This is a genomic window from Pseudarthrobacter sp. NCCP-2145, assembly GCF_023708005.1.
GTDB lineage: Bacteria > Actinomycetota > Actinomycetes > Actinomycetales > Micrococcaceae > Arthrobacter > Arthrobacter oxydans.
On sequence record NZ_BRCG01000002.1, the window covers coordinates 113051 to 168254 of the forward strand.

The following is a 55204-nucleotide window of genomic DNA, read 5'->3' on the forward strand; positions in this document are numbered from 1 at the left end:
CTGGAACCGTCTTCCGGCGCGTCACGCTCCCGCTGGCCTTGCCGGGACTGGCGTCCGGGGCGGTCCTTTCCTTCGCCCGGAGCCTCGGGGAGTTCGGCGCCACGCTTACGTTCGCCGGCAGCCTGCAGGGGGTAACCCGGACGCTGCCGCTCGAAATCTACCTGCAGCGCGAAACCGACCCGGACGCCGCCGTCGCGCTTTCCCTGGTGCTGGTGGCCGTGGCCGTCGCGGTGGTGGCCCTCGCCTACCGGCGCCCTGGCGGCAGGGGCCCGGATGGGAAAGCCGGGAAGCAGGCTTCGGGGGAACGGCCGACGACGGCTCCCGGGGCAGGCGGTGCCCTCACGTGACGTTCTCGTTCCAGGCAGCCGTGGCGGAGCGCGGTTTCGACGTTGCCCTGTCGCTGGGCCCCACGGAAACTGTGGCCGTGATGGGTCCCAACGGCGCCGGCAAGTCCACCCTGCTCTCGGTCATCGCCGGGCTTGTGCGGCCGGACGGGGGGCGGGCCGAGCTGAACGGCCGGACCCTGTTCCATCTGGGGGAAGGGCAGAGGCGGTGGACCGCCCCCCACCACCGCGGGACGGCGCTGCTGGCCCAGGAGCCGCTGCTCTTTCCGCACCTCACCGCGGCTGACAACGTGGCATTCGGGCCCCGGAGCGCGGGGACTCCGAGGCGCCAGGCAATGCAGCAGGCGGCGCGGTGGCTGGACGATGTTGAAGCCGGGGACCTTGCGGCCCGCCGTCCTGCCGAACTGTCCGGCGGGCAGGCGCAGCGAGTGGCGGTGGCCCGGGCTCTCGCCGCGGATCCAGGACTCCTCCTCCTCGACGAACCGATGGCGGCCCTGGACATCCATTCCGCCCCGCTGCTCCGGCGCCTGCTCAAGCGCGTCCTCGCGGACCAGCCGGCCATCATCATCACGCATGACGTCCTGGACGCCTTGATGCTCGCCGACAGGGTGGTCATCCTGGAGAACGGCCGGATTGCGGAGGAAGGCCCCACCCGGGAGGTCCTGCACAAGCCGCGCAGCGCGTTCGCCGCCGGGCTGGCGGGACTGAATTTTGTAGTGGGAACCTCCGCCGGGGACGGCATCCTGGCCGCCCGCGGGCATATTGCCGGCCACAGCGAGGACCCCGTCCCCGCCGGCCGTCCCGCGGTGGCCGTGTTCCCGCCGTCGGCCGTTTCTGTATTCCTCACCGACGCGCACGGCAGCCCCCGGAACTCCTTCGCGGTGGCCATTACGGACCTGGAACCTCATGGGGACCAGATCCGCGTGCGGGGCGGCGGGCTTGCGGCTGACATCACCCCGGCCGCCCTGGCGGACCTCGGGCTGGTCCCGGGGATGACGGTGCACCTTGTGGTCAAGGCCGCAGCAGTGTCCGTCTACCCGCTGTAGGGCTGTCAGCTGCGGGGATGTCCTGCAGCGGGACTGTCCGCTGCGGGGCGAAGCACCCGCCCGCTGAAATAGGGTCTGTCGCCCCTGTCGCCGGCCGCGTAGAGCTGTTTCGCTGTAGGCAAACAGTTGTCAGGAACGGCACCAAACCAAAGTTGAGCGTAGTAGACTCAAGTTAATAAAAACTGCCCCCGGAAGGAGCTCTCTTTGGACGTCAAATTCACCACCAAGAGCCAGGAGGCTCTCTCGGCTGCGGCCATGAACGCCTCCACGGCCGGAAATCCCCAGGTTGAGCCGGCCCACCTGCTCAAGGCGCTCATGGACCAGCGCGAAGGCGTCGCCGTGGCGCTGCTCCGCGCCACGGGTGCGGACCCGGACTCCGTCAGTGTCCAGGCGAGCAGCGCCATCAAGGCGCTCCCTGCCACCTCCGGCGGATCCAGCCAGCAGGCGCAGCTCTCCCGCCCCGCGCTGCAGGCCATCCAGAACGCCAAGGAGGAAGCGGACCGGCTCGGCGATACCTTCGTCTCCACCGAGGTCCTCCTCCTGGGACTCTCGGCCGGCAACGACGCCGCGGCGCGCCTGCTGCGCGACGCCGGTGCCTCCCACGAAGCGCTGCTCGCCGCCCTGCCGGGTGTCCGCGGCGACGGGAAGGTCACCAGCCCGGATCCGGAGAACACCTTCCAGTCCTTGGAAAAGTTCGGCACGGACCTGACCGCCATGGCCCGCTCCGGCAAGCTTGATCCCGTGATCGGCCGGGACGCCGAAATCCGCAGGATCGTCCAGGTCCTGAGCCGCCGCACCAAGAACAACCCCGTGATCATCGGTGAGCCCGGCGTCGGCAAGACCGCCGTGGTGGAGGGCCTGGCCCAGCGCATCGTCGCCGGGGACGTGCCGGAAAGCCTGCGCGGCAAGACCCTCATCGCCCTGGACCTGGCGTCCATGGTGGCGGGCGCCAAGTACCGCGGCGAGTTCGAGGAGCGGCTCAAGGCCGTCCTGGAGGAAATCAAGAACTCCGAGGGCCAGATCGTCACGTTCATTGACGAGATCCACACCGTGGTGGGCGCCGGCGCCACCGGCGACTCATCCATGGATGCCGGCAACATGCTCAAGCCCATGCTGGCCCGCGGCGAACTGCGGCTGATCGGTGCCACCACCCTGGACGAGTACCGGGAGAACATCGAAAAGGACCCGGCGCTGGAGCGCAGGTTCCAGCAGGTGTACGTGGGCGAGCCGAGCGTGGAGGACACCATCGGCATCCTCCGCGGCCTGAAGGAGCGCTACGAGGCGCACCACAAGGTGACCATCGCGGATGCCGCGCTGGTGGCTGCCGCCACGCTCTCCAACCGCTACATTTCGGGCCGGCAGCTGCCGGACAAGGCGATCGACCTGGTGGACGAGGCCGCGTCAAGGCTCCGCATGGAGATCGACTCGGCGCCCGAGGAAATTGACCAGCTGCAGCGGCTGGTGGACCGGCTCACCATGGAGGAGCTGGCCCTCCAGGACGAAAAGGACGCCGCCTCCGTTGAGCGGCTGGCCGCACTCCGGGCGGACAAGGCGGACAAGGAAGAGGAGCTGAACGCCCTTAAAGCGCGCTGGGAAGCCGAAAAAGCCGGCCTCAACCGGGTGGGCGACCTCAAGGCAAAGCTGGATGAACTGCGCAGCGCCTACGAGAAGGCCGCCCGCGAAGGTGACCTGGAAACGGCCTCCCGCATCCTCTACGGCGAGATTCCCGCCCTTGAACGCGAGCTGAACGCTGCCGCGGAAGCCGAGGCCGCCGTCGTGGACAAATCCACGCAGATGGTTGCCGAGCAGGTGACCGCCGACGACATCGCCGAGGTCATCTCCGCCTGGACCGGCATCCCGGCCGGGCGCATGCTGCAGGGCGAGAGCCAGAAGCTGCTCCATATGGAGGAGGAACTGGGCAAGCGGCTGATCGGCCAGACGAAGGCCGTCACTGCGGTGTCCGACGCCGTCCGGCGCGCGCGGGCCGGCATCAGCGACCCCAACCGCCCTACCGGTTCGTTCCTCTTCCTGGGGCCCACGGGCGTCGGAAAGACGGAGCTGGCCAAGGCGCTGGCGGACTTCCTGTTCGACGACGAACGCGCCATGGTGCGCATCGACATGTCCGAGTACGGGGAGAAGCACTCCGTGGCCCGGCTGGTGGGTGCGCCTCCGGGGTACGTGGGCTACGAGGAAGGCGGCCAGCTCACCGAAGCCGTCCGCCGCCGCCCGTACTCAGTTGTGTTGCTGGACGAGGTGGAGAAAGCCCACCCCGAGGTCTTCGACATCCTCCTGCAGGTGCTCGACGACGGCCGGCTCACCGACGGGCAGGGCCGCACCGTGGACTTCCGCAACGTGATCCTGGTGCTGACCTCCAACCTGGGCAGCCAGTTCCTGGTGGACCAGACCCTGGATCCGGACGCCAAGCGGAACGCCGTGATGGCCACCGTCAACGCATCCTTCAAGCCTGAGTTCCTGAACCGGCTGGATGAGGTGGTGCTGTTCGATGCCCTCACCGTTGAAGAGCTGGCGCACATCGTGGAACTGCACGTGGACGAGCTGGGCCGCCGGCTCCACGACCGCCGCCTGACGCTCGAGGTAACCGAAGGTGCGCGGGCCTGGCTGGCCCTGTCCGGGTTCGATCCCGCCTACGGTGCCCGGCCCCTGCGCCGGCTGGTGCAGCGCGAGATCGGCGACCGCCTGGCGAAAGCCATCCTGGCCGGCGATATCAGCGACGGCGACACGGTGTTGGTGGACACGGCCGCGGACGTGGGAGAACTCACCGCGGCCGGGACCGACCTCCCGGCGGCGGAGGGCCGCAGCAGCGGACTCTCGGTCCGCCGGAAGGACTAGGGGCGTCCGGAAAACAGCAGGCAGGGTGCTGCCCTGGCGGGGTGGCCGCTAGGGCAGCACGCTTGCGTTGATCACGTTTCCGCCGGGGGCTGTCACGTAACAATCCACCCTGCGATCACCGGATTCCCAGCTGGTGGTGCTCGGGAAGCTGCGCTCGTAGTTGAGGTCGTAGTCGTTGGCGGCCGGGCCAAGCCGGGCGGCCTGGCATGCTTCCAGCGCCTTGGCCTTCAGTGCCTCGGCACCGGGATAGGAGTCACCCTCCGGGTACCGAAACAACGCCACGAGCTGGGCCGAGTGCCCGGTATCGCACGCCACCACGGTGGACGCCAGTGCCTCGGGGTCGAAATCCTTGAAGCAGTCGCCCAGCGCGAAGTCGGCGGGCGCCACCCCCTCGCGGGGCAGTGGCAGCGCCGTGGCGGGAGGCGCCACCCTGGTTTCCAGCACCCCCTCAGCACCACTTCCGGAAGCGCCCGGCTCCTGGTTTGAGTTCAGCCACAGGGCAAGCCACACCAGGGAACCGACGACCGCCAGCAGCACAACAACGAAGACTGCAATCCACAGCGTCCGCCCGTTGACCCTCCCGGAAGGCGCCGCCGTTGGGTCCTCCGGTTGCATACGGGGGTGCAGGACAGGTTCGGCTGCTGGTGCAGGTACGCGCGGCAGGCCCGCCGTGGGTGGCGAGGCCGGCTTGGGCGGGACGTCCTGGTGATTCACGTGGTGCATCCTCCTGGTGCTCTGCGCAGCGGCGGGCCGGCCCGCTGCCCGGATATCAACAGATGTTTTAGCGACTCTACCGAAGAAAAAAGCGGGAAACCCGCGGTTTGGAGCCCTGATGGTAACCCAGGCCACCCCAGGGCGCCGCGCGTGGCAAGCGGGGGCAGTCGAAAGCATGTAATCTAGGTGTACGACAAATTGACCAAACATTCCGGGGCCTCACCTACGCCAAGGTGACCACCTCCGGTCCAAGTACAAAAGGGGGTCACGCCATGGGGCGCGGCCGTCAAAAGGCAAAAGCTACCAAGCAGGCTCGGGATATCAAGTACTACTCCCCGAACACTGACTATTCGGCACTTCAGCGTGAGCTGACGGGTCCGGGCAGTCGTGCCACGAGCCATTATGCGAATGAGCCAGTCGAACCTGACTATTCGGCTTATGTGGATAAGTACGCGGATGATTTGGAAGAAGACGACGACGAGGTAGACACCCGTCGGATCGGCTAGTTGTCGCAAGGTGCTGCTGCCGTAAAGGCGCAGCCCTGGTGACGCCGCAGCACCAGTGGACCCAGTACATGGATCCTGGTCTTTGGACCAGTGCAGCGCTTCTTTTCGGCCCCCGGTCCAGCTGGACCGCAGGGGCTGACTTCAGTTATTAGGCCCGCTGCCCGCACCGGAAACGGCGCAGGCAGCGGGCTTTCTGCTGCCCCGGGGGCCTACCGCGCCCCTGGCGCCCCCACGTGCTCTGGCGCCTGCACCGGATCTGTCCCGGGCAGTGTGACGCCTCCTGCAGTGTTCCCGGTGGACACCCTGGCCCCGTGTCCGGCTCCAGCCAGCCCCACCGCCACCACTGACGCCAGGACCAGCGCGGACGCGGGTGCCAGCACCGCCCAGGGCGCACGTTCAACGTAGCCAATGCCCTCGGCCAGGATGAGTCCCCACTCCGGCGTGGGCTGCTGCGGGCCCAGTCCCAGGAAACCTAGGGCCGCCAGCGCAAGGGCAATCCCCGGCAGCCGGAGCATCGCGTGGCGCAGCAGCGGCCATGCCACCGCCGGGAGGACGTACCGGAACATGATCCGCGCCCTGCCCACTCCCAGCACCGGAAGGATCTGCACGTAGGGCTGGGCGCGCGCCTCCTGGGCCAGGGCCGCTGTATGTGCGGCCAGGGGTGCCCAACTGACGGCGGCGACCGCCACGGCAGCGCCGTGCGCCGAGGGGCCCGTGAGCGCCGCCACCACCAGGCCGGCGAGGATGGGCGGCGCCGCGTTGGCCACCTCCACGGGCCCGGCCGCCGCCAGTGGAAAGAGCCCGACGGCGATTCCCACGGCCAGGCAGGCCAGCACCACCACCAGCGCCATACCTAGCGTCCCCACGGCGCCGTGCCCCACGCGGGCCAGCAGGTCGCGTCCACTGGCATCGGCACCGAACGGAAGCGGCCAGCCGGGGGCCGCAAGCCTGGCATGGTCCGAGGTGAAGGGATCGCGCAGCAGCCCGGCCACAACAATCAGGAGCAGGGTGACGCCGGCCGCCGCAGGCAGGGCCAGCTGGCGGCGGTTCCCCGGCCGCGGAGGTTCCGCGAGCGGAAGCGTGCCGAAGCGGACCGCGGGCCCGATCAGCAGGTACCGCGCCGCCGTCGTCAGCGTTCCCACCAGCAGGGCGAGGCCCATGAGCGCCAGCATGCCCGCCTGGAGCGTGGGGATGTCCTGCGCGCTGGCGGCTCCGAGCAGCGCCCGGCCGAGCCCCGGGATGGCGTAGACCTTTTCCACAGCTACTGCACCGCCGGTCAGTCCAATCAGGACCAGCCCGATTTGCGGCAGCACTGCCGGCATTGCTCGGCGGAGCACCGCGGCGGTCAGCCGGACAGGCCCGGCCCCGGACATCCGCCAGGTGGCCACCCACTGTTCGGCGAACCCAGCACGGATGGCGTCTGAGGCCAGGAGCCCGATCAGCCCGCCTGCAGGAATGCCCAGCGACAGTGCCGGAAGCACCGCATACTCCGGCCCCTTCCATCCGAAGGGCGGGAACCACCGGAGCCAGATGGCACCGGCCACCAGCAGCATGGCGGCCAGCAGGAACTCCGGCAGGGAGGTGAGGGCTGCGGACAGGGCTCCCGACGCCGGCCTCCTCCTTTGCCGCAGCCCGTCCATGACCGCTGGTGTGCAGAGGAGCAGGGCGATGATGGCGGCCGCGGCAAGGGCAAAGGCCATCAGGGTCACGGAGACACTGAGGGCGGACGCGATGCCGGGCGCCACCGGCGTGTTGCTGATCCAGGACGTGCCCAGGTCTCCGGCGAACACGCCGCGGATCCGGGACAGGAAATGGGGGAGTGGCCCCTGCTCCAGTCCGAGTTCCGCCCGGACCGCGGCCAGCGCCTCGGGAGTTGGCTCCCGGTCCGAGTACCGTGCCCGGAGGATCGTGTACTCGGCGCCGCGGCCCGAGAGCCACGGCATCATGCCGATCAGCACCACCAGGGCCACCAGGGCGAGGACCCGTGAGACGGTGACTTTCACAAAAGCCGTTCCGCCGGGCATCAGCCTGCAGTGCCTGTGCTGGCGGCAAGACGGGTCCTGCTGGTCACCAGCGCGCGTTCGCGCGGGTCACGCTCCACTCCGCCCACGCGGGTGGATTCGCCCTGGATGACGCGTTCGTGGAGGAGAGGGACGGCGGCGTCGCGGGAGAGGATGAGGCTTTCGGCCGCGGAAATGGCGGCCCTTCGCTCGGGTCCGGCAGGAATACCCGCGGCCTTGGCCAGGGCGGCGTCCACCGCGGGGTCGCAGAACTGGGAGATGTTGAAGGAGCCGGCGCAGGAGAAGTCGCTGTAGAGGTAGGCCACCGGGTCACCTGAGTCCAGCACCGTGGCGCGGGAGAGGATGAAGGCATCGAACTTACCGGCCAGGGCGTCCGCCTCGATGTGCTGGTACTCCCTCACGTCCTGTTCCACCACGAAGCCTGCAGCCTCCAGCTGCTGCTCCAGCTGGACGGCCACCTCAGGCAGTTCGGCGCGGTCGGTGAAGGTTCCGAGCCGGATGGGCGTTCCCGCGACGGCGGCTGCCGCCGCCCGGGTGGCCAGGGCGGCCGCGTACTCCCCGCTGTTCCGCTGCTCCGCGGCCCAGGGAAGGGCGGGGCCCAGCAGCCCGGAGGCTTGGTCCGCCCGGCCTTCGTAGACCCTGTCCACGATGGTGCCGGCGTCGACGGCGGCCCGGGCGGCGGCGCGGACAGCGGGATCGGCGAACGGACCCGAGACGGTGTTGAGGTACAGCGTGTTGGTCCGTGGCATGGGCACCTCGTGGACCAGCGCCGGATCGATCTGGGCCACCTGGCCCACGGGGATGGCCTCGACGATGTCTGCGTCGCCGGTCCGGAGTGCGGCAGCCCGGGCTGTTCCGTCCGGGACGAACTGGACATCCACGCCCTCCGCCTCCGCCTGCGGGCCCCAGTATCCGTCGAACCGGTCCAGCCTGGCCGAGGATGTGCCGTCGACTGAAACCAGGCGGTAGGGACCCGTTCCGGCATTGACCGGGCTGACAACGCCGCCTTCCCCGTACGCCGAGGCCGCGAGAATGGCCAGCTGGGGGCTGGACAGCCGCTGGGGCAGGAGGGGGTCGGGCGTCGCCGTGGTGATGGTGACGGAGTTGGCGTCCCCGGCCTGGGCAGTCAGCTCAACGCCATCCAGGATCCTGGGCTTCGGGCTGGCCTGCGCCGCGGCGGTCAGCGAAGCCGCCACTTCTGCCGCGGTCATCGCTGTTCCGTCATGGAACCCGACACCCTCCCGCAAGGTAAAGCTCCAGGAGGCCGGACCGGTCTGCTGCCACTCGGTGGCCAGCGCAGGCTGTGCCTCGCCGAGTTCGTCCAGCTCCACCAGCGTTTCGGCTGTTTTCCAGCGGGACAGCTTGAACGCGTCGTCGCTCAGCGGGGATAAACCGGACCGCGGCGGCTGGAGCATGGCCAGCTTGATCCGGCCTGAATCGGTGCCGGGTCCGGCTGCCTGGTCGGTTCCGGCCGCGAAACAGCCGGTCAGGCCAGTGGCCAGGAGCAGCACTGACAGGCCGGTGAGTGCCGGGCGGAGGCGGGGTCTGGACATGGGGGAGTACCTTTTCCTTCGGTTGGGTTGTTTGAATGCTGTGGTGCCGGGTGTGGGCGCCCGCGCCAGCTGCCGGCAGGTTACGTTTTGGTGGGCAGGAGCCGGGGAAGTCCGACGGCGGGAATCACCGTGAGTGCCGCCAGCAGCGCCCAGGGCCAGGCGGCGCCAGGTCCCGGCTGGGCGGCTCCTGCGTACAGCGGTCCCAGGACAATGTTGCCGAGCAGCACGGCGCAGCCGCCCATGCTCGCGAGGAGGCCGTAGTAGATTCCGGTCCGGCGGCCGTTGGCAAAGTCCAGGACCAGCGGCAAAGCCACCGGGCCAATGCACATGTGGCCGAGGCACAGTCCCACCACAAGCAGCAGCGGCGGCAGGATCTGCATGGTGCCGGTGGCCGGAACCTGGGCCAGGACGGCCATGGTGCCGAAGGCGAGGCCCTTGAGGATGAATCCTGCAGTGAGGGCCCGTCCTGCGCCTATCCTGGCTGTCAGCCGGGAAATCGGCCACTGCAGCGCAACGGTCAGCAGGGACGCGACGGCGAACAGGCCTGCCAGCACCTCCGGGCCTGCATCGGTCCTGGCCAGCTCGACGGGAAGGCCGAAATACAGCTGGTTGTAGGCGAGGAGGTTCACGCTGTACAGGGCGGCAAATGCCACGAATCGCCTGTCCCGCAGCATGGCGGCTGTCCGCAGCGCGGTGCCGCGCTTCTGCGTGGCCGGTGCCAGTCGTGGGTCTTCCGCAGGCAGGCTGTGCCACAGCACCCCGGCCATCACGGTGAAGACCACTGTCCCGGCCAGCGCTGCCCAGGTGAAGGAAACGCCCAGCAGCAGGGCGCCCAGAAGGGGACCTGCCACGGCTCCGATTTCCCCGCAGATGGCAAGCAGCGCAAAAAGCGCCGGTGCCTTCCCGCTGGTGCTCCGCCGTCGTTCTTCCGCCGTCCCCACCAGTGATTCCAACGCCGGAGAGAAGAGGGCGCCGCCCATGCCCGTGAGCACCGCGCCCAGGAGGAACAGCGGAAAGCTGCCGGCCATGGCCAGCGTGAGGTAGCCCGAAACCCGGACCAGGCAGCCCGCCAGCATTGCCCGCCGTGCTCCCCAACGGTCCGTGATCATGCCGCCCACCAGGAAGAGCCCCTGCTGGCTGAAGACGCGCGCGCCCAGGACGATGCCCACAGCCGTTGCCGCCAGGCCAAAGTCGCGGGTCATGACCAGGGCCAGGAAAGGCACCACGGCGTAGAAGCCGATGTTGAAGACCAGCTGGCTGGACAGGAGCAGCCCGGAAGCGGGACGCAGCGCTGTGGCGGTCCGCCCCGTGGTCTCAAGCGTCGTCACGCGGCACCGGCCGGGATGCCTGGGGGATAGTGCAGGGCTGCTGATGCCTGCACCAGCGCGGCCGCCTCGGGGCTGCCCGGGCTGTCCAGCACCCGGTATGTTGGTCCGTGCTCCACAATCCGGCCGTGCGCCATGACGGCGGTGGTGCCGCACACCCGGGCAGCGGTGCCCAGATCGTGGGTGACCAGGAGCAGGCCCAGTCCTTCCTGGCGCACCAGGTTGCCAAGCAGTGACAGGACGGTGTCCCGCAGCGGAAGGTCCAGGCCGCTGACGGGCTCGTCGGCCAGCAGGTAGGCAGGCTGCACTGCCAGTGCCCTTGCTATGGCTACCCGCTGGTTCTGGCCGCCGGACAGTTCGCCCGGCCGGCGCTCCAGCAGCCCGGCAGGCACCTCTACGCGTTCCAGCGCCTCACCCACCAGCGCCCTCTGGTTGCCCGCCACGCGGAGTTGGCGCAGGGGCTCCCTCAGCAGCTGGGAAACGGTCATGCGCGGGTCCAGGCTTCCTGCCGGGTTTTGCGGGATGTACTGCACCGCCTGCCGGTACCAGCGGAGGGACCGCGCGGGCCCGGGCTTCACCTCGCGGGCGCCCAGGGCCACCGTTCCTGCGGAGGGTTGTGCCAGCGCCAGCAGGATGCGCACCAGGGTGGATTTGCCGGAACCCGAGCTTCCCAACAGGGCGGTGCTGCTGCCGGGTGCCAGGTGGAGGCTGACGCTTTTGAGGGTGCCGTCGTGGCGGGTGCCGTGCACCCCGCAACTGCCGACGCGGGGTGCCGGATAGGCAAAGGAGACGCCGTCTGCGGCGAGTGCTCCGGTCACGCCGCCGCTGTTGCTCACGCTGCCGGCGTCGTTGTTGCTGAACGTGCCGCCGCCGTTGCTGCCACCGCCGTCGCTCACGCTGCCGCCGCCGCTGTTGCTGAACGTGCCCCTGAACCGTCAGTTGAACGTGCCGCCGCCAGCGGCTCCATGGCTCCTGAGGCAGCCTGCACCAGGCGCACGGTGTAGGGGTGGCGGGGGTTGCGCAGCAGGTCCGCCATGGGAGCCTGCTCCACGATGCGCCCGGCCTCCATCACCAGGGCGCGTGTGCAGATGGAGGCGGCCGCTGCCAGGTCATGGGTGATGAACAGGAGGCTGCGGCCCTCAGTGCTCCACATTCGGAGGGTCTCCAGGACGGTGTTTTGCGTGACGGCGTCCAGGGCCGTGGTGGGCTCATCCGCTACCAGGACGGGGGCGCCGCAGGCCAAGGCAAGGGCGATGCAGACGCGCTGCAGTTGCCCGCCGGACAACTGGCCCGTGTAGCGCGGCAGGAAGAGGGAGGGGTCCCCGATGCCCGCCCGCTCCAGCAGCCGGGCGGCTTCGGCCTTTGCTGCTGACCGGCTGTATCCGGCGGAGCGCAGGGGGATGGCCAGCTGCCTGCCGACCGGAACCAGGGGGTTGAGGGCCGTTGCCGGGTCCTGGCGGATCAGCGCGGCCCGCCCCTTGCCGGGGCCTGCCCCGAAGGTGATGGTTCCCCCGGCTGATATCCCTTCGGGAAGCGAACCGGCCAGGGCGGAGGCCGTCAGCGACTTGCCCGATCCTGAGGCGCCCAGCAGCGCAACGCGCTCCCCAGCCGCCACGGAGAAGGTCAGGGGGTGCACCAGCTGCCGGCCGCCGCTCGAGAGGGCGAGGTCTTTCACGGACAGGGCGGGTGCAGGCATGGCGACGTCGTTTCATGTGAGGACTGAGTAGTGATCGACTCACATGCTATCAATAATCATTCGCATTAAGATGCAACGAAATAATGAAGCCATCCACCTCCGGCATGAGTGCGCAAAAGAGCCCCGGCCGGTGGCCGGGGCTCTTCGCTTGGAGCTCTATACGAGGGTGCTGGGTGGGGTGTGCTGCCGCTTGTCCCTCAGTGGCTCCGCCTACTTGTTGTTTTCGATGCGGACCGGGCCGGTCGCGGTGTCGCAGACGGTTTCCTCGGAGCCGGTGGCATCAACTGCTTCGCCGAGAACCGCGATTGAACCGATGTCTGCAACGTCGCAAAGGGTTGCTGCGACACTGGCGGCCACATTGACGTCCACAGCATCCTTGACGGTGATGTCGCCAACGGTGACACTGACGAGGCCGTCATTCAACGTGGTGTTGTCTGCTGCCTGCGAAGGTCCGGCTACGGCGCCCATGAGGAACAGGCTTCCAGCGGCTGCGGCGGTGGCTTTCTTAGGAACTGACATAGTTTCGCTCCCTTGATATCTGCCCTGTGCCCCTGTCCTGCAGTCCGCGGGTAACCCTGAACTGCCTGACGCCGTGCTGATGTATGGCAAATGGGGACGGGCGTCTCTGTGGTTGCTTCTTCTGGCATCCGCCGGTTTGGCGGGGAAGGCGGTCTAACCGGGTGGGCGCCCAGGCGTCGGTGGTTTCCGGCGGGGCATCAAGCCATGGAGAGGCCCGGTTGACTATCTGTTATGCACTTCCTACTTAAAGCCTAAAGCTAAGTATGCTTAGCAGTCAGGGGGATGACTGATTAATTCCCTTTTAAGCGCATCGAGTGCTCCGTAACGGCCGTTCTGAAGGGTCAAAACGGCTGTCACGGAGCACTCGACAAAGGATCTAGGCGTAAGCGTTGACCAGCCGGACGGCGCCGCCGTCCACGCCTTTGGCGCCCTGCACGTAGTCAGGTCCGGATTTGAGGATCGCGTCCGAGTCCTCGGTGACGGTGCCCATGACCCAGGACGGCAGGCCGCGGTCGTTGAGGCGGGCAACTGCTGCGTCTGCGGCTTCGGGGGACACGATGGCCACCATGCCCACGCCCAGGTTCAGCGTGCGCTCGAGGTCGGCCAGCGGGACGTTGCCCAGCTCGGACACCAGCTTGAAGATTGCGGGCAGTTCCCAGGTGGAGCGGTCCACGGTGGCCACGAGGCCGTGGGGGAGGACGCGGGCCAGGTTGGCGGCCAGGCCGCCGCCGGTGACGTGGCTGAATCCATGCACGGCTGCACCGCCGGTGACGGGGAAGGTGCGGGCAAGGTCCAGGCAGTCCGCTGCGTAGACCCGGGTGGGCTCGAGGAGTTCCTCGCCGAGCGTGCGGCCCAGCTCGGAGACCTGGCGGTCCAGTGCCAAGCCTGCGTGGTTGATGACGCGGCGGACCAGGGAGTAGCCGTTGGAGTGGAGGCCGGAGGAGGCCATGCCGATTACCACGTCGCCGGCACGGACGCGGTCCGGTCCCAGCAGGTGGTCGGCCTCGATAACGCCGGTGGCGGCTCCCGCCACGTCATATTCGTGCTCGCCCAGCAGGCCGGGGTGCTCAGCGGTTTCGCCGCCCACCAGGGCAGTGCCGGCCACGGAGCAGGCGGAGGCAATGCCGCGGACAATGTCGGCGATGCGCTCGGGTACCACCTTGCCGCAGGCGATGTAGTCCGTCATGAACAGCGGCTCCGCGCCCACCACAACGATGTCGTCCACCACCATGCCCACCAGGTCGAACCCGATGGTGTCGTGGATGTCCATGGCCTGGGCGATGGCCACCTTGGTGCCAACGCCGTCCGTGGACGTAGCCAGCAGCGGCTTCTTGTAGGTGAGCAGCCTGGAGACGTCGTAGAGGCCGGCGAAGCCGCCCACCCCGCCGATCACCGAGGAGTTGTGGGTGGCCTTGATGGCACCCTTCATGAGCTCGACGGCGCGGTCGCCGGCTTCAACATCAACGCCCGCGGAGGCGTAGGTGATGCCGGCAGTCTTCCCGGAGGTGTTGCCGGAGGCGGGGGCAGCGGAAGTCATATGGACTCTTTCTTGTCGGCGCCGGGGGTGGTGGCTACGGGATGGGTCTCTGGCACGAGGTCGGCTTCGGTGAGCAGGTTTTCAAACTCGGAGTCCGGCCCCGGATCGCAGCCGGTGGCTCCGGCCTTCTCCGCCGGATCCTCCTCGGAATCCACGGAAAGGGCCGCCGTCGCGCCCGGAAGGGCGGACGGGGAGGGCCTGAGTCCGCCTAGGTCCTTGCGTTCCAGCAGGTTCTTGCCCAGTTTGTCCGAGCCCGGAAGCTCGATGGGGTACTTGCCCGTGAAGCAGGCGGTGCAGAGGCGCTCACGCGGCTGGCGGGTTGCGCCGATCATGCCGTCTTCGGAGATGTAGGCCAGCGAGTCGGCGCCGATGGCCTGGGAAATTTCCTCGATGGTGGCGCCGTTGGCGATCAGCTCGGCGCGGGACGCGAAGTCGATGCCGTAGAAGCAGGGCCATTTCACGGGCGGGGAAGAGATCTTGACGTGGACGGCCGCGGCGCCGGCCTCGCGGAGCATCCGGACAATGGCGCGCTGGGTGTTGCCGCGGACGATCGAATCATCCACCACCACCACGCGCTTGCCGCGGATTACCGACTCGAGGGCGTTGAGCTTAAGCCGGATGCCGAGCTGGCGCAGGGTCTGCGACGGCTGGATGAAAGTACGGCCGACGTAGGAGTTCTTGACAAAGCCGTGCGCGAACGGAATGCCGGATTCCTCGGCGTAGCCCACGGCTGCGGGTGTTCCCGATTCCGGGACGGGGATGACGATGTCCGCCACCTGGGTGTTTTCGCGGGCCAGCTGGCGGCCCATCTCCACGCGGGACTCGTACACGGAGCGGCCGGCGATGGCGGCGTCCGGACGCGCGAGGTAAACGTACTCGAAAACGCAGCCGGCCGGCGTCGGCTCCGCGAAACGCTGGGAGCGCACGCCCTGCTCGTCGATGGCAATGAATTCGCCGGGCTCGATCTCGCGGATGAAGCTGGCGCCCACGGTGGCGAGGGCGGACTGCTCGGAGGCCACCACCCAGCCGCGCTCCAGGCGGCCCAGCACCAGCGGACGGATGCCGTAGGTGTCGCGCGCCGCGTAGAGGGTGCCTTCGTCCATGAACACGAAGCAGAAGCCGCCCTTGATCTTGGGCAGCAGCTCGGTGGCGGTTTCTTCAAGGCTCTTGCCCGGTTCGCCTTCCAGCAGGGCGGTGACCAGGGCAGTATCAGAGGTGTTGCCCTGCTTCATTTCGCCGGTGAGCTGGCCGCCGTTCCGTTCCTGGATCATGGCGTTGAGCTCGGCGGTGTTGGTCAGGTTGCCGTTGTGCGCCAGGGCCACGGTTCCGGTGCTGGTGGCACCGAGGGTGGGCTGGGCGTTGGCCCAGTGGCTGGCTCCGGTGGTGGAGTAGCGGCAGTGTCCCACCGCCAGATGCCCGGTCAGGGTGTTCAGCGTGGTCTCGTCGAAGACCTGGGAGACGAGTCCCATGTCCTTGTATACGTTGATCCGCTTGCCGTCGCTGGTGGCAATACCAGCCGACTCCTGACCGCGGTGCTGCAGTGCATACAGCCCGTAATAGGTAAGTTTTGCTACTTCTTCACCTGGTGCCCAAACGCCGAAGACGCCACAAGCGTCCTGCGGGCCTTTTTCGCCGGGGAGAAGATCATGGGAAAGTTTTCCATCGCCGCGTGCCACTGGTCGATTATCTCACGACATGGGGTATGACTTTTCCGGCTGCCCGTTTATGACCGGGCTAAGGCTGGGCGTCCGTGTCCGGTTCGGAGTCCGGCACGGCTTCCACCACGGCCCGCTGCTGCCGCTTGATGCTCCGGCGGTCCAGGATCAGCGCCAGGATGGCACCGAGGATCGCGCCGCCGCCGGCGAACCACACCATGAAGAAGCCGAAGACCGCGCCGGCGTCGAAGCTGGGGTTCGCGGGCACCGCGTAGGCGGCCACCGCTGCGGCCGCGACACCCACCAGTGCGCCCAGGATAAGGAACGGCACATACTTGGGTGCGCGGCGGACGGTGACTTCGCGGCGCTCGGCGGGGGGCTGTTCAGAAGGCATGCATCAAGCCTACATTTCCGCCGTTGCCCTCCCGGTACGGCTGCCTGGCCCCAGGATAGGGACCGTACGTGGCAGGGCAACGGGCGGGATCAGCTGCCGCGGTAGGTGGAGTACGCGAACGGGCTGAGGAGGAGGGGCACGTGGTAGTGCTCCGGGCCGGTCACCTCGAACACCAGGTCCACCTCGGGGAAGAACGTGGCCGTCTGCAGTCCGGCGTAGTAGTCCCCGGTGGCGAAGTTGAGCTTGTAGTGCCCGGCTTCCAGCTGCTCGGGGCCAAGGTCCTTGGCTCGGCCGTCGGCATCCGTGGTGGAGTCGGCAACATGCCGCCAGGTGCCGCCGTCGTTCCGGTACAGCACGACGGCGACCCCTGCCGCCGGGCGTCCGGCGCCTGTGTCGAGGATATGGGTGGTGACGTGGGAGACGCTCATTCGGTGATCAGTCCTTCCAGCCGCAGTACGGCGATTTCGCGCAGCTGCTGGGCCACGATGGTGTCCTCTTCGGCTGGTGTGTTGGCGAGCCGTTCATTCAGGACCCGCAGGATTTCAGGGGCCGTGCGGCCGGCGGCGCGGATCAGGAAGACCCGGCCGAACTTTTCCTCGTAGTCCCTGTTGCCCCGGGCCAGGGCCTCGGTGACCGCGCTGTCCGCAGGGTCCACCCCGGCCTGCTCCGAACGGGACATGGACGCTTCGGTGGTGGCCGCCGTCGGACGTTCCCCGATGCGCGGATGGTGCGCCATGGCGGACTCAACCTCGGCGGACGTGAAGGGGCTCGCAGCCTGGGACGCAAAGGACAGGAGTGAGTCCTTGCTGGCAAACGGGCGGGCTGCGGCGACGGCCTCCACCCAGCGGGCGACGTCGATGCAGGGTCGGAGGGTGTCGGCGGCCCGGGCGGGTTCCGCGGAGTTGAATTCGGCAAGCTTCATGCTGGCTGGTCCCTTGGTGAAAATCTGCTGGCATCCATGGTGACGGCTATGCGGAGGCCGGACTTCCCGGCACCTGGCGACGCAACTTCCCGCCAACCCAGGCTTCCGCATCATGGAACTGTTATTTCAGCATACGTAATATTCAAAAGCAGGCTTCCGGTGGTGTCAAGAAGACTACAACAGCGCACAGGGCCAGCCAGTATCATCGCGGGAGAGCCGGGGAGCTCAAGTGGATGATGCTGGGGGGCTCGAAAGAAGATGGACGGGACGGCTATGCAAATGCTGACCGATCAGGACGCGGCACGCGAGGCCGGGCTGCGGAAGTACGGGCTGGTCCCTGCCGCTGTGGATGAGCTGCCGGTCCTTGCGGACGCCTCCACCCGGACTGCGCTGGACAACCTGGTCCAGCTCGCCGCTTCCCTGTGCGGCGTGCCCTACAGCGTGGTCAACATCATCACCGCGGAGCAGCAGCTGCAGGTCGCGGCCTTCGGCATCGACCCCGGGATCTGCTCCCGGGAGGACTCGATGTGCGCCACGGTCTTCCTGAGCCACAGCACAACGGTGGTGGCCGACGCCTCGCAGGATTCCCGCTTTGCCGCCAACCCGTTCGTCACCGGAGAGATCGCCGACGTCCGCTTCTACGCGTCCGTGCCGCTGGAGACCCCGTCCGGGCTGGTGCTCGGCTCCCTGTGCGTCTTCTCCAATGAGCCCGGACGCCCCAGCACCGGGCAGATAGGGATGCTGGAAATGCTGGCCCAGCAGGTGGTGGAGCTCCTGGAGCTGCAGCACCGCACCCTGCAGCTCAGCGACGCCCTGGCCGAGCTGCGGCGCAGCAACGCGCTGCTGTCCGAGTTCGCCGGGAGGGTCAGCCACGACCTCCGCGCCCCGCTCACCGCCATCCTGGGGTACGTGGAGCTGGCGGAGGACGATCCGGACATCCCGGCCGGCCACCCCTCCGTGGAGTACCTGGGCTACGTCGGCAGCAGCGGGCGCCGCATGCTGGGAATGCTGGAGGACGTGCTGGACTACTCCAGGGCGGACGGGGCGCTGAACCGGGAGCGGGTGTCCCTGCTGGCGGTCACGGCCGAGGCAGTGCGCGATCTTGGCGTGGACCTGGGGGCCGGGAGTGGAATTTCCTGCGAGGACGCCGAACTGTTTGCGGACCGGTCCCAGCTGCGGACCCTGGTCCAGAATCTCCTGGCCAACTCCCTGAACTACCGGAGCGGCACCCGCCCGCTGCGGGTGTCCGTCAGCGCCGGCACCGGGCCGCTCGGCGTCACTGTCCAGGTGGCAGACAACGGAAAGGGCATGCTGCCGTCGGAGCGGCAGCGGGCCGTGGAGCCGCTGGTCAGGCTCAACCGGCCCGGGGACGGCCCCGGAACAGGGCTGGGCCTGTCCACCTGCCAGCGGATCGCCCAGGCGCACGGGGGAGAGCTCTCCATTACGGACACCCCGGGCGGCGGGGCCACTGTCTCCGTGCTGTTCCCCGCCGAGCCTTAGGCAGCCCCCACCCGCTGGCGTGGCCAGGCCAGGGTGGCCGGGCGTGGGGGTGGTCAGTCGTGCTGGGAAGTCCGGGTGAGGACCCAGGTGTTGGTTCCGTCCTGGCGCTCGAACGTGACGGTGGTAACCAGCGCCTCGATCAGTGCCAGCCCGCGGCCCGACTCGGCGTCCTCGTCCGGTGATCCGGGGATCATTGGTCCGAACGGCGGCTTGGCGTTATAGGCGCTGACGCGGGCCTGCAGCAGTGCGGGCTGGACCTCGATGTCCACGCCGAGTTCCACAGGATCCTGCCCCACGGGTTCCGCGTGCTGGACAATGTTCGACGCCGACTCGATGACCGCCGTCGTAAACGTCATCTGGTCCATGTCCCCCACAAAGGGGACGTCGAGCCAGAGGCTGTCCAGGTGGTTGTGGACGGCTTCGATGGACTCGTCCGCAGCCGGTCCCCGGAAGCTGCGGGATGCCAGGACGTTAGTCATTGCTGAACGCCTCGTCGGCTGAACCGTAGGACGTCAGCACCTTGTCCATGCTGGTCAGCTGCAGGACCATCTTCACCTGCGGCTGGACGGCCGCGATCCGCAGGTCGCCGCCGGCCTGGCGCGCAGCCTTGAGGCAGCCGATGAGCGCCCCGAGGCCTGAGGAGTCCATGAACGCCGTGTTTTCCAGGTTGACCACGATCCGGTTGGACCCGCCCGCGATTACGTCGGTGACGAACTCCCGCAGCTTCGGCGCGGAGACCATGTTGAGCCGCCCGTCCGCCTTCACCTCGGCGTACGAGTCCTTGACCTCATAACTAAACTCCATCGGGATTCCTCTCCGTAGTGGTTGCTTCTGTGGGTTCTGCGGCCGGTTCGTACCCCTTGTAGAGCACGGCGCGGACCAGGATGCTCATGACCACCAGGTCGAAAATGACCCAGGCCACGTTCACCAGGGTGCCCAGGGGTTCCGCCAGGCCGGTGGCCAGGCGGATGATTCCGACGACGGCGGCCACGGCGAGCAGGACTGACACCACGATCTGTGGCTGGATCAGGCTCCAGCTGGGTCCGCCGCTCTGGCGGGCCTTGGGGGTGACGGCAAACCCGAGGGGACGGCCGAACCAGACGTTCCGGGCCGCCGTCGAGCACGCCTTGATCCAGGTGGGGAACAGCGCCAGGCTGTACTGCTGCCCCCGCCAGGTGGGGATGCCGCGGCCGGCAACGGCGAACAGCAGCTGGTTGACCACCATGAAGGGGATGAACCGGATGAAGAAGTCCCAGCTGAGGCTGGTGACGGGCAGGATGCCCAGCAGCAGGTAGATGATGGGCGCGGCGAAATAGATGACTGCCGCGTAGCCGCTCAGGTAGGTCCACATGGTGGCGAAGTACATCAGCCGCTGGCCCAGCTTGAGGCCCTTCTGGACCAGCGGGTTCTCCCGCAGCAGCACCTGGATGGTGCCCTGCGCCCAGCGGAGGCGCTGCGTGAGCATGGTCTTCAGGTCCTCTGGCGCCAGGCCGTAGGCCAGGACCTCGTGGTGGTAGACGCTCTCCCAGCCCATGGCGTGCATGCGCATGGCGGTGGCCATGTCCTCGGTCACGGAGATGGTGGCCAGCGGCATGACCGGCTGGGCTTCGTCGTTGCGTTCCACGGACAAGGCGTCCAGGACGGCCTGCACCGATTCAAGGGCTCCCAGCGGCGACCAGTCGCGAGCGGACATCCGCTGCACGGCGTCGTCCGCCACCACCGGAACGCCGGACTCGCCAACGTGGGCCATTTCCATGGCGGCGATCTCTTCGAGGTCCGCCTGGAGGGCTTCGACGTCGGCCATCACCAGGGTCTGCACGGCAGCGTCCACGCGGCGGCGGACCCGGTAGGTGATTTCGCCCAGCGGCTGCCCGGCGTCGAGTTCCTGCTGGGCCTCGCGGGTGGAGGCTTCGACCTCATCGAGCACCTGGCCCACCAGCGGCGTTTCCATGTCCGCTGACTTCCGGGCCTGCCTGATGGCGGAGCGCGAGGCTGCCAGCGCCCGGCGGATGCTCTTTTCGGTCTCCTTGACATAGCCCACCAGGCCCAGCTGCATCAGGGCCTCGCGGCGCAGGATGGCGTTGGAGCCGCAGAAGAAGGCGGCGTTCCAGCCGTCCTTGCCCTGCTGGATGGGGCCGTAGAACAGGGGGGCCTGGCTGCCCAGCGGATCGTCGGCGGGGACGTTGCTGAAGTACTGCGGCGTCTGGACCAGCGCCACCCGGCGGTTGTTGAAGTAGCCGAGGGTCTTTTCCAGGATGTCCGGCTCCGGGATCTGGTCCGCGTCCAGGATCAGGAGGAACTCGCCGTGTGTCTGCATCAGCGCGTTGTTGAGGTTGCCGGCCTTGGCGTGCCGGGGAAGGTTGGAGGTCCAGTCCTCGCTCCGGGTGACGTAGCCCAGGCCGTGCTGTTCGGCGAGGGCCTTCAGCTCGGGGCGGGCGCCGTCGTCCAGGATCCAGGTGCTGTGCGGGTGCCGGATCTTCTGCGCCGCCAGCGCGGTGGTCATCACCATGTCCAGGTCTTCGTTGTACGTGGTGATGAAGACGTCCACGGTGGCATCCGGCGGGGGCGGCGGGGCGGCCTTGCGGATCTTCAGCTTCCAGACGGTCATGCCGAAGAGCATGACGTCGATGAGGCTGTAGGTCTCTGCGACCACCAGCGGCAGCGCGATCCACCAGGCGTCCCAGTTCAGTGAGGCGGCCCAGCGCCAGGCGATGTAGTTGACGCCCGTGATGACGGTCAGGACAACAACAAGCCGGGTCCAGAAGCGGGTCATGCCGCAGCCTCCTGCGGAAGCCTGCGGACCACAACCACCGTTACGTCGTCCTCGGCCGTGGCGGCCGGCGCGAGGGCGAGGATGGCAGTGCTGGCATCCTGCGCCGACCCCTGGTGGTGCGTTGCGTGGAGTACGGCGTCGGTGAAGTCCTCCACGGATTCGAAAACGTCCAGCACGCCGTCGCTGACCACCACCAGGGAATCCCCCGGCAGCAGTTCCAGGGCCGACTGCGGCCACTCCGTTCCTGCCCAGGCGCCCACCGGGGGACCGCCGGAGGGAAGGCGGCGGACCGTCCCGCCGGATTGGACATGCAGCGCAAGTCCGTGGCCGGCGTCGACATAGCTGACCGTTCCGGAAGCGGCATTGAGGCGGGCATGGAAGAGGGTGACAAAGGAGTTGGAAGAGTCCAGGTCAGCGGCGATCGCCTTGCTGGCGGAGCCGAAGGCAGTGTCCAGGTCATGCTGCAGGCCCGTGGAGCGCATCACCGCGCGGACCGTTGCGGCGATGAGCGCGGCACCCATGCCTTTGCCCATGGCGTCGGCGAAGGTCAGGTGGAGCCCGTCCGGGGTCTGGTACCAGTCATAGAAGTCCCCGCCAACGTTCCGCGAAGGCCGGAACAAGCCGGCGACGTCGTAGCCTTCAACCTGGATATCCTCCTGGGGCAGGAGGCTTTTCTGCACCTCCGTGGCGCGCTGCAGTTCGCTGCGCGCGGCTGAATCCGCGGCTGCGGACGGCCGGCGGCGGAAGAGGGCATTGATCCTGGACTGGAGCTCGCGCGGGCTGAACGGCTTGCTGAGGTACTCGTCCGCGCCGTTGTCCAGGCCGGTCAGCTTGTCCAGCTCATCGGCCCGCGCGGTCAGCATCACAATGAAGGCGTCCGAGAATTCACGGAGCAGCTTGCAGACTTCCAGGCCGTCAAGGTCCGGCAGGTTCAGGTCCAGCGTGACCAGGTCCGGCTGCACGCGGCGCACTTCCTCCACCCCCGCCAGGCCCGCTCCCGCCTGGGTGACGTCGAATCCCTGCTTAACAAGGACACGGACCAGCAGCCCGCGGATGTCCGGGTCATCCTCGATGACAACGGCACGCCGGGATTCGGTGGGAGAGACCATAGGTCTACTTCTACCGTATTAACCCCTACGGGGCATGTCGCAGCGCTTCACACGGGGTGCAAAGCTGCTACCGGCGAGTATAGATCTTGTGGAAATCCTTGGACCTGCTTGCCCGGACATTGAGGTACGCCCGGGACACTCGAAGGCACGGAGCAGCTTTCACCGGACCAGGGCCAAGGACGGCCAGCCGGAAAGCTGGACGGCTCGGAAAAGGTGCAGGTCATGGGGCAGATCAAGATCATAGACGCGACGCGGGTCCAGGCCGCAGCCTTGGGGACTTTGGACAAAGGCAGGGCGCTGCTGCGGGTCTACTTCCACAGGCGGAAAGTGCGCGCTGCGGCCACGGCGCTGGCGGCGGCTTTGGCGGAGTCGCGGGAGGTTTGGAGCTGGCCGGGAGACCGGCTTCCGGTAGGGGACGAGATGTCCCAGCAGGTGGAACGCCTGACCCGCCGGCTCAAGCTGGAGACGGAAGCACACGTGAGGCTGGAGGCGCTTTTCAAGACTGCGGGTGGAGGGCGTTCCGTCCTGGCGCTTTAGGTGCCACACTTATGAGCAATCGAGTGGCTGGGGGTTACCGGGTCAGGAGATTGTTATGGGTTGGTGGACAGGTTGGGCGTACCTCATTGCGGGACTCATGACAGTGGACGCGCTCCTTTTGGCGCTGTGGGCCATTGACGAAGACTGGCCCCGGAGCTGGTGGAAGAAACCCTGACACCATCAGTGCGGCTGAAGCTCCAGCCGCATCAGGACCCGCGGGAACCCGTTGAGTACGGAATTGGTGTCCGCGGCCTTGGTGAAGCCCGCATCCTCAAACAGTTTGCGGGTGCCCACATAGGCCATGGTGAGATCCACGTTCCGGCCGCCGTTGTCCACCGGGTACCCCTCGACTGCCGGTGCCCCGTAGGTCCGGGCCATGTCCACCGCGCCGGCCAGCAGCTGGTGCGAGATTCCTTTGCCCCGGTACCCGGGCCGCACCCTGATGCACCAGATGGACCACACCTTTTCGTCGTCCACATGCGGGATCTTTCGGTTGCCGGCAAAACTGGTGTCCGCGCGGGGGTGGACCGCCGCCCACCCAACTACTTCGCCGCCGTCGTACGCCAGGACCCCCGGCGGGGGATCCTGTGCCACCAGCTGCTTCACCAGCTCCCCGCGCTCGGTCCCGCGCAGGGCCTGGTTCTGCTTCGACGGGATGCGGTAGCTCAGGCACCAGCAGACGTTGGCGTCAGGCCGCTTGGGTCCGACCATGGTTTTGACGTCCTCGAAGCTGGTTGCGGGACGGACCTCGATGCCCATGCGGCCATCCTGTCACCGGGTCCTGCCTCCTGCAACGGCGCCTGCATCTGCCGGCGAAAGCACCGCTACACTGTACCGACACGGCAACTGCGGATAGACATGGCGGGCACAATGAACGACAAGCTGCATCTCACTCCGGACGACCAGTTTCCGGAGGACCTGGAAAAGGTAACGGACCAGGAACTGCAGGTCCTGGACAGCCAGGTCCAGCGCCAGCTCGACCACGAGATGGTGGTGGATGGCGAATCGGACCGCGAAACCGAGTTCCGCCACTACGAGCTGGACGAGGAATTCAGCGACCGCGACAAGCGCTGACCAAAAACCCCAAACCCTGACCGTGTCCCTGCTCCCGTGTTGTCATTACACTGGGACGCATGACCGAGCAGGAGCCGGTCCCGCCGCGCGCCGCTGCGGCTTCCGACGGCGGGAAAAGACTTGGCGAGGACGTTGCAGTGGCGTCCGCCGCGCCCGATGGGGGCGACGTTCCGCACCTGACTGATCCGGACGCCGTCGACACTTCTGTGCGCACCCCGGCGCAGCGGTCCCGCACCTTCGCCGGGATCCTGGTGAACACCGCGGCCGCCAACCTCACCACCAGCTATCTCTGGTTCGCGCTTACCTTCTGGGTGTACCTGGAGACGCGCAACGTGATCGCCACCGGGGTGGTGGGCGGCGCGTACATGCTGCTGATCGCCGCTTCCAGCATCAGCTTCGGCACCTTCGTTGACCGCTACCGCAAACTGGGAGTGATGCGATTCGCCGCGGCCTTCACCCTGGTGATGTTTGCACTGTCCGGGGCCATGTTCCTGCTGACGCCCACCGCCTGGCTGCTGGACCTGACCCGGCCGTGGTTCTGGGTTTTCACGCTGGTCATCCTGATCGGCGCGGTGGTTGAAAACATGCGCAACATTGCCCTGTCCACCACGGTGACCATCCTGATCGAGCCGGACCGCCGCGCCAACGCCAACGGGCTGGTGGGCATGGTGCAGGGACTGATGTTCATAGTCACGTCCGTGCTTTCCGGGCTCTCGGTGGGGCTGCTCGGGATGGGCTGGACCATCGCCGTCGCGCTGGCGCTCACGGCACTGGCGTTCCTGCACCTGCTCACCCTGCGGATGCCCGAGGAAGTCCGGGCAGCGGCCACGGATGCCCATGGAAGCTTCGACCTGCGCGGCTCGCTCGCTGCCGTGCTGGCCATTTCCGGGCTGTTCGCCCTGATCCTGTTCTCCACATTCAACAACTTCATTGGCGGCGTCTACATGGCCCTGATGGATCCCTACGGCCTGGAGATGTTCCCTGTGGAGCTGTGGGGAATCTTTTCCGCCGTGGGGTTCACGGGAATCCTTGTGGGAGGTGCGCTGATCGGCAAGTTCGGACTGGGGTCCAACCCCTTGCGGACGCTGCTCCTTGCGGTGGCCCTCATGGGCTTCCTCGGTGCGGTTTTCACAATCCGGGAGTGGGCGTGGCTCTACATCGCCGGCATCTGGGCCTACCTGGTCCTGGTCCCCTTCGTGGAGGCAGCCGAGCAGACTGTCATCCAGCAGGTGGTGCCGTTGCAGCGGCAGGGCCGGGTATTCGGGTTCGCCATGGCCTTCGAGTCTGCGGCCTCGCCCGTGACGGCGTTCCTTATCGCCCCGATCGCCCAGTTCTGGATCATCCCCTACGCCCGGTCCGCCGACGGCGCCGCCCAGTTGGCCCCGCTGCTGGGCGAGGGCACCTCCCGCGGCATCGCCCTCGTCTTCCTCGTGGCCGGGGTCATCATGATCATCGCAGCGGTCCTGGCTTTCCTTACGCCGGTCTACCGCCGGGTTTCGGCGTCGGACGCACAGGCGGCGGCAGAAGAGGCGCGGGCGACGGACACAGCCGCATAAGCACCGAACGCCCCCGCACGGGCGGCCAGTGAACTGGCGGCCAGTGCGGGAGCGTTTGGGGAAAAGCTGCAGTAAGTGAGAGAGGATCGGGGAGGGGTTAGATTCCCAGGGCTTCCTTCAGGGCGGCCACGTGGCCGTCGGCCTTGACCTGGTACTGCGCCAGGACGACGTTGCCTTCGGGGTCCAACACGACTGTGGAACGGACAATCCCTTCGGTGATTTCGCCGTTAACCAGCTTCTCGCCCCAGGCGCCGTAGGCCAGGGCCACTGCGTGGTCCGGGTCGGAGAGCAGCGGGAAGGTCAGGCCGAAGTCCCCGGTGAACCCGGCCAGCGCCTCGGGGGCGTCGGGGGAGATGCCAATGACCTCGTAGCCCTTGCCCTGCAGCGAGGCCAGGCTGTCGCGGAAGTCGCAGGCCTCGGTGGTGCAGCCGGGGGTGGCGGCCTTCGGGTAGAAGTACACGATGACGTTCTTGCCACGGTAATCGGCCAAGGCAGTCTCGCGGCCCTGGGCATCCTGAAGGGTGAAGTCAGGGGCCGGGGTTCCGGGCTGGAGCTTGGTGGTCAGGGTGGGGCTCATGGTGTTCCTTTGGAAGACTTTGTCATTACTGGCAAAACATCAAGTGAAGCGGCTTCCCGCTCAGTGATACAACTCCGGCGTCATATGCAGTATTCCGCCGGTCCGCGGACGGTGGCGCAGGAACCGGGCACAAACTGGTAGCCGCCGCCCCTGACGGTGGCCACGGCATGGCGGGCATTCCCGAGCTTGCGGCGGATCCTCCCCACGTACACATCGATGGACCGGGCCGAGGCGCCGGGGGTTTCGAACGAGTCCAGGAACTCCTGCAGTTCCTCCCTGCCCACAGTGCGGGAGAGGTGGGTGACCAGGTACCGGAGGACCTTGAATTCGACGCCGGTCAGCGGCACCCGCCGCCCGTCCAGGAGGACCTGGTCAGCGGCGAGGTCCACTGCCATGCGGCTCACGGGGCCGGCCGACGGCGGCAGCCGGGTGCCGCCGTCGTCCTCCCCTGGTGCCCCGCAGGGGGCGCCGGGAGGGTCCTCCGCCGCGGAGGGAGAATGAGAGGAGTCGTCTGCGGCTCCCCCCTTGTCGGCGGAGGACCCCGGCGTGGGAGCTCCGGCGGCGGGCCAGTGGACTTCCGCCTCCGGAGCAGTTTCGAGGGCCCTGGCCAGGACCAGCCGGGCGGCGCGGGCCAGGAGTTCCGGGCTGGTGCCTTCCTCCGGGACCACCCACATGGCGAGGCCGCGGGCGGTTGCCCCGGTGGCGGCAGGCCTGGCGATGGATCCGGGACGTGCCCCCGTCCTCGGATGGTGGGCTTCCACTGCCATGGCGCGTCCTTAGACTCCGCCGCGGCGGATCAGCTTGCCCGTGGGGGTCTGTCCGTCCACGACGGCGCCGCGCAGGAAGGTCTTGCGGACCACACCGGAGAGGGCCTTGCCGTCGTACGGGGTGATGGGGTTCTTGTGCTTCAGCTTGGAGACGTCCACTACGAAGGCCTCGTCCGGGGCGAAGACGGCGAAGTCGGCGTCGTAGCCCAGGGCCAGCTGTCCCTTGGTGGAGAGCCGGGCCAGGGCGGCGGGCTTCTCGCCCATCCAGGACGCCACCTGCTCCAGCGGGATGCCGCGGTGGCGGGCTTCGGTCCAGATCAGTGAGAGCCCCAGCTGGAGCGACGAGACGCCGCCCCAGGCCACGGCGAAGTCACCGTTCTCCAGGTCTTTCAGGTCCAGGGTGGAGGGGGAGTGGTCCGAGACGATGCAGTCGATAGTGCCGTCCAGCAGGCCCTGCCACAGCAGCTCGCGGTTGGAGGCTTCACGGATGGGCGGGCAGCACTTGTAGGCGGTGGCGCCGTCCGGGATTTCCTCGGCCATCAGCGTGAGGTAGTGCGGGCATGTCTCCACGGTGAGCTTCACGCCGTCGCGCTTTGCGCTGGCAATCATGGGCAACGCGTCCGACGACGAGAGGTGCAGGATGTGCGCGCGCGCATCGGTCCAGCGGGCCCGTTCGATGACCTCGGCGATGGCCTTGTTCTCGGCGCCGCGCGGGCGGGAGGCCAGGAAGGTCTGGTAGTGGTCGCCGCCGGGGTGCGGGGCGCGGTCGATGGCGTGCGAGTCCTCGGCGTGGACGATCATGAGCGAGTCGAAGGACTTGAGCTCGGCCATGTCCTCCTCCATCTCGTCCGCGTCCAGGTGCGGGAACTCGTCCACGCCGGAGTGCAGGAGGAAGCACTTGAAGCCGAACACGCCTTCGTCATGCAGGGCGCGCAGGTCGCCTTTGTTCCCGGGAATCGCGCCGCCCCAGAACCCGACGTCGACGAACGCCTGGTCCTCGGCCACCTCACGCTTGAGCTTGAGGTTTGCCACGGTGGTGGTGGGCGGGACGGAGTTCAGCGGCATGTCGATGATGGTGGTGACGCCGCCTGCCGCCGCCGCACGGGTGGCGGAGGCGAAGCCTTCCCACTCGGTACGGCCGGGCTCGTTGACGTGGACGTGCGTGTCCACCAGGCCGGGGATGAGGGTTTCGTCGTCAGCCAGTTCGATGACTTCCGCGCCGGCCAGGCCGTTGCCCAGCGGCTCGAGGGCCACGATCTTTCCGCCGCGGACGCCCACTTCACGGGGAGCCAGGCCGGCGGTGGTGAGGATGCGCTGGCCGCGGATGACCAGGTCAAAACGTTCTTCAGACATGGAGGTCCTCCTTGGTGGTTGCGGAGCGGGACAGCGTGGTGGCTGCCAGCCTTCCGCTGATCTGTGTGCCTAGCTGCTCCAGAAGCGGCGCTGCCTCTGCTATGCACCTGTCTACATTGCTTTCAAGCTCGGTCAAAGCGTAAACGTCCTCGAATCCGGCGGCGACCGCCTGCCCCTCGGCCAGGGTGGTCCGCCCGCAGACGGCAATCACGGGGACGCCCTGCGCGGCGGCTGCCCGGGCTACGCCCATGGGGGTCTTGCCCAGCAGGCTTTGTTCGTCCAGGCTGCCTTCGCCGGTGATCACCAGGTCGGCGCCGGCCAGCCGATCGGCGAGGCCGGTGAATTCGAGCACGACGTCGATGCCCGGGCGCCGGGTTGCGGCAAGGACGGCGATGGCTGCGTAGCCAACGCCTCCCGCCGCTCCGGCGCCCGGCGCTTCCGCCGCTTTGAAGGCCCTGTTGGACGGGCCTTCCGAACCGATTTCCCTGGCCAGGACTTCGACAAACCTGGCCAGGGCGGCGTCGAGCATGCCGACGTCCTGTTGTGTGGCGCCTTTCTGCGGGCCGAAAATCGCCGCGGCGCCCTGGGCGCCCAGCAGGGGATTGTCGACGTCGGACGCCAGCACAAAGCGTGTGTCCTTCAGCCGGGGTTCAAACCCGCTGAAGTCGATCCGTTCCAGGCGGGCCAAGGCGGCGCCGCCGGCTGGAAGGTCTGTGCCCGCGGCATCGAGGAGCCTGGCGCCGAGGCCCTGCAGGACTCCGGCGCCGCCGTCGGTATTGGCACTGCCGCCCACGCCCAGGATGATGCGGTTGCAGCCGGCATCCAGGGCGGCACGGATGAGCTGGCCGGTGCCCAGGCTCGTGGCGGTGCGGGCCGCCGTCGAACCCGGGCGCCCGTCCACCAGGGCACGGGCGGGGAGAAGCGCCAGGCCCGAGGCCGCGGCCATCTCGATGACGGCCTCATTGCCCCGGACGGCGAACTCGGCCGTGACCGGTTCCCCCGTTGGTCCGGCCACCACGGCGCTGCGGCGGGTGAAGCCCGAGCCGACGGCGGCGTCGAGGGTGCCCTCACCGCCGTCGGCTACGGGAATCCGGACCACGTCAAGGTTGTTGCCCGCGCCTCGCTGCAGCCCTTTCTCAAGGTGCGCACAGACTTCGGGGGCGGACAACGACCCCTTGAACTTGTCCGGGGCAATGACGATGCGCATGGCTGTCTTTCTTTCCAGGGCCTGCAGGGTTTAGGCCTGCAGCGCCAGGATGGCGGTGGGGGCGTCGGCTGCGGTTTCCGCGAGTTCCTCGAACTCGTTCACGGCGTTGATTTCCACGCCCATGGAGATGTTGGTGACCTTCTCCAGGATCACTTCCACCACCACGGGAACCTGGAACTCGCCCATGAGTGCCTTGGCCTTGTCGAAGGCGGCGGCGAGGTCGTTGGGGTCCTCCACGCGCACGGCCTTGCAGCCCAGGCCTTCGGCAACCTTGAGGTGGTCCACGCCGTAGCCGTTGGTTTCAGGCGAGTTGATGTTATCGAACGCCAGGGACACGTTCTGTTCCATGTTGAACCCGCGCTGGGACTGGCGGATCAGGCCCAGGTAGGAGTTGTTCACCACCACATGGATGTAGGGCAGGTTGAACTGTGCGCCCACGGCCAGTTCCTCGATCATGAACTGGAAGTCGTAGTCGCCGGAGAGGGCCACCACGGTCTCGTCCGGCTTGCCGCGGACCACGCCGAGGGCGGCCGGGGCCGTCCAGCCCAGGGGACCTGCCTGGCCGGCATTGATCCACTTGCGCGGGCCGAAGACGTGCAGCATCTGCGCGCCGGCGATCTGCGACAGCCCGATGGTGGAGACGTAGATGGTGTCGCGGCCGAAGGACTTGTTCATCTCCTCGTACACGCGCTGCGGCTTGATGGGGATGTTCCCGAAGTGCGTCTTGCGGTGCAGGGAGGCCTTGCGGCCCTGGCACTCCGCAACCCAGGCGCTGTAGTCCGGCAGGGACCCTGCCGCCTTGCGCTCTTTGGCGAGTTCAACCAGCCCGGCCAGCGCCGCACCGGCGTCGGACGCGATGCCCAGGTCCGGGGAGAACACGCGGCCGATCTGCGTGGGCTCGATGTCGATGTGCACGAACTTGCGGCCGGCCGTGTACGTGTCCAGGCCGCCGGTGTGGCGGTTGGCCCAGCGGTTGCCGATGCCGATCACGAAGTCGCTCCGCAGGTAGTTCTCGTTGCCGTAGCGGTGGGACGTCTGCAGGCCCACCATGCCGGCCATGAGCTGGTGGTCGTCCGGGATGGTGCCCCAGCCCATCAGGGTGGGGATGACGGGGATGTTCAGGGTCTCGGCCAGCTCCACCAGCTGCGCGGAGGCGCCGGCGTTGATGATGCCGCCGCCGGCCACGATCAGCGGATGCTTGGCAGCGGTCAGCATGTCCAGGGCCTTTTCCAGCTGCTTCCGGGAGGCCTTCGGCTTTTCCACGGGCAGGGGCTCATAGGCGTCGATGTCGAACTCGATCTCGGCCATCTGCACGTCGATGGGCAGGTCCAGCAGCACGGGGCCGGGGCGGCCGGAGCGCATCAGCTGGAAAGCCTTCTGGAAGGCGCCGGGAACCTGGCCGGGCTCCAGGATGGTCATGGCCATCTTGGTGACGGGCTTGGCAATGGACTCGATGTCCACGGCCTGGAAGTCTTCCTTGTGCAGCTTGGCCACGGGAGCCTGGCCGGTGATGCAGAGCATCGGGATGGAATCGGCCCAGGCGGCGTACAGGCCGGTGATCATGTCCGTGCCGGCGGGGCCGGAGGTGCCGATGCAGATGCCGATGTTGCCGTCCTTGGCGCGGCTGAAGCCGTCCGCCATGTGGCTGGCACCTTCAACGTGGCGGGCCAGGGTGTGGCGGATGCCGCCGTGGGCGCGCATTGCGGAATAGAAGGGGTTGATCGCGGCGCCTGGCAGGCCGAACGCCTCGATGGCGCCTTCCTTTTCCAGGATGGCAACCGCTGCATCAACGGTACGCATCTTGCTCATGGTGTGCTCCTTGGGAAACTTTGGGGGCCCTTTTGGGCTGTTTTTGGGTGTGCTGAGGGAGCCGTCGTCGTTTTCATGGACGACGGCGGGTCCCCTGCTGGTGTTTCTTAGGCGCCTGTGGCGCTGGTGCTTATTTCCGGCCGCTGAGCTGGAGGACCTGCTTGAAGAGTCCTGAGTGGTCCAGTGCGCCGTCGCCCTGGTTGACGGTGGCGGCGACGAGCTGGGCGACGACGGCGCCGAGGGGGACGGCGACGTTGGCTTCGCGGGCGGCGGAGGTGACGATGCCCAGGTCCTTGTGGTGCAGGGCCAGGCGGAAGCCGGGGTCGAAGTTGCGATCCAGCATCTTCTGGCCCTTCTGGTCCAGGACCTTGGAGCCGGCCAGGCCGCCGCCGAGGACCTTGAGCGCGGCGTCGGTGTCCACGCCGTAGGCCTCAAGGAAGGCGATGGCCTCGGCAAGGACCTCGATGTTGACTGCGACGATGAGCTGGTTGGCTGCCTTGACGGTCTGGCCGGAGCCGGAGGGGCCGACGTGGACGATGGTCTTGCCGACGGCGTTCAGGACGTCCGAGGCTGCCTCGAAGTCTTCCTTGTCGCCACCGACCATGATGGAGAGGACGGCGTCGATGGCACCCTGTTCCCCGCCGGAGACCGGGGCGTCGAGGGGGCGGATGCCGGCCTCGCGGGCTTCATCGGACAGGCGCTTGGCGACGTCGGGGCGGATGCTGGACGCGTCGATCCATAACGTGCCCTGCCTGGCGTTGGCGAAGACACCGTCCTTGCCGCTGACGACGCCCTCGACGTCGGGGGAGTCCGGCACCATGGTGATGACGACGTCGGCATCCTTGACGGCGTCCGCGATGCTGGTGGCGCCCTTGCCGCCTTCGGAGACGAGCTTGTCGATCTTGTCCTGGCTCCGGTTGAAGCCGGTGACGGTGTGGCCGGCCTTGACCAGATTGATGGCCATGGGCAGGCCCATGATTCCGAGTCCGATAACTGCAACGTTGCTCATGATGGTTCTCTTTTCTGGAAGTCTGTGGTGGTGCGGCAGGCGGGTGGGGATTACTTGGCGGCGTGTTCGCGGATGGCCCAGCTGAAGGCCGTTTCCTGCGGTTCCTTGTACTCGAGGCCGATGTAGCCCTCATAGCCGATATCACGGCTGCGGGCGATCCACTCGCCGAGGGGGAGGGTGCCGGTGCCGGGGGCGCCGCGGCCGGGGTTGTCCGCGATCTGGATGTGGCCGAAGTCCTTGGCGTGGTTTTCGATGACGGACTGGACGTCGTCGCCGTTGACTGAGAGGTGGTAGAAGTCGGCGAGGAGCTTGATGTTGCCGACGCCGGCCTCCGCCTTCACGCGGGCGATGACCTTGAGTGCGTCGTCGGCGGTGAGGAGCGGGTACCTGGGTGCCCCACTGACAGGTTCGAGGAGGACTGTCCCGCCGATCCGGGCGACGCCTTCTGCTGCTGCGGCGAGGTTCCTGACCGCCAGTTCGTCCTGCTCTTCGGGAGTGAACTCCTCCTGCCGGTTGCCGTAGAGGGCGTTGAAGGCCTTGCAGCCCAGTCGCCCGCCGATGCCGGCCACAACATCGATGTTGTCCTTGAACTCGGAGCAGCGTCCCTTCCAGGAGACCAGGCCGCGATCGCCGCCGGGCATGTTGCCAGCGTTAAAGTTCAGGCCGGTGAGCTGAACGCCGGCGTCCTGGATGGCGTTCTCGAATTCGGTGACCTGCGCGTCGGACGGGACGGAGCTTTCAAACGGCCACCAGAACTCAACCGCGTCAAAGCCCGCTGCCTTGGCTGCGGCGGGGCGTTCGAGCAGGGGCAGCTCCGTGAGGAGGATGGAGCAGTTCACTGTGTACGTCATCGTAGGTCCTTCCAAGGAGGGGCTTTGATCCATCTTCCCCTGCTCCCAGTCTTTACAAACTTTCCGCTTTGTGGAATTTAGATTCTGCTTTATGAAAAGTGTAGGGAATGAGGGGTGGGGGAGTCAAGGGGCGCGTGGTCGGGGGTCCCTGGTCCAGTCCGCACATGGCAAAAGAGCCAGGGGCCGTGGCCCCTGGCTCTTCGTCTGTGCTTTTTATGGATCCGTGCTGTTCTAACCGGTTACCGGCCTCTCGTTACTTCAACGACGTCGCTCTTCTTCCACTCGGACCAGTCGGACCAGTGTCCGTTGTCCTTCTTCACCCGGTAGGACACCATGTGGTACACCTCTTCGGCGCCCCTCTTGTCCAGGTTGCGCACCTTATCAACGCTGTGGATGATCCTGGCGTCGTCCTTCTTATCGAATTCCTCATAGAAGTGCGAGCTGCCGAGGAAGTCGTCCGTGCGCCGCGGGCCCTTCTCGTCCTCGTAGCGGAGTTGGCGGATGTGGACAGTCTTCTTGCCGTCTTTCTTGCCGTCTTTGTCGTCGCACTTGACCTTGATGCCGAAGTCGACCCACTTTCCGTGAAGGTCCTTAGGGTCCAGCGGCTTGACGGTACACCCGTGCCGGTCGTCACGCCGGTCGTCATGTGCCTGGGCCGGGCCGGCGAATGCCACGGAGCCCCCGAGCAGGCCCAGGGAGAGGAGCGGAACCAGGGTGATCCTTGCCCGGGTTGAGCGGATTCCTGTTGTTGGAGTGATGGACATTTGTGCTCCTGAAAAGGATGCGATTCACCAATTGTGTTAGGGCGCGATTCCCCATGTGGGGCAGGGTAAGCCAGCGCCTGACTGAGCATCGCGGTTGGTCAGCGGCGGCCGCAGCCTGCCCGTCCCCTTTTCAAACTGCACGCCCTGCTAGTGGGGGCGCTTATCCGGCCTCATTGGATTTTGTGATCCGGTACTTAAATCGTGCACCTGCGCTTCGGCGCACGCTAGGGCCGCGTCTACCCTTTTTGGTTGCGTTTCAAGCCTGCCCTAGTGCGTCAAGTCCTTGCCCATCGTCTCCGGAATGGTGAACACGAATGCAGCGCTCACGGCCAGGAGCACCACTGCGTAGATGTTGAACAGCTGCGGAACGCCCATGGTGGTTCCGAGCCACTGCTGCAGGTACGGTGCGGTGCCGCCGAACACTGCCACGCAGATGGAGTACGGCACACCCACGCCAACGGTGCGGATGGACGTGGGGAACAGCTCTGCGTAGACGGCCGGGACAATGGCGGCGCTCGCAGCAATGAAGACCAGCATGACGGACATGCCCACGGCCAGCTGCCAGGCTGAATCCTTGAGCAGCCAGGTCATGGGGAAGTGCATCACTGCAGACCCGATGGCCCCGGACCACAGCACCTTCTTGCGTCCGATGCGGTCGGACAGCTTCCCCCAGAAGGGAAGGGCGGCGATGAAGACGATGTTGGCGATGACGGCCGCCCAGAGTGCTTCGCCGCGGTCGATCTTCAGTGCGGTGGTGGCGTAGCTGGGAGCCACAACTCCCCAGACGTAGTAGATGACGGTCAGGCCAACCGTCAGGCCGATGACCTGCAGCGCCTGCTTGCGGTGGCGGACAATCTGCGGCCAGAGCGGCGCCCGCTTTTCGGCCAGCGATTCGCCCTCGAATGCGTCGGTTTCGTGCAGCCGTGACCGCATGATCAGCGCGTACAGCCCCATGGCCGCGCCCAGCAGGAACGGGATGCGCCAGCCCCAGGCGTTCATGGCCTCCGCCGTCAGGGTCATGTTAAGGACGGCGCCCAGCAGTGTGCCGAACAGGATGCCCACGGTTCCGGAGGTGTAGATCAGGGTGGCCCAGAATCCGCGATGCTCCTTGGGGGCCATCTCGGACAGGTAGGTCTGCGACGACGGCAGCTCGCCGCCGTGGGCCAGGCCCTGGATGAGCCGTGCCACGAGCAGCATCAGGGATGCCCAGGCGCCGACGCTCGCGAAGGTCGGAGCGATGCCGATCATCAGGCTGCCCAGCGAGGCGAGTCCGACGGCGAGGGTCATCGAGGTCTTGCGGCCCACCCTGTCGCCGATCCAGCCGAAGAGGAAGCCGCCGAAGGGCCGTGCCACAAAGCCGACGGCGAAGATCGCCAGGGTGGACAGCACCGCCGACGCCGGGTCGGCCTTGCTGAAGAGCTGGCTGGCAATGAAGGGCGTAAACGTGGCGTAAATGGCCCAGTCGTACCATTCGACGGCATTGCCGATGCCGGTTCCGACGATGGTCTTGGTGGTGGACACTCGTCCAGTCTGCTGCTTGGTTACTGCCATGGACATGGTTACTTCCTCAGGTTCGTGGTGAAGAGGATGGCGGGGATGGGAAGGACGACGGCGGGTCAGGCCGCCGCCGACAGCGCGGCAAGCCGCGAGGTGGCCAGTTCGGCGTACAGCGCAGCTCCATCAGCCAGCACGCCGTCGTCGAACGTTGCATAAGGGGAGTGGTTGAACGGTGAGGTGGCCGGATCGGCCCCCGGGGCGACGGCGCTGAGGCCGACGAACGTGCCGGGCACCTCGGCGAGTACCCGGGAAAAGTCTTCCGAACCGCTCAGGGGGGTGGCCCAGCGGGACAGGCGGCGCTCGCCGAAGAGTCCCGAGATGACCTTCTCCGCCGTGTGCGTCTCGTCTTCGTTGGTGATGGTGAGGGGGTATTCCTCCTGGTAGTCCACGTGGACCTCCACCCCGTGCGCGGCCGCTATTCCCTGGAGCAGGCGCGGCACGGCGTCCATCATCCTGAGCCGGGAGCTTTCCGAGAAGGTGCGGACTGTCGCCTCGATGCGGGCAGTCTCGGGGATGATGTTCCGCTTGGTGCCGGCGTGCAGCACACCCACCGAGAGCACCACCGGATCGAACATGTTGAACTGCCGGGTCACCATGACCTGGAGGGCGGTGACCATCTCGGCAGCCACTGTGACGGGATCCTTCGCGGCATGCGGGGCGGAACCGTGGCCGCCCGCGCCCAGCACCGTGACCTCCAGTCCGTCCGAGGCGCTGAGCATCACGCCGGGCTTCGTGCAGAACGTGCCGTGGGGCTCGAGCGAGGAGAACACATGCATTCCGTAGGCCGCCTGCACGCGGGTTCCGGCGGCATCCAGGACGCCTTCGCGGATCATGTAGCTTGCACCGTCGCAGCCCTCTTCGCCGGGCTGGAACATCAGGACAACGTCGCCCTGCAGCAGGTGCTGCTTCTCGGCAAGGAGGGTGGCGGCTCCGGCGAGCATCGAGGTGTGCAGGTCGTGGCCGCAGGCGTGCATGGCGCCGTCGGCCTGGGAAGAAAACTCCACGCCCGTCTTCTCCTGGACAGGAAGGCCATCCATGTCCGCGCGGAGGAGGACTGCGGGCCGATGGGCACCGTCGCCGCCTGCCGCGGCCTTGCCCCCGCGAAGCACTGCGGTCACGGAGGTGGTTTCCTTGCCCAGGGTGATCTCGAAAGGAAGCCCGTCGAGGGCCTGGAGGACCTTCTCCTGGGTCCGCGGGAGGTGCAGCCCGATTTCCGGGTGCCGGTGGAGGTCGTGGCGGAGGCGGATGAGGTCCCCGTGCAGTTCCTTGGCGTCTTCAATTACGGGCACTGTGCGGCTCCTTGGCTAAGCTTTCCGGGTCTGCGGACTATTCTGGAGTGGCGCAACTCACATCGCGTGAAAGCACTGGAAATATTCTTTCGGCAACGAATATGCGCAGGATTCGTGCAATAGGAGGTGTGCCTGATGGAACTCAGCGAGGAAGACCTGGCCCTCATCCAGGTGCTGCAGACGTATCCGCGGCTCGGCTGGGCGGATGCCGCCAAGGTGCTGGGCGTGCACGCCACTACCCTTGCTGCCCGCTGGGAACGGCTGACCTCAAGCGGGGCAGCGTGGGTGACGGCCCACCTCGCGGGGGATCCACGGCAGATGCTCCTGGCCTTCGTGGCGGTGGACTGCGACATGAACCTGCGGGACAGTGTGACCGCGCAATTGGCTGGCATCCCCGGGATCGTCACCGTGGAGGAAGCGGCAAGCAACAGGGACCTTATGTTGACCGTGATTACCAGGTCGCTGAAGGAGTTCAGTGCCTCGGTGGTGGCCCAGTTGAAGGGCATCGAGGGGCTGATCAAGTACCAGACCGCGCTGTGCACACGGCTGCACACGAGTGCCGATGAGTGGCGGCTGAATATCCTGGACAAGCCTCAGCTGGCATTGCTTCGGACGCTCGGCAGCCAAAGCGGCCAGGACGCCCGGCATGCGGAAGCCGGGCAGTTGCCGCAAAGCCACCTGGACCTGTTGCCGTTCCTGGCCCGCGACGGCAGGGCGACCGCCGCCCAGATCGCGCGGGAACTGGGGCGGCGTCCGGCAACGGTGCAGCGGCAGCTGAACCGGGTGCTGGCCAGCGGCATCCTGCTGTTCCGCTGCGAAATCGCGCAGGCTTTCTCCTCCTATCCGGTGACCTGCCAGTGGTTCGCCAACGTCCCGGCAGGACAGCACGAGGAAGCGGCCGCCGCCATCCGGACCATCAAGAATGTTCGGCTGAGCGCCTCCACCACCGGGCCCACCAACTTCGTCATCATCATGTGGCTGCAGTCCCTTGCGGACGTCATGACTGCCGAACTTGCCCTCCAGCAAAAGGTCCCCGGCATGCACCTGGTGGAAAGCGTGGTGATGCTGCGGACGGTCAAACGGGTGGGCTGGATGCTGAACGAGGACACCACGTCCAGCGGAACGGTGGTGGTCCAGGCCGCGGCACTGCCGGCTGCGGACTGAACAGTGGACGTCCCGGCCCGCCTCCCGGGAAGGAGGCGGGCCGGGGGCATTGGCGCTGCTACTGGGACAGCTCGGCCACCTCATGTGCCTCGAGGCGGCCCCGGCCCTGTGGAGCGGGTGCAGCCGAAACCCTGCCGCGCGCGCTCTTGGCGAACGGCTTCCGGGACTTGGACGGATCAACGGAAATCGGCTCGGGGACTTCGCCGGCCGGGTTTGCGGGGCGCCGCAGGTGCCAGTCGGTCACCGCCTGGTAGGCGGCGGCCACCGCCAGCAGCCGGTCCTCGGCGAAGGGCTGGCCGCCAAGGATGGTGCCCACCGGGACGCCGGCCGAGTCAAAACCGATGGGCAGGGCGAGTTCGGGCAGCCCAATCGCGTCGAAGGGGTTGGGGCTGGTCTGGAGCACCACATCGCACTGCTCGAACAGATCGTCCAGGACGCGTTCCAGCAGCAGGACCTTGGCGCGCTGGCCCAGGACGTACTCGTTGGCGCCCAGCATAGAGCCCTGCAGCCAGCCGGTCACAGACACCCCAAAGCTGCGGAGATCCTTGCGCAGTATGGGCAGGAACGGCTCACTCCGTTCCGGCAGCCGCACATTGTTGAAGGCTGTGCTTGTCAGTGTGTCCCAGTCCTCGGGCAGTCGAACGTCCACAACCTGGATTCCTTCAATGCCGGCGAGCTTGTCCAGGAAGGCCTTGCGTGCCGCTGCGGTTTCCGAGGATCCTGCGGTGAAGTCCGGGATCACGCCCACCCGCGTGCCCCAGCGCATGGCCACCTTGTTGCCGCGCTTGACTGGAGTTGCGGCGGTAATCAGGTCCGGGACGGGCGGAAGCCCCAGGGTGCGAGGGTCGATGGGATCCTCCCCGGCCATTGCGCTCAGCATGATGGCTGCGTCCTTCGCGTCCCTGGCGAGCGGTCCCGGGTGGTCGCGGGTATAGCTCAGCGGGATGATGCCGTACAGCGAAACCCGGCCCATAGTCGGTTTGAGCCCCGTGAGGTTTTGGGCGTTGGACGGCGCGGTGATGGAGCCGCCGGTCTGGGTTCCCACACTGGACGTTGCCATCCGTCCGGCCACTGCCGTTGCTGAGCCGGACGAGGATCCGCCCGGATTTGTCCGTGGATCCGCAGGGGTCCAGGCATTGACGGTGGTGATGCGGCCGTCCGGAGTGGTGGCACGGGTGGTGGCCAGCGGACCCATCTGGGTTTTTCCGAGGACAATGCCGCCGGCGCCCGTCAGCTTGGACACGGCCGTTGCGTCAAACGGGGGCGTGAAGTCCTTGAAGATGTAGGAGTTGGCTGTGGTGGGGTAGGCGCGGGTGTAGTAGTTGTCCTTGATGGCCAGCGGGATGCCGTGAAGGGGTCCCTTGTAGGCGGCGCCGGCCAGGGCCCGGGCGCTTGCCAGGGCATCGTCTGCTGCCACCAGGTTGAACGCCTGGTAGTTCGCGTCGAACGCGCCGATCCGGTCAAGGTAGGCCTCCACCAGCAGTTCGGCGCTGAGCCGGCCCTGCCGGATGAGGCTTGCGGCTTCCGCGATGGTCAGCTCGGTAATGTCCGCCAGGGCTTCGGGCCGGACGTCCCCGTACGCGTTCGGGTTGATCCCGGCGGGCACCACCGCTGTTGGCGCGGCGTGGGCAACAGCGGGAAGCGCCACCGCACCCAGCGACGTAGCTGCTGCAAGAACGGCAAACCTGTTGACGAAGGACCGGCGGTCAATGGTGCGGTCCGTCGGCTGGCTGTCCACGCTGTCCACCGGGTTCATGCCGTCCTCCGTGCAGTATCGATTGAGGGGTACAGGGCGGGAGGAGCTGCCTGCTGGGACAGGAGCCCGGGGTCCGCAGTTCCTGCCGCGCCGGCAAAAGGCACCTGGTAGGCGCTCAGTTCAGCGACCGTGGTGCGCATGAAGGAACGCAGGCTGGCCAGGACCGACGCCTGTCCGGGGCTTCCGGTCTCGGGGTCGCTGGCGGTTCCGGCGGGCAGCTGGTTGAGGTCGATGCCAAGGGATGCCAGTCGTGCCCGGATCATGATGTCCAGTTCGGCGTCGGATGGGGGAGTGAGGGGCATGATGCTCCTTCTTCTACGTTGCTGGTGTTGCAGCAGGTACAGCTGAGACACAGTGATACTTCCACTGGCTCGTGGCGCTGTCATGTCATGGAAGTTGCGGGCAGATTTCCCGCCGCGTGGCTGGCGCGGCTTGATAGTTCCGCATCATGGATTTATCTTTCCGGAAACATGCGCTCCCTAACGTTGCTCGTGACCCTGCGGCATTCTCTGTGCCGCCGTCCTCCAACGAACAGGCACCGGCATGAATGTCACCGCGCCCGCGGCAGCACCTCCCGCTTCCAGGAAGCCGCTCTATAAGTCCCTCTTCTTCCAGATCCTGGTGGCCGTTGTGGCCGGCATCCTGATCGGACACTTCTGGCCGGACATCGGCGCAGGGCTTCGCCCCCTGGGTGACGGCTTCATCCAGCTGATCAAGATGATCATCGCGCCGCTGATCTTCCTGGTGATCGTCACCGGCATCGCCGCGGTCAGTGACGTCAAGGCCGTGGGCCGCACCGGCGTCAAGGCATTGATCTACTTCACGGCAGCCACACTGTTTGCCCTGGTCTTTGGCCTGGTGGTGGGGAACGTGGTCCAGCCAGGCGCGGGACTGAATATCGATCCGGCGTCGCTCTCCCAGGACGCCCTCAACGCGAAAACCGCCACCGCACCGCCGAAGGATGCCGGAGCCTTCATCCTGGGCATCATCCCCACCAGCGTGGTGGGCGCCTTTGCCAGCAACAGCCTGCTGCAGGTGCTGTGCTTCGCCGTGTTCTTCGGAGCGGCGATCGTCGTCGTCGGCCGTGAACGCTGCATGCCCGTCGTCACGCTGATGGAGACCGTGCTGGAGCTGTTCTTCAAGATCATGGGCTGGGTGATGCGGGTGGCGCCGGTGGGTGCCTTCGGTGCCATGGCATTCATCATCGGCCAGTACGGCCTCAGCTCGCTGGGCACGTATGCCCTGCTGATCGCAGCCTGCTATGGCGCGGCAATTGTGTTCATCGGACTGCTGTTCGTGGTGGCGTGGGTTTATCCGCGGGTGCCGCTCTGGCAATTCATGAAGTACACCCGCGAGGAATTCCTTCTCGCTTTGGGCACAGCATCCACCGAATCCGTGCTGCCGCGCATCATGACCAAGCTGACCAACGCCGGCTGCTCCCGCGCCACCACCGGCCTGGTGGTCCCCACGGGGTACTCCTTCAACCTCGACGGCGCCGCGCTGTACCTGTCCATTTCCCTCCTCTTCCTGGCGCAGGCCTTCGGCTACAACCTGGACCTCGGCCAGCAGCTGGCTGCCCTGGGCATCCTCATGCTGACGTCCAAGGGAATGGCCGGTGTGCCCGGTTCAGCATTCCTGGCCCTGTCCGCCACGGCGGGTGCTTTGGGAATCTTCCCGGTGGCGGGCGTCGCCCTCCTGTTGGGCGCGGACCGGCTGATGGACTCCATGCGCGTGGTGGTGAACCTGCTGGGCAACTGCGTTGCCACCTTCGTGGTGGCCAAGTGGGAAGGCCAGTTCGACCGGGCCGCCATGCTCCGCGCCTTTGCAGGTGAAACCACGACGGCGGATGCGGCCTTGGAACCGGCCGGAACCTCGGTGCCTGGCAGCGTGAAGGCGGGGGCCGCCGTCGAACAGCCGCCGCTGGGGACGTCGGCGCCGGCGGTGCGGTAGCCTCCGGCCTTTGCCGCCGGCGTGCTGCACACTGTCCCTATGACCTTTGCGAATGTGGGAAGCCTCGAAACCAAGCCCGGCCAGCGCGATGCCGTTCTCTCAATCCTGGTCCGGCCCATGGCCGGGCTGAAGGAAGCCGGCTGCCTGCTGTACGAGGTGGGCGTGAACGACGCCGTGCCGGACACGGTGTTCGTCTGTGAACTGTGGGAATCGCAGGAGGCGCACCGGGCTTCCCTGGGGCTGGAGAGTGTGCAGGCGGCGATTGAGGAAGCCATGCCACTGCTCACCGGTGAAATGGGCGGCAACCAGTTCACGGTGCTGGGTTCCCCGCTTCGTTAGGTTTTCGCACCTGGGGCCCTGTGCTGCACCCCGCCCGGGCAAGTAAGCTTCCCGGCATCGACTGGACACGGAGCGATGGGGTAAGGGAGACACATGAAACCGCTGCCTGCACTGGAACTTGTTACCCGCCTGGAAGATGCGGAGTGGCTGGACCCTGTTTCCAAAAAGGTCCGAAAAGTGGTGAAGCGGGCCATCCGCCCCAAGTGGGCGCGCGACGTCCTGCACGGCGTTCCCATTGGACACCCCGTGCATCCGTTGGCGGTCCAGGTGCCGATGGGTGCGTGGATCTCCGCGGCCGTGCTGGACGCCCTGCCTGGTAACGACAAGGCTTCCGCCCTCCTGATCGGCGTGGGCACCGGGGCTGCCGTGCCTTCCGCGGTGGCTGGCTTTACCGACTGGACGCAGCTGCACCCCCAGCAGCAGCGGGTGGGGCTGGTCCATGCCGCTGCCAACATCACGGCCACGGGCCTTTACGCTGCCTCCCTTGTAGCCAGGGCCCGGGGCAGCCGCGGCGGAGGCAAGGTGCTCGCCTATCTTGGCCTGGCCGTTGTGGGGGCGGGCGGTTTCCTGGGCGGCCATCTCACCTACCGGCAGGCGGCAGGCGTGAACCACAGCGAGGAGATCCCGCACCGCTTCCCAAGCGGATGGCAGCCTCTGGCAGCGCTCGCAGATTTGCCCGACGGGAAGCTCCACAAGATTGTTGTGGCCGAGATTCCGCTGCTTGCCTACCGGGAGGGTGAGAGTGTCAGCGTGCTGTCCGACGTCTGCAGCCACCTTTCCGGGCCTCTGCACGAAGGCAAGGTCAAGGGTGGCAGGCTCCAGGACAGAGTCGATCAGAACGGCGGCCCTGGAGACGGCAGCGACCCGTGCGTCGTGTGTCCCTGGCATGGAAGCACCTTTTCGCTGCGCACGGGCGAAGTGCAGGCTGGCCCCGCGACCGCGAGGCAGCCGCTCTTTGAGACGCGGGTCAGCGGCGGCCTCGTGGAAGTCTGCCTGCCCGGGGCTGAGTAGGCGCACACTGAATCGTTTGTCCTGTTTAGGACTGGGCGGAGGGCGGGGCCTGTATCCCTGTGAAGTTCCGCCCGCGTTTCTGGCCCGGGTCTGTGCTTGGACCGTCGCCCCGACACTGGACTGTTACCCCGTGTGCCCGGCCGCCCGTGTCTGTGGGCATGTGGTGCCCGCTACGTCAGTACAGGTTCCCAGTTCCTTAGTGGGTCCCAGTCCCCGATCGGGTCCTGCGTCAGCGTGGGCGGGGCAGCGTAGAAGTCCTCCCACAGGGGGTCATCCGCGGGTATGTCGTCTGGCTCTATGAGGTTGCCATCCACAGGTTCCTCAGGCGGAGGTTCCGAATATGCGGAGTCTCCGGCAGGGCAGGCCTGGGCAGCGGCCATCGGCGGACAGGGCATCACGTCGCGGACTTGCCCGTTGTTGTGCTCCTCCGGTCCTAGTCGCGCGGGCATGGCCGACAGGGCAGACTCCGGCCAGTGGGGTGGTTCCCAGTCCTGGTGTTCGCTTTTGTAGTGGCGTCCGGTGGGTGAGGTCCAGCCGGGTGGTTGATTCTTGGTGGCTGGTGTTGGTTTCCAGCCGCTGGTGTGCCGGAGTTTGTGGTGTTTCGGGCAGGGCTGTCCCAGGTTGCTGATCCCGGTGGTCCCGCCGTGGTGCCAGGCGAGGAGGTGGTCTGCCTCGTTATCCAAAGACGGGTTGCTGCAGCCGGGGAACGGACACTGGCCGTCCCGCAGCCGGAGCCAGTTCCGCATGGCTTTGGTGACCCGGTAGCTGCTCCGCCCGATCTCCAACGGCGCCCCGTCCCGCGGATCGACCAGGACCCGGTAGAACGAATCAGCACCGTCAGCGACCAGGTCCCGCGCCATCGACGCTGGGATGGGTCCAAAGCCGTCCAGCATGGCTGGCTCATCGGTCACTCCCATGAGGGCGACGACCGGAACGGTAACGAGAACCTGCGCCCGGATTGACGAAGGGGTGAGATCCGTTCCTATCCCTGCCCCGTCGCCGATGCTGGCATTGGTGCCGCTGGTGAGGATGGCTTGGGCGAAGGTATCGGCGCGGAGTTGGGTGAGGGTGCGGGCCTCGTGGGGGCCTTGCATTCCCCGGGAGAGGGCGTTGAGCCGGTTCCAGCCTGCCATGGCCTGGTCGGCGGGGAGGCAGGCCGAGAGCCAGGCCATGCCGTCCTGGTCAGGCCGGTATTCGACCCGCCGGTCCGCCGCGGCCTTGGCATGGCGTTTCTCCAGCGATTCGGGATGGTGGCGTTCCCGCCAGGTGCGGGCCTTGGCTTTGAACCGGTACGCCGGCATCTCACCGATCGTCGCCGCCCCGGCCGGCCGTGGCGTGTCCGGGTCCAGGAAGTGAGCCTCCAGCGCGGCGGCTCCGGCCCGGTCAAGGCCCACGGTCTGGTTCACCATTTCCCGGGCATGCTGCCAGGAGATTGAACCGCCCTGCAACGCGGCGAGGGTTCGGGGCAGGGCCGTGGCCAGGGCGTGGGACTCGGCCAACAAGGCACCGGCGGCACGGTCACCGATCACCAGCGCACAGCCGACCTCGGCCACCAGGCTCCGGTCCTGGCCGGTGGCCTCCTGCGGCGAGGACGGCGGACCGTTCACCACACTTATGGCGGCAGCGAGCACCTGCACCGCCCGCGCCTTCACCGCTGCCAGCTTCGCCTCCGACCGCGCCACCCCCGCAAGGACATCCAACGCATTATCAGCAACCCGCTGCAACGGATCATCACCAAGTCCGCCAGCGCCAGGCTCAACGCCACCAAGGCCAGAAACATCCGTACCGGAACCAGCCGTGCCGGCAACAGCAGCGCCGCTGAGCACGGCCGTGAAAGCAGCCACGGAGGCATCAACAAACGCCTCTGCCTCCACCACCACCGGATTGCCTTCCATGAATCCATCCTGGCAGTGGGGTCTGACATTCAACGGTGAGGCAGCCAAACAGCACTACTCCAGCGGCGTGACCCACTCGCCCCGGCGCAGGACTCCGGCCAGATTCAGGTCCCCGTCAACAACGGCGACGTCAGCGCGCATGCCGGCCCGGAGGTCGCCAATTTGCGCGGACAGTCCCAGCACGGAGGCAGGCACGGCCGTTGCCGCGTGGACTGCGCCCTGCAGGGGCACCCCGGCCGCCACCGCGGACCGCACGACGTCGAGGAGGGTTGCGGTGCCGCCGGCAATCGCGCCGGTGCTGTCCACACGTGCGACGCCCTTGTCCACCGTGACAGCCAGCGCACCCAGCCGGTACTGGCCATCCTGCAGGCCGGTTGCGGCCATCGAGTCCGTGACCAGGGCGATGTTTTCCGCCCCCACCAGCTCGAACACCATCTTGACCGTCTCCGGGGAAAGGTGGACGCCGTCCGCAATCAGCTCCACCACGGCGTTGCCGGCGTGGGCTGCACTGAGGCTGGCTGCTACGGGACCGGGAGCGCGGTGGTGCAGGCTGGGCATCGCGTTGAACAGGTGCGTGACGGTTGGGCGGATCCTTCCGGTGGAGTTCCCCGGCCCGGCCAGCCCTCCGGCAGCCTGCTCCAGGAGGGAAGCAGCGGTGCCGTGGTCCGCGGCAGTGTGGCCCAAGGATGGAATGACCCCGCGCGCAGTGAGCATGTCCACCAGGGCCGTGGCGCCCGGAAGCTCGGCTGCGAGCGTCATGGAAACCAGCGAGGAACCGGCCGCCTCAAACAGGTCGGACACAAGCCCGGCGTCGGGTTCGAGCAGCAGCGTGGGATCGTGGGCGCCGCACTGTCCCGATGCGAGGAACGGGCCTTCAAGATGGGAACCAGCGATCAGCCCGTCATCCGCCAGCGTCTTCAGTGCCTTGAGGTTCCGGACCAGGTGTTCCGCTGACCCCGTGACGAGGCTTGCGAGCAGCGTGGTGGTGCCGCGGCTGTGCAGATACTGTGCCGCTGACCGGGCGCCCTCGGCGGATCCCTCAGAGAAATCCGCACCCAGCGCGCCATGGCAATGCAGGTCCACCAGCCCGGGCAGGATGATGCGCGCAGGCTCGTGGTCCTTGGGCCCGGGGTCGCCGGGAAAGTCCGACGCCGGACCAGCGTAGGTGATTACGCCGTCGTCGACCGCTACCGCGCCATCGGGGACGTCCATGCTTCCGGTGACGATGCGGCCGCGAAGTATCAAAGTAGCGCTCATGGTTTCAGGCCTCCGGTTGTGAGTGCTCCCGCCAGTTGGGCTGCCAGGGCAGGATCGGCAGCCGGGGCCCGGCCAGCACCGGAATGGCCGTTCGATCGCTGCCGGGCCGAGGTGTGCACGGCGTGGACGCCGATGCCGAGCAGCGACGGTACCAGCTCAAGCGTCACTCCTCCGCCGGCCATGATCTGGACGGAGGGCGCGTATGTTCGTCCCAGCTCCACCAAACGGCCCAGGGTACTGAGGCCGGCGGCGCAGTCCGGGCTGCCCCCGCTGGTCAGGACGCGGTGCACGCCTGCCTGCTCCAGCCGGGCCAGCGCGTCAGCAGGGTCGGCGCCGGCCGCAAGGGCAGCATCGAACGCCCGGTGAAACGTGATTTCCGCAGCCGGGTTGGACCGGCCTGCCGCTGCAACAATCCGGCGGAGGGCAGGAACGTCCGGCCCGCCGTCGGGCGCGAGAACACCCACCACGACGCCCGCGGCACCCGCGGCCAGCGCAGCAGCCACGTCGCGCTCGATGACGTCGAGCTCTTCACTGGAGTAGGCGAAGTCGCCCGGCCGCGGCCGCACCAGGACGTGGACGGGCAGCCCAACACGGCAGGCCTGTTCCGTTATCCCGATGCTTGGCGTGATGCCCTTGGTTTCGGCGAGGGCTGCGCAGAGCTCCACCCGGGCCGCGCCGACGGCGGCAGCCAGCCGCACGCCGTCGGCGTTTTCCACGGCAAGCTCCAGCTGGGGCGGGCTGACAGCAGCAGCCGGCGCGCCCTGGCCCCTGCTCAGAGTCCCTGCCACGCCGGCTTCCGCCCGAACGTGTCCGTGTAGTAGTCCCGGTGGGCCAGCTGTGAGGCCGCGGCCTGGTCCACCAGGACGGAGACGTGCGGATGCAGCTGAAGCGCGGACGCCGGGCAGATGGCGGCAACCGGGCCCTCGACGGCGGCGGCAATGGCTTCCGCCTTCGCCTCGCCCATGGCGAGCAGCAGCAGGTGCCGGGCCTCCCGGATGGTGCCAAGACCCTGGGTCAGTACGTGGTCCGGGACGTCGTCCGCGTGGTCGAAAAAGCGTGCGTTGTCCTGCCGCGTCTGGCGTGTGAGGGTCTTGATCCGGGTGCGTGAGCCGAGCGAGGACATAGGCTCGTTGAAACCCACATGCCCGTCCGTGCCGATGCCCAGGATCTGGAGATCCACCCCTTCCGCAGCTGCAATCCTCGCCTCGTACTGCTCCGCCTCGGCCTGCGGGTCCTCAGCCATGCCGTCCAGGCCATGCACCGCGTCCGCAGCGAAATCCACGCTGGCCGTGAACTCGTCCCGGATCACCGAGTGGTAGGACTGCGGGTGAGCACTCGGCAGGCCCACATACTCGTCGAGAAGAAAAGCCTGCGCCTGGGCGAAGCTCAGGCCGCCGGTCCGGTGCCGTTCGATGAGCTCCTGGTAGGTGCCCAGCGGGGTTGACCCGGTGGCCAGTCCCAGGACGGACGGGCCGCGGCGGACCTGCTCCTCGATGGCGTCCGCGGCTGTGCGGGCCACGTCGGCAGGGGTGGGAAGGATGATGATTTCCATGCGGTGAAGCTGCTTTCGGTTGCTGTTTGGTGGTTGGTGCTGTTGCTCGTGCGGCGGCGGCCGCGGTGGCGTGGGCGGGGAGGGAAACGCCGCTACTTGGCGGCGTCTGTCTCCACAGTGACTTCGTCGTCTTCACGGCCGGGCGTCCGCAGGTTCCAGCGTTTGATGACGATGGAGAAGAGGAAGTAGTAGATCACGGCGTAGCCCAGTCCGATGGGGATGAGCAGCCAGCCGTTCTCCGACTTGCCGAAGTTGAGGACGAAGTCGATCAGCCCGGCGGAGAACGTGAAGCCGTGGTGGATGTCCAGTGCATTGACCAGTGCCATGGAGGTCCCGGTGAGGACTGCGTGGACGATGTAGAGCGGGAAGGCGACGAACATGAAGGAGTACTCAAGCGGTTCGGTGATGCCGGTGAAGAACGCGGTGAGGGCGGTGGAGAGCATGATGCCGCCCACGATCTTCTTCTGCGAAGGCTTGGCGTGGCGCCAGATGGCAAGGGCTGCCGCCGGCAGGCCGAACATCATGATGGGGAAGAATCCGGTCATGAAGATGCCTGCGCTGGGGTCGCCGGCGAAGAAGCGGTTGAGGTCGCCGCGGACCAGCTGCCCGGAGGCGTCAGTGTAGTCGCCGATGAGGAACCAGACGGCGGAGTTGAGGATGTGGTGCAGGCCGGCCGGGATGAGCATGCGGTTGGCGAAACCGTAGACGCCGCCACCGGCCACGGCGTTGCCGGCTACGGCTTCACCTACTGCCGAGAGGCCGGCGTTAAAGAGCGGGTAGAACAGGGCAAGGACGACGCCGGCTGCCAGGCTGGTGACGGACGTCAGGATGGGCACCAGGCGGCGGCCGCTGAAGAAGCCCAGGAAGTCCGGCAGCTTGGTGCGATAGAACCGCTGCCAGAGCACGGCGGACAGCAGGCCCACCACAATGCCAGCCAGGACTCCGTAGTTGATCATGGCGGGCTTGCCGGCAGGGTCGACCTGCCCGGCCAGGACCAGCGGGGACATGGCCTTGAAGACGCCGTCGATCACCATGTACCCCACCACTGCCGCCAGTGCGGTGGAACCGTCGGCCTTCTTGGCCCAGCCGATGGCGATGCCGACGGCGAAAATGAGCGGCAGCCAGGTGAACACGGCATTGCCTGCGGCGGAGATGACGGCGGCGCCGCCTTCAAAGCCGGGGATGGCGCCCAGCAGGTCGGCCTGCCCGATGCGCAGCAGGATGCCGGCTGCCGGGAGGACGGCTATGGGCAGCATCAGGCAGCGGCCCAGTCGCTGAAGGGTGGCGAAGGCCCTGTTCGGCTTCTTCTCGGGAGCCAGGGCGGCGGTCTCGGATGTTGACATAGTTACACCTCTGCGGGATCGGGTGGGGGCTTGTGGAGAAACGGTTCCAGCCGGTACTGTCTGGTTATGACCAGTTCAGTGTGATTCATCCCACGAGTGCCTGTCAAGGGAGGAGATCTTCCACGCTGGCGCTGACAGTTCCGATGAACGGGCACATAATTGGTCGCACCCGGGCCGCCGGTCCTGGTGCTGAAGCAGTGCTCCCCGGGGCACCGTCAGAAAGGGCAGCCATGTCCAAAGCAGAAAAAATCATTGAGGGCCTGGGCGGAGCCGCCAACATCGTGGAGGTCGAGGCCTGCATCACGCGTCTCCGCACCGAGGTCAAGGATGGGTCGCTGGTCAACGAAGCAACCCTGAAAGCCGCCGGAGCCCACGGCGTCCTTGCAGCCGGCACGGCAGTCCAGGTCATTGTGGGGCCGGAGGCGGACAACCTGGCCGAAGACATCGAGGACCTGCTCTGATGCCGGAAACGCTGGTTGTCCATGCGCCCATCAGCGGCGCCGTGGTTCCTCTATCCGACGTCCCGGACCCTGTCTTCGCAGGCCAAATGGTGGGTTCGGGCGCGGCAGTTGAGCCGCCAGCGGGCGAGGTGTTCGACGTCGTGTCCCCCGTCGCCGGAAAAGTGGTCAAGCTCCTGCCGCACGCCTTTGTTGTGGTGGAGCCGGCCGGGCGGGGAGTGCTCACCCACGTTGGCATCGACACGGTCAAGCTCAAAGGCGAAGGCTTCAAGCTGCTGATTGCCCAGGGTGACACCGTCGGCGCCGGTGAGCCCGTGATGCACGTGGACCCCACCGCCGCCCTGGCTGCCGGCTACTCAATGGTGAGTCCCGTCGTCGTGCTCGACACCAAGCCGGACACGGCAACGCCCATGGCAACCGGTGCAGTGACTGCCGGCGCCGCCCTGTTTTCGCTGGGCTAAAGTTTCACAGGACTCCAGCGCTGACCGGGACTGCTAAAGCCGCACTTCCATGGTCAGCGAATAGCGGTCCGAGCGGTACCAGGAGCGTGAGTGCTCAATGGCCAGGGGACCTGAGTAGGACACCCGGTCGAAAGCCAGCACCGGTGCACCCGTTCCGGTTCCGAGGAGCGCCCCTACATCGGCAGGGGCGCCCTCGGACCGGACGCTTTGCCGGGCCCGGTCAATCTGGTGGCCAAACTGCGCCGCCAGCGCTTTGTAGACCGAGCCCGTCAGGTCGATGTCCAGGAGGCCCGGGGCGTGCTCCGGGTTGTACCAGGCGTCATCGACGCTGACCGGCCGCCCGTCCGCCAGCCGGAGCCGCCGCAGGTGGATGGCCTCGGAGCCGGGCGCCAGGCTGAGAGCTTCCGCGGTGTCCTCCGGAACGGCGGCGGCTTCCGCCACCAGCACCACTGTGCTGGGGACGTGGCCCATCGCCTCCATTTCCTGGGTGAAAGAGGCGAGGTGCAGCGTGGACTGCACGGGGGAATCCGCCACGAACGTGCCTTTGGCCGGAACCCGGACCAGGTGCCCCTCGTTGACCAGGCGTCCAATAGCGGCACGCACCGTGATCCGGCTGACGCCGTAGGAGTCCATGAGGGTCCGCTCGCTGGGAAGCCTGGCACCGGGTTCCAGTTCTTCCCTGGCCAGCTTGAGGATGATCGTCCGCAGCTGCTCGTGCTTGGGGATCTGGGAGTTGTTGATGGCCGTGCCCGCCGCCTCGGCGGTGCTCCTTGGTGTGACGGACAATGCGGCCCCTCCTTATACTGGAGCGGTCCGGTAAGGACCACTCCTCGGATTATTCCACAGCAAGGGCCCCGGAGGGCCTCCCAGGGCCCAGGCGGCCGCAGCCCGGGCAATATCCCGGACCCTGGGCCACAGGCCACAGGCCACAGGCCGCTGGCAAGCGTGGCCTGACGGCATCCGGGTCCAACGGAGGCGGACCGGCCGGGTGCCTGATCCCGGCGTTGTGGTGTGAAGGGGAGAGCCCCTGAAAGTTACAGCCCCGTTATGTCCGGCGGCGGCCCAACCCCTTAAGCTGATAAACACTAAGCATGCTTCCTATCTTCAAAGGGGTTGTACCAATGCGAAAAGCACCTGCGCTTGGATTGATGACGGCAGCACTGATGGCCCTTGCGGGCTGCACGGGCGGCGGCGGAGGAGCTGCGAGCCCGTCGGCCTCGGAAACACCCTCACCAACGGCTGAGGCGAAGGTGTACAGCGAAGATGAGCTCCGCGAGCTGATCTCCGGCATGACGGACGACGACGGTAACGAGCTAAGGCTGTACTCCAAGGAACAGGTGGACCAGGGCGGCAATATCGCCAACCTGCTCCTGAGCACCGCGACCGTCGATCCTGAAGACTGCAAGGACATCGCCACGGCGGGACTGCTGGACACCGTGGAAAGTGGCGAGATCGCCGTCGCGCTCTCCGAGGGCGACCAGCCGCGGACGCTGTCCGCCCAGTCCGGCAGCGAGGGGCCGGACGCCGTCGAAGTCCTGGACGAGATCAGCGGCAAGATGGACCAGTGCGCCAACTTCTCGGTCCAGGCCCTGGGCCAGACCTACGAGGTGACCAGTGAGGAGGTCCAGGCGGACACCGACGCTGAAAAGACCTTCGCCACCCTCAGCTCGCGCAGCGGCGAGAACCAGCAGAAGCTGATGCAGGTCTCCGCTGCGGAAGGCCGGCTGCTGGTGGTGGCCACCAAGAGCGGCGCCAACCTGGGCGATCCGGACCAGAAGGAACTTGAGGACCTTATCAACGAGGTGCTGGAGAAGGCCGACGGCGGCAGCGCCACTTCCAGCCCTACGTCCACGAGCACGTCCGGTTCCACGAGCACGTCGTCACCGAGCGGGTCGGCCTCGCCGTCCGTGACGGAAAGCGAGGCGGAGGAAAGCGAAATGGCCACGCCTTCGCCGACTGCCTCGAGTTAGCAAATGCACGTCTCAGGAAGGCGGGTGGACCTTGGGTCCGCCCGCCTTGCTGTATTACAGCGTTCATCCGCTCAGGTGGAGGCCGGGTGGCGTCCCTCCGAAGGGGCCCGTCCCACTCCGTGCACCACTGCGGCCAGGCGGCGCGCCAACTCCGGACCAGGGACGGAGGCGTCCACTTTTTCAAAGGTTCCGTACTCGGGCAGTTCGCGGTAGGCGCGGGCGAAAGCAGCCAGGTCCTCCAGCGTCTCGGCATCAGTGCCGCGGGCGGCGATGCGCCGGTGCGCAACGGCCGGGTCCACGTCAAGATGCACCACGGCGTCAGGGGCAGGGAGTGCACCGAGCAGCCACGGAAGCAGGCGGCCGCGAGGCAGGCCCTTCGTCGCGCGTAGGGCCAACTGGCAGTAGAGGTGCCTGTCCATCACCACCAGGCCGTCAACCCGGCTGGCCCGCAGATGGTTCACCAGCACGTTCCACACCCGGAAGGTGGTCTCCAGGGCATCGGCAACGCGGGGCGGCAGCCGGATGCCCAGCCTGGCGCCCAGAACCGACATGCTGCGCCTGCCCGCGTGGTTGTTCAACAGCACGGCCGTGCCGCCGCCGGCACGGACTGAGGACACCAGGGCCTGGGCGGCCGTGGACTTCCCGGAACCGTCGATTCCGGTCAGGACTATAAGCAAGTGGCCTCCTTCCGCCATGGAGTTAACGCAGGGTGTGCCGTGGAAGTCCCGGCTGAGTCCCAATTCACAGGTTCACCGCCCATTTCACAGGATCAGGCGGGCGTTTCACAGAACCTGGGTGCAGGAAAACCCAGTACAGGCACTTCCTGCTCCAGGGGAGCGCCAGCCCGTAGGCTGGAGGGCGGTGCGGGAATAAACCCCGGCCGAACGCCGCAGTTCCCGAGCGAAAGGCAGGACCATGACTGCTAGCAATGACGAGCCGCAGAACGCCGCAGACCTTCGGGGGCCGGGTGATCCGGACGAAGCCAAGGAACCCAAGCAGGCCCCGCAGAGCGGCCAGCACCCGGAACTGCCGGGTGCCGGCAACATCCGCGAGGAGCAGCAGGGCCACGCCGCCGGGACCGTCCCGGCGTCCTACTCCGGCAGCGGCGACCCTTCCCAGAAGGACAAACCCGAGGACGCCCTGCAGGAACCGGGAACCTGGGACGACGAGGTCTGACGCGCCAGTGATCACCCGCGCCGACGTGGAACGGGCAGCACGAAGGACCGCCGGCCTCACCCGGCTGACGCCCGTCCTGGAAGGCGACCCGGGAGATTTTCCCGGCCCGGTGTGGTTCAAATGCGAATTCATGCAGCACACGGGAACCTTCAAGGCCCGCGGCGCCCTCAACCGCATTTTCGCCGCCAAGGAACGCGGTGAGCTGAAACCGGAGGTCGGCGTCGTGGTTGCCTCCGGAGGAAACGCCGGCCTGGCCAATGCCTATGCGGCTGCACAGCTCGGCGTCCCCGCAACGGTGTTTGTGCCCGCTGCCGCCCCGGCCGTGAAAGTCCGCAAGCTGAAAGCCATCGGAGCCACCGTGGTGCAGGGCGGCGCCGAGTACGCGGATGCATACCAGGCGGCCATCGGGCATGCCCGGGAAACCGGTGCCGTCTATTGCCACGCTTATGACCAGCCCGAAATTGCCGCCGGCGCTGGAACTGTAGGACTGGAACTCCTTGACCAGGTGGGTGGGGTGGACACCGTGCTGGTTGCAGTGGGGGGAGGCGGTTTGATGGCAGGAATCGCCGCGGCCGTGGAGGGCAGGGCCAAGGTGGTGGCCGTGGAGCCGGACTCGGCTCCCACGCTGAACGCTGCGCTGGCGGCCGGACAGCCGGTGGACGTCCCAGTGGCGGGAATCGCGGCAGACTCCCTCGGGGCCCGCCGCATCGGCGACATCGGATACTCCGTGGCGGTCCGCGCCGGCGTCGAAAGCGTCCTGGTGTCCGACGCCGACATCATCGAAGCGCGGACGAAGCTGTGGGACGGCTACCGGATCGTCGTGGAACACGGCGCGGCCGCAGCCTATGCCGCGCTTGCCTCCGGCGCCTACACGCAGGGCGTGGGCGAACGGGTGGCGGTCATACTGTGCGGGGCGAACACGGACCCGGCCACCCTCACGTAGCCGGGTCCGATGGCAGAGTGCCCATCTGTGGCAGGAATCAGCTGCAGAACTGGCTGTACGTGCTGCCGGCTTCCTCGTAGTCTGCCGTCAGTTCGGCGAGCTTGTCCTCGTCCGGAGTCTCTTTCGCCTGCTCATCCGTGTATTCGATGATCGACTCAAGCGCACCCTTGAGGTCGTCCGAGGCAACGGCGTGGATGGGCCGGATCTGGTTGGCCAGGCGGTTCATGCCGGTCTTGCCGGCGTTGTTGGCCGGGTTCGACACAACGGACTGGATCCGCTCGCAGGTTTCCGCGGTGGTGAGCTGGTTCGAGGCGGTGCAGGCCGTTGCAGAGACAACGAGGCCGGCGGCGATCAGGGCTGTGGCGAATTTCTTCATGGATCCCTCAGTAGTTGATTGAGGTTTCGATTGTAAGCAGAATCCTGGACTGTACGCCGGTCCCAGCCGCTGCCCCCTCCACTGTGAAGGGGGCACCATGCTCTGGCGGTGCCTTCATGGGGGAGCTTAAAATGGGATCACCCTCGTGCGGAGCTGCCGCAGATTGGGCCCCGCGCATCAGCCCACATCCAGGAACCACTATGCGCAAAACAGTACGACGCCGTGCCGTTGGTGGACTCACCGCTCTTCTGGCCCTGCTGCTGCCCCCGGCATTGACGGCAGGCGCATCGACTCCTTCCGCTGACGACGTCATTGTCCTCCGCGGAGCGAATTCCGCCGAAGGCATTGCGGCGGGTGAGGGAACAACCTTCTACGCCGGCGAACTGTTGACCGGCGACATCTTCCGCGGCGACATCCATGACGGAAAGGCCAAGCGTTTTATCGACGTGCCCGAAGGCCGGATGGCCGTCGGTATGAAGGCCGATACCCGCAACGACCTGCTGTTTGTGGCAGGCGGCACCACGGGCAAGGCGTACGTCTACGACACTGACACCCGCAAGCAGGTCAAGGAATACGACTTGGCCCCCGGCTTCATCAACGACGTCACCCTCAGCAGCGACGGCGCCTGGTTCACCAATTCGGCCGCGCCCGAGCTCTATTTCGTCCCCGTGAGCAGGCGGGGCGAGCTGGGAGGTGCAGCAGATGTGGAGACACTGAAAGTGGGCGGTGAGGCGGGCAA

The 55204-nt window shown here is 67.2% G+C and carries 55 protein-coding genes (2 of these 55 cut by a window edge); 18 read left to right on the plus strand and 37 right to left on the minus strand.

What is annotated here, in order from left to right; all coding sequences use genetic code 11:
- The 3 genes from NFU08_RS02035 to clpB form a co-directional block, all read left to right on the plus strand.
- A protein-coding gene (locus NFU08_RS02035; protein WP_251420328.1) for an ABC transporter permease crosses the window boundary here: on the plus strand, positions 1-347 show its 3' portion. It extends 535 nt beyond the left edge of the window; only the last 347 of its 882 coding nucleotides appear in the window; its start codon lies beyond the left edge, outside the window; the stop codon is at positions 345-347.
- Entirely contained in the window at positions 344-1390 is a 1047-nt protein-coding gene (locus tag NFU08_RS02040; RefSeq protein ID WP_251420331.1) for a sulfate/molybdate ABC transporter ATP-binding protein, read from the plus strand. The genes NFU08_RS02035 and NFU08_RS02040 overlap by 4 nt, the downstream gene beginning before the upstream one ends.
- A gap of 204 nt (positions 1391-1594) precedes the next feature.
- Positions 1595-4240 carry an ATP-dependent chaperone ClpB gene (gene clpB, locus NFU08_RS02045; RefSeq protein ID WP_251420334.1) on the plus strand — a complete coding sequence of 882 codons (2646 nt, stop codon included), beginning with the start codon at positions 1595-1597 and terminating at the stop codon, positions 4238-4240.
- A 48-nt stretch (positions 4241-4288) separates the two neighbouring features.
- Here clpB and NFU08_RS02050 read toward each other — a convergent pair whose 3' ends face one another.
- Complete coding sequence (locus NFU08_RS02050; protein ID WP_397424979.1) at positions 4289-4954, minus strand: septum formation family protein; 666 nt, start codon at positions 4952-4954, stop codon at positions 4289-4291.
- A 272-nt stretch (positions 4955-5226) separates the two neighbouring features.
- Here NFU08_RS02050 and NFU08_RS02055 point away from each other — a divergent pair, with 272 nt between their 5' ends.
- The gene (locus NFU08_RS02055) at positions 5227-5460 is read left to right on the plus strand and encodes a DUF3073 domain-containing protein (protein ID WP_050053419.1); all 234 of its coding nucleotides are present in this window, start codon (positions 5227-5229) and stop codon (positions 5458-5460) included.
- Positions 5461-5669: 209 nt separating this feature from the next.
- Here the strand turns inward: NFU08_RS02055 and NFU08_RS02060 are convergent, their stop codons facing one another.
- From NFU08_RS02060 to uraD, 11 genes are all read right to left on the minus strand, one after another.
- Positions 5670-7463 carry an ABC transporter permease subunit gene (locus NFU08_RS02060; RefSeq protein WP_251420338.1) on the minus strand — a complete coding sequence of 598 codons (1794 nt, stop codon included), beginning with the start codon at positions 7461-7463 and terminating at the stop codon, positions 5670-5672.
- A gap of 20 nt (positions 7464-7483) precedes the next feature.
- Positions 7484-9034: an ABC transporter substrate-binding protein gene (locus tag NFU08_RS02065; protein ID WP_251420339.1), complete on the minus strand. Its 1551-nt coding sequence runs from the start codon at positions 9032-9034 to the stop codon at positions 7484-7486.
- An 80-nt stretch (positions 9035-9114) separates the two neighbouring features.
- Positions 9115-10362: an MFS transporter gene (locus NFU08_RS02070; protein ID WP_251420342.1), complete on the minus strand. Its 1248-nt coding sequence runs from the start codon at positions 10360-10362 to the stop codon at positions 9115-9117.
- Complete coding sequence (locus NFU08_RS02075; protein WP_251420345.1) at positions 10359-11255, minus strand: ABC transporter ATP-binding protein; 897 nt, start codon at positions 11253-11255, stop codon at positions 10359-10361. Before NFU08_RS02075 ends, NFU08_RS02070 begins: the two co-directional genes overlap by 4 nt.
- Positions 11252-12055 (minus strand): ABC transporter ATP-binding protein, encoded by an 804-nt coding sequence (locus tag NFU08_RS02080; RefSeq protein WP_251420348.1) that lies wholly within the window; start codon positions 12053-12055, stop codon positions 11252-11254. The genes NFU08_RS02075 and NFU08_RS02080 overlap by 4 nt, the downstream gene beginning before the upstream one ends.
- Before the next feature lie 210 nt (positions 12056-12265).
- A complete protein-coding gene (locus NFU08_RS02085) occupies positions 12266-12574 on the minus strand; it encodes a hypothetical protein (RefSeq protein ID WP_251420351.1) in 309 nt (102 codons plus the stop codon).
- Positions 12575-12950: 376 nt separating this feature from the next.
- Positions 12951-14111 (minus strand): phosphoribosylformylglycinamidine cyclo-ligase, encoded by a 1161-nt coding sequence (gene purM, locus NFU08_RS02090; protein WP_251420353.1) that lies wholly within the window; start codon positions 14109-14111, stop codon positions 12951-12953.
- On the minus strand, positions 14108-15787 hold the full coding sequence (gene purF, locus NFU08_RS02095; RefSeq protein WP_251420355.1) for an amidophosphoribosyltransferase: 1680 nt from the start codon (positions 15785-15787) through the stop codon (positions 14108-14110). The genes purM and purF overlap by 4 nt, the downstream gene beginning before the upstream one ends.
- Positions 15788-15845: 58 nt before the next feature.
- Complete coding sequence (locus NFU08_RS02100) at positions 15846-16160, minus strand: hypothetical protein (RefSeq protein WP_174175149.1); 315 nt, start codon at positions 16158-16160, stop codon at positions 15846-15848.
- A gap of 89 nt (positions 16161-16249) precedes the next feature.
- A complete protein-coding gene (gene uraH / locus NFU08_RS02105; protein ID WP_066279543.1) occupies positions 16250-16588 on the minus strand; it encodes a hydroxyisourate hydrolase in 339 nt (112 codons plus the stop codon).
- Positions 16585-17082: a 2-oxo-4-hydroxy-4-carboxy-5-ureidoimidazoline decarboxylase gene (uraD, locus tag NFU08_RS02110; protein ID WP_251420356.1), complete on the minus strand. Its 498-nt coding sequence runs from the start codon at positions 17080-17082 to the stop codon at positions 16585-16587. The genes uraH and uraD overlap by 4 nt, the downstream gene beginning before the upstream one ends.
- 273 nt (positions 17083-17355) lie before the next feature.
- Here uraD and NFU08_RS02115 point away from each other — a divergent pair, with 273 nt between their 5' ends.
- Complete coding sequence (locus tag NFU08_RS02115) at positions 17356-18582, plus strand: GAF domain-containing sensor histidine kinase (protein WP_251420359.1); 1227 nt, start codon at positions 17356-17358, stop codon at positions 18580-18582.
- Positions 18583-18635: 53 nt separating this feature from the next.
- On the opposite strand, the gene NFU08_RS02120 is transcribed toward NFU08_RS02115, so the two are convergent.
- Genes NFU08_RS02120 through NFU08_RS02135 form a run of 4 tightly spaced genes read right to left on the minus strand, consistent with a single transcriptional unit; the run spans position 18636 to position 22464 of the window.
- On the minus strand, positions 18636-19061 hold the full coding sequence (locus tag NFU08_RS02120) for an ATP-binding protein (RefSeq protein ID WP_174175143.1): 426 nt from the start codon (positions 19059-19061) through the stop codon (positions 18636-18638).
- A complete protein-coding gene (locus NFU08_RS02125; protein WP_174175141.1) occupies positions 19054-19386 on the minus strand; it encodes an STAS domain-containing protein in 333 nt (110 codons plus the stop codon). The genes NFU08_RS02120 and NFU08_RS02125 overlap by 8 nt, the downstream gene beginning before the upstream one ends.
- On the minus strand, positions 19376-21355 hold the full coding sequence (locus NFU08_RS02130; RefSeq protein ID WP_251420361.1) for a glycosyltransferase family 2 protein: 1980 nt from the start codon (positions 21353-21355) through the stop codon (positions 19376-19378). Before NFU08_RS02130 ends, NFU08_RS02125 begins: the two co-directional genes overlap by 11 nt.
- Entirely contained in the window at positions 21352-22464 is a 1113-nt protein-coding gene (locus tag NFU08_RS02135) for a PP2C family protein-serine/threonine phosphatase (protein WP_251420364.1), read from the minus strand. The genes NFU08_RS02130 and NFU08_RS02135 overlap by 4 nt, the downstream gene beginning before the upstream one ends.
- A gap of 222 nt (positions 22465-22686) precedes the next feature.
- Here NFU08_RS02135 and NFU08_RS02140 point away from each other — a divergent pair, with 222 nt between their 5' ends.
- On the plus strand, positions 22687-23001 hold the full coding sequence (locus tag NFU08_RS02140; protein ID WP_251420367.1) for a hypothetical protein: 315 nt from the start codon (positions 22687-22689) through the stop codon (positions 22999-23001).
- A gap of 180 nt (positions 23002-23181) precedes the next feature.
- Here NFU08_RS02140 and NFU08_RS02145 read toward each other — a convergent pair whose 3' ends face one another.
- On the minus strand, positions 23182-23760 hold the full coding sequence (locus tag NFU08_RS02145; RefSeq protein ID WP_251420369.1) for a GNAT family N-acetyltransferase: 579 nt from the start codon (positions 23758-23760) through the stop codon (positions 23182-23184).
- 111 nt (positions 23761-23871) lie between these two features.
- Between NFU08_RS02145 and NFU08_RS02150 the strand changes: the two genes are divergently transcribed.
- The gene (locus tag NFU08_RS02150; RefSeq protein WP_174175132.1) at positions 23872-24075 is read left to right on the plus strand and encodes a hypothetical protein; all 204 of its coding nucleotides are present in this window, start codon (positions 23872-23874) and stop codon (positions 24073-24075) included.
- Positions 24076-24134: 59 nt separating this feature from the next.
- Entirely contained in the window at positions 24135-25631 is a 1497-nt protein-coding gene (locus tag NFU08_RS02155; protein ID WP_251420372.1) for an MFS transporter, read from the plus strand.
- 97 nt (positions 25632-25728) lie between these two features.
- Here NFU08_RS02155 and bcp read toward each other — a convergent pair whose 3' ends face one another.
- The 10 genes from bcp to NFU08_RS02205 all read right to left on the minus strand — a co-directional run bounded on the left by bcp (position 25729) and on the right by NFU08_RS02205 (position 36814).
- Positions 25729-26208, minus strand: coding sequence for a thioredoxin-dependent thiol peroxidase (bcp, locus tag NFU08_RS02160; protein WP_174175128.1), 480 nt, complete (start codon positions 26206-26208; stop codon positions 25729-25731).
- 80 nt (positions 26209-26288) lie between these two features.
- Positions 26289-26975, minus strand: a complete 687-nt coding sequence (locus NFU08_RS02165; RefSeq protein ID WP_251420376.1) for a winged helix-turn-helix domain-containing protein — start codon at positions 26973-26975, stop codon at positions 26289-26291.
- 9 nt (positions 26976-26984) lie between these two features.
- Positions 26985-28328, minus strand: coding sequence for an allantoinase AllB (allB, locus tag NFU08_RS02170; protein WP_251420378.1), 1344 nt, complete (start codon positions 28326-28328; stop codon positions 26985-26987).
- Positions 28321-29535 carry a glycerate kinase gene (locus NFU08_RS02175; protein ID WP_251420381.1) on the minus strand — a complete coding sequence of 405 codons (1215 nt, stop codon included), beginning with the start codon at positions 29533-29535 and terminating at the stop codon, positions 28321-28323. The genes allB and NFU08_RS02175 overlap by 8 nt, the downstream gene beginning before the upstream one ends.
- 30 nt (positions 29536-29565) lie before the next feature.
- Positions 29566-31344, minus strand: coding sequence for a glyoxylate carboligase (gene gcl / locus NFU08_RS02180; RefSeq protein ID WP_251420384.1), 1779 nt, complete (start codon positions 31342-31344; stop codon positions 29566-29568).
- A gap of 130 nt (positions 31345-31474) precedes the next feature.
- The gene (locus NFU08_RS02185; RefSeq protein WP_363940038.1) at positions 31475-32392 is read right to left on the minus strand and encodes a 2-hydroxy-3-oxopropionate reductase; all 918 of its coding nucleotides are present in this window, start codon (positions 32390-32392) and stop codon (positions 31475-31477) included.
- 11 nt (positions 32393-32403) lie between these two features.
- Entirely contained in the window at positions 32404-33204 is an 801-nt protein-coding gene (locus tag NFU08_RS02190) for a hydroxypyruvate isomerase family protein (RefSeq protein WP_251420389.1), read from the minus strand.
- A gap of 239 nt (positions 33205-33443) precedes the next feature.
- Positions 33444-33968 (minus strand): hypothetical protein, encoded by a 525-nt coding sequence (locus NFU08_RS02195; protein ID WP_251420391.1) that lies wholly within the window; start codon positions 33966-33968, stop codon positions 33444-33446.
- Positions 33969-34235: 267 nt separating this feature from the next.
- Positions 34236-35525, minus strand: a complete 1290-nt coding sequence (locus tag NFU08_RS02200; protein WP_174175114.1) for an MFS transporter — start codon at positions 35523-35525, stop codon at positions 34236-34238.
- A 59-nt stretch (positions 35526-35584) separates the two neighbouring features.
- Entirely contained in the window at positions 35585-36814 is a 1230-nt protein-coding gene (locus NFU08_RS02205) for a M20 family metallopeptidase (RefSeq protein WP_251420394.1), read from the minus strand.
- A gap of 135 nt (positions 36815-36949) precedes the next feature.
- Here NFU08_RS02205 and NFU08_RS02210 point away from each other — a divergent pair, with 135 nt between their 5' ends.
- A complete protein-coding gene (locus NFU08_RS02210; RefSeq protein WP_251420397.1) occupies positions 36950-37978 on the plus strand; it encodes an Lrp/AsnC family transcriptional regulator in 1029 nt (342 codons plus the stop codon).
- A gap of 58 nt (positions 37979-38036) precedes the next feature.
- Here the strand turns inward: NFU08_RS02210 and NFU08_RS02215 are convergent, their stop codons facing one another.
- The gene (locus tag NFU08_RS02215) at positions 38037-39734 is read right to left on the minus strand and encodes an amidase (protein WP_251420399.1); all 1698 of its coding nucleotides are present in this window, start codon (positions 39732-39734) and stop codon (positions 38037-38039) included.
- Positions 39731-40036, minus strand: a complete 306-nt coding sequence (locus NFU08_RS02220) for a hypothetical protein (RefSeq protein WP_251420401.1) — start codon at positions 40034-40036, stop codon at positions 39731-39733. Before NFU08_RS02220 ends, NFU08_RS02215 begins: the two co-directional genes overlap by 4 nt.
- A gap of 241 nt (positions 40037-40277) precedes the next feature.
- Between NFU08_RS02220 and NFU08_RS02225 the strand changes: the two genes are divergently transcribed.
- From NFU08_RS02225 to NFU08_RS02235, 3 genes are all read left to right on the plus strand, one after another.
- Complete coding sequence (locus NFU08_RS02225) at positions 40278-41684, plus strand: cation:dicarboxylate symporter family transporter (RefSeq protein ID WP_251420404.1); 1407 nt, start codon at positions 40278-40280, stop codon at positions 41682-41684.
- Between the two features lie 39 nt (positions 41685-41723).
- Positions 41724-42023, plus strand: coding sequence for a putative quinol monooxygenase (locus NFU08_RS02230; RefSeq protein WP_174175102.1), 300 nt, complete (start codon positions 41724-41726; stop codon positions 42021-42023).
- Positions 42024-42116: 93 nt separating this feature from the next.
- A complete protein-coding gene (locus NFU08_RS02235; RefSeq protein ID WP_174175100.1) occupies positions 42117-43034 on the plus strand; it encodes a Rieske 2Fe-2S domain-containing protein in 918 nt (305 codons plus the stop codon).
- Between the two features lie 170 nt (positions 43035-43204).
- Here the strand turns inward: NFU08_RS02235 and NFU08_RS02240 are convergent, their stop codons facing one another.
- From NFU08_RS02240 to NFU08_RS02260, 5 genes are all read right to left on the minus strand, one after another.
- The gene (locus NFU08_RS02240) at positions 43205-44929 is read right to left on the minus strand and encodes an HNH endonuclease signature motif containing protein (RefSeq protein WP_251420406.1); all 1725 of its coding nucleotides are present in this window, start codon (positions 44927-44929) and stop codon (positions 43205-43207) included.
- A 54-nt stretch (positions 44930-44983) separates the two neighbouring features.
- The gene (locus tag NFU08_RS02245; RefSeq protein ID WP_251420409.1) at positions 44984-46186 is read right to left on the minus strand and encodes an N-acetylglucosamine-6-phosphate deacetylase; all 1203 of its coding nucleotides are present in this window, start codon (positions 46184-46186) and stop codon (positions 44984-44986) included.
- Positions 46183-46974: a copper homeostasis protein CutC gene (locus NFU08_RS02250; protein ID WP_251420411.1), complete on the minus strand. Its 792-nt coding sequence runs from the start codon at positions 46972-46974 to the stop codon at positions 46183-46185. Before NFU08_RS02250 ends, NFU08_RS02245 begins: the two co-directional genes overlap by 4 nt.
- Entirely contained in the window at positions 46959-47738 is a 780-nt protein-coding gene (gene nagB, locus NFU08_RS02255) for a glucosamine-6-phosphate deaminase (RefSeq protein WP_251420414.1), read from the minus strand. The genes NFU08_RS02250 and nagB overlap by 16 nt, the downstream gene beginning before the upstream one ends.
- Positions 47739-47830: 92 nt before the next feature.
- Positions 47831-49081: a PTS transporter subunit EIIC gene (locus tag NFU08_RS02260; RefSeq protein ID WP_174175092.1), complete on the minus strand. Its 1251-nt coding sequence runs from the start codon at positions 49079-49081 to the stop codon at positions 47831-47833.
- Positions 49082-49311: 230 nt separating this feature from the next.
- Between NFU08_RS02260 and NFU08_RS02265 the strand changes: the two genes are divergently transcribed.
- Both NFU08_RS02265 and NFU08_RS02270 read left to right on the plus strand, forming a co-directional pair.
- The gene (locus NFU08_RS02265) at positions 49312-49542 is read left to right on the plus strand and encodes a glucose PTS transporter subunit EIIB (RefSeq protein ID WP_079595209.1); all 231 of its coding nucleotides are present in this window, start codon (positions 49312-49314) and stop codon (positions 49540-49542) included.
- Positions 49542-50000 carry a glucose PTS transporter subunit IIA gene (locus tag NFU08_RS02270; RefSeq protein ID WP_174175090.1) on the plus strand — a complete coding sequence of 153 codons (459 nt, stop codon included), beginning with the start codon at positions 49542-49544 and terminating at the stop codon, positions 49998-50000. The genes NFU08_RS02265 and NFU08_RS02270 overlap by 1 nt, the downstream gene beginning before the upstream one ends.
- Before the next feature lie 33 nt (positions 50001-50033).
- Here NFU08_RS02270 and NFU08_RS02275 read toward each other — a convergent pair whose 3' ends face one another.
- The gene (locus NFU08_RS02275) at positions 50034-50786 is read right to left on the minus strand and encodes a GntR family transcriptional regulator (RefSeq protein ID WP_188731370.1); all 753 of its coding nucleotides are present in this window, start codon (positions 50784-50786) and stop codon (positions 50034-50036) included.
- Between the two features lie 335 nt (positions 50787-51121).
- On the opposite strand from NFU08_RS02275, the gene NFU08_RS02280 reads away from it, so the two are divergent.
- The gene (locus NFU08_RS02280; protein WP_246255901.1) at positions 51122-51970 is read left to right on the plus strand and encodes a hypothetical protein; all 849 of its coding nucleotides are present in this window, start codon (positions 51122-51124) and stop codon (positions 51968-51970) included.
- 71 nt (positions 51971-52041) lie between these two features.
- Here NFU08_RS02280 and NFU08_RS02285 read toward each other — a convergent pair whose 3' ends face one another.
- The gene (locus tag NFU08_RS02285) at positions 52042-52647 is read right to left on the minus strand and encodes an AAA family ATPase (RefSeq protein ID WP_251420416.1); all 606 of its coding nucleotides are present in this window, start codon (positions 52645-52647) and stop codon (positions 52042-52044) included.
- Positions 52648-52885: 238 nt separating this feature from the next.
- On the opposite strand from NFU08_RS02285, the gene NFU08_RS02290 reads away from it, so the two are divergent.
- Positions 52886-53146, plus strand: coding sequence for a hypothetical protein (locus NFU08_RS02290; RefSeq protein ID WP_174175084.1), 261 nt, complete (start codon positions 52886-52888; stop codon positions 53144-53146).
- Between the two features lie 7 nt (positions 53147-53153).
- Positions 53154-54089: a threonine/serine dehydratase gene (locus tag NFU08_RS02295; protein WP_174175082.1), complete on the plus strand. Its 936-nt coding sequence runs from the start codon at positions 53154-53156 to the stop codon at positions 54087-54089.
- 37 nt (positions 54090-54126) lie between these two features.
- Here NFU08_RS02295 and NFU08_RS02300 read toward each other — a convergent pair whose 3' ends face one another.
- Complete coding sequence (locus NFU08_RS02300) at positions 54127-54465, minus strand: hypothetical protein (protein WP_174175080.1); 339 nt, start codon at positions 54463-54465, stop codon at positions 54127-54129.
- 200 nt (positions 54466-54665) lie between these two features.
- Between NFU08_RS02300 and NFU08_RS02305 the strand changes: the two genes are divergently transcribed.
- Positions 54666-55204, plus strand: partial view of a hypothetical protein gene (locus NFU08_RS02305; protein ID WP_174175079.1) — the 5' portion only. Its footprint extends 403 nt past the window's final position; 539 of the gene's 942 nt are visible here — the first part of the coding sequence; its start codon is at positions 54666-54668; the stop codon falls past the right edge of the window.

Bases quoted from the DNA above. Each gene is read 5' to 3' on its own strand.
- NFU08_RS02055 (WP_050053419.1), top strand. From the start codon at position 5,227: ATGGGGCGCGGCCGTCAAAAGGCAAAAGCTACCAAGCAGGCTCGGGAT.
- NFU08_RS02065 (WP_251420339.1), bottom strand. From the start codon at position 9,034: ATGTCCAGACCCCGCCTCCGCCCGGCACTCACCGGCCTGTCAGTGCTG.
- NFU08_RS02080 (WP_251420348.1), bottom strand. From the start codon at position 12,055: ATGCCTGCACCCGCCCTGTCCGTGAAAGACCTCGCCCTCTCGAGCGGC.
- NFU08_RS02085 (WP_251420351.1), bottom strand. From the start codon at position 12,574: ATGTCAGTTCCTAAGAAAGCCACCGCCGCAGCCGCTGGAAGCCTGTTC.
- purM (WP_251420353.1), bottom strand. From the start codon at position 14,111: ATGACTTCCGCTGCCCCCGCCTCCGGCAACACCTCCGGGAAGACTGCC.
- NFU08_RS02100 (WP_174175149.1), bottom strand. From the start codon at position 16,160: ATGCCTTCTGAACAGCCCCCCGCCGAGCGCCGCGAAGTCACCGTCCGC.
- uraH (WP_066279543.1), bottom strand. From the start codon at position 16,588: ATGAGCGTCTCCCACGTCACCACCCATATCCTCGACACAGGCGCCGGA.
- uraD (WP_251420356.1), bottom strand. From the start codon at position 17,082: ATGAAGCTTGCCGAATTCAACTCCGCGGAACCCGCCCGGGCCGCCGAC.
- NFU08_RS02115 (WP_251420359.1), top strand. From the start codon at position 17,356: ATGCAAATGCTGACCGATCAGGACGCGGCACGCGAGGCCGGGCTGCGG.
- NFU08_RS02120 (WP_174175143.1), bottom strand. From the start codon at position 19,061: ATGACTAACGTCCTGGCATCCCGCAGCTTCCGGGGACCGGCTGCGGAC.
- NFU08_RS02125 (WP_174175141.1), bottom strand. From the start codon at position 19,386: ATGGAGTTTAGTTATGAGGTCAAGGACTCGTACGCCGAGGTGAAGGCG.
- NFU08_RS02130 (WP_251420361.1), bottom strand. From the start codon at position 21,355: ATGACCCGCTTCTGGACCCGGCTTGTTGTTGTCCTGACCGTCATCACG.
- NFU08_RS02135 (WP_251420364.1), bottom strand. From the start codon at position 22,464: ATGGTCTCTCCCACCGAATCCCGGCGTGCCGTTGTCATCGAGGATGAC.
- NFU08_RS02140 (WP_251420367.1), top strand. From the start codon at position 22,687: ATGGGGCAGATCAAGATCATAGACGCGACGCGGGTCCAGGCCGCAGCC.
- NFU08_RS02145 (WP_251420369.1), bottom strand. From the start codon at position 23,760: ATGGGCATCGAGGTCCGTCCCGCAACCAGCTTCGAGGACGTCAAAACC.
- NFU08_RS02150 (WP_174175132.1), top strand. From the start codon at position 23,872: ATGAACGACAAGCTGCATCTCACTCCGGACGACCAGTTTCCGGAGGAC.
- NFU08_RS02155 (WP_251420372.1), top strand. From the start codon at position 24,135: ATGACCGAGCAGGAGCCGGTCCCGCCGCGCGCCGCTGCGGCTTCCGAC.
- bcp (WP_174175128.1), bottom strand. From the start codon at position 26,208: ATGAGCCCCACCCTGACCACCAAGCTCCAGCCCGGAACCCCGGCCCCT.
- NFU08_RS02165 (WP_251420376.1), bottom strand. From the start codon at position 26,975: ATGGCAGTGGAAGCCCACCATCCGAGGACGGGGGCACGTCCCGGATCC.
- allB (WP_251420378.1), bottom strand. From the start codon at position 28,328: ATGTCTGAAGAACGTTTTGACCTGGTCATCCGCGGCCAGCGCATCCTC.
- NFU08_RS02175 (WP_251420381.1), bottom strand. From the start codon at position 29,535: ATGCGCATCGTCATTGCCCCGGACAAGTTCAAGGGGTCGTTGTCCGCC.
- gcl (WP_251420384.1), bottom strand. From the start codon at position 31,344: ATGAGCAAGATGCGTACCGTTGATGCAGCGGTTGCCATCCTGGAAAAG.
- NFU08_RS02190 (WP_251420389.1), bottom strand. From the start codon at position 33,204: ATGACGTACACAGTGAACTGCTCCATCCTCCTCACGGAGCTGCCCCTG.
- NFU08_RS02195 (WP_251420391.1), bottom strand. From the start codon at position 33,968: ATGTCCATCACTCCAACAACAGGAATCCGCTCAACCCGGGCAAGGATC.
- NFU08_RS02200 (WP_174175114.1), bottom strand. From the start codon at position 35,525: ATGTCCATGGCAGTAACCAAGCAGCAGACTGGACGAGTGTCCACCACC.
- NFU08_RS02210 (WP_251420397.1), top strand. From the start codon at position 36,950: ATGGAACTCAGCGAGGAAGACCTGGCCCTCATCCAGGTGCTGCAGACG.
- NFU08_RS02215 (WP_251420399.1), bottom strand. From the start codon at position 39,734: ATGAACCCGGTGGACAGCGTGGACAGCCAGCCGACGGACCGCACCATT.
- NFU08_RS02220 (WP_251420401.1), bottom strand. From the start codon at position 40,036: ATGCCCCTCACTCCCCCATCCGACGCCGAACTGGACATCATGATCCGG.
- NFU08_RS02225 (WP_251420404.1), top strand. From the start codon at position 40,278: ATGAATGTCACCGCGCCCGCGGCAGCACCTCCCGCTTCCAGGAAGCCG.
- NFU08_RS02230 (WP_174175102.1), top strand. From the start codon at position 41,724: ATGACCTTTGCGAATGTGGGAAGCCTCGAAACCAAGCCCGGCCAGCGC.
- NFU08_RS02235 (WP_174175100.1), top strand. From the start codon at position 42,117: ATGAAACCGCTGCCTGCACTGGAACTTGTTACCCGCCTGGAAGATGCG.
- NFU08_RS02240 (WP_251420406.1), bottom strand. From the start codon at position 44,929: ATGGAAGGCAATCCGGTGGTGGTGGAGGCAGAGGCGTTTGTTGATGCC.
- NFU08_RS02245 (WP_251420409.1), bottom strand. From the start codon at position 46,186: ATGAGCGCTACTTTGATACTTCGCGGCCGCATCGTCACCGGAAGCATG.
- nagB (WP_251420414.1), bottom strand. From the start codon at position 47,738: ATGGAAATCATCATCCTTCCCACCCCTGCCGACGTGGCCCGCACAGCC.
- NFU08_RS02260 (WP_174175092.1), bottom strand. From the start codon at position 49,081: ATGTCAACATCCGAGACCGCCGCCCTGGCTCCCGAGAAGAAGCCGAAC.
- NFU08_RS02265 (WP_079595209.1), top strand. From the start codon at position 49,312: ATGTCCAAAGCAGAAAAAATCATTGAGGGCCTGGGCGGAGCCGCCAAC.
- NFU08_RS02270 (WP_174175090.1), top strand. From the start codon at position 49,542: ATGCCGGAAACGCTGGTTGTCCATGCGCCCATCAGCGGCGCCGTGGTT.
- NFU08_RS02280 (WP_246255901.1), top strand. From the start codon at position 51,122: ATGCGAAAAGCACCTGCGCTTGGATTGATGACGGCAGCACTGATGGCC.
- NFU08_RS02290 (WP_174175084.1), top strand. From the start codon at position 52,886: ATGACTGCTAGCAATGACGAGCCGCAGAACGCCGCAGACCTTCGGGGG.
- NFU08_RS02300 (WP_174175080.1), bottom strand. From the start codon at position 54,465: ATGAAGAAATTCGCCACAGCCCTGATCGCCGCCGGCCTCGTTGTCTCT.